Genomic DNA, 57,671 nt, shown 5'->3' with positions numbered 1-57,671 from the left:
AATTATTAGTTATTTGATAAGCTTGTTTAAATTTTTATCAACTCAAATTTATTAATATATCTTTTTGCATGAGACAATTTATCGACCAAGATTTTAACTGTAAAAATCATTTAAAACTCTCCGTTAAATATAGATAAATATTTGGATTGATTCTATTTTACTTTTTTATCCTGCTAAAGGACATGAAAGATTTTCTATAAACAAATTCTGTATTTTACTTGTATTCTAACATAATATAAGATATAATAAAAGCCAGTAAAGATAAAAAAGTAGTCAAAAAATGCTGCTTACTATTTGGATATGGAGGAACTGATATGGTACCGTTTTATGAAATACAGCCTTCTGACTTAACAGTAATTCACAATTACCGTGAAATCCGTTTTCATGCTCATCTGCATGAGTACATTGAAATTGCATACGTTTTTAAAGAAGGTCAACATATAGATATTGACGGTATAGAATATGAAATCAAATCCGGACAGGCCGCTGTTGTATTTCCCGATATTGTGCATTACTATTATCGGAATGAAGTCAGACCTGCTGATGAGGTGTTGGTTATATGCAGTCCCAAGCTGTTTAACGGAATGTTCCCGGATATGAGTTCCGTACGCCCTAAAAATCCGATTATTACTGATGTTGATGAAACAACAAAACTGGCGTTTCAGCAGATTGCCGACTGCACCTCTTTCCCCGAAAAGTTGGGTTGGTCGTTGATTATAATGTCAGGTATTATGAAAAAAATAAGTTTGGAACACGGCAAGCATATACCCGTTGAGAGTCTTACCCAAAAAATAATACAATATATGACTATAAATTTTAAACAAGATATTTCCATCGAGACATTGGCAGATGAGTTTTCCGTCAGTAAATATTACATCTCACATATCTTTTCAGACCGTATAAAAATTAGTTTTAGAAACTATCTTGCGCTGCTCAGAACAGAATATGCAGCAAGTCTCATGAGGACAACCGACGACAGCATTACAAACATTTGCGGCTGTGCCGGTTTCACCAGCCAGCGAACCTTTAATAGGGCTTTTAAACAAATTTATGGTGTGACGCCACGCGAATATAAAAATAATATCAGCGAACTTTACAAAGAATAAAAAATACGGATTTTCCATTGGAAATCCGTATTTTTAATAATCTTTAAATCTTATCAATTTACTGATACATAATATTCGGCATCACCGTATTGATTTTGTGTGCCGCCGGCAATTTTATATCTCCCAGTAAACTTCCGTAAGTAACGGAGTTCTCTCCATACATATCTTTGATATATTCAATAGAACGCTCTAAGCTTTCCCGCTTTAATTCCTTATTTATATCTTCAAACATATTTAATTGAACATCAACTTTTTCAGACACAAGGTTTATAGCCCGAACTGTTACAGCCCTAACGCTTTGTTTCCATTCATAATGCTGTTTAAAAAGCTCAAAAGCCTTTTCAGCAAGTCCAAACGCACTATATGACGGTTTTGGCATCTTCATTTGAAATTCCTGATAATGCAGGTCTTTGTCTTTAATGGCGACCGCAATCCCTTCCGGCATCAGCCCTTGTTTTCTCAGACGTCTTGATACCTTTCTGCTCAATTCAAATATTACTTTCCATACCTCTGTTTCATCATTCAAATCCTCAACGCAGGTTATACCGTTTCCAACCGACTTTACCGGCGGTATATACTCATACGGAGCTATTTGAGTCCCCCCTCTGCCATTGGCAAAATTCCATAGTTTAACACCGTTTATCCCCAGCCAATTTCTTAAATGGTCAGGATTTGCGTTGGCTATATCACCTATAGTACTTACTCCGTGATGAAGTAATTTATCCGCAGTTGCCCTACCCACTCCCAACATTTCTGATGCAGGCAGAGGCCATACTTTATCCTTATACCCCTCTCTCGTTATGCAAGTGACGGCGTCAGGCTTTTTCATATCAGAGCCAAGTTTTGCAAAAATCTTACTGAATGAGACTCCTATAGATACTGTCAGACCCAAAGTCTCCTTTATCTCTTCTTTAATTTTACAAGCTATTTCATGACCGTTTCCAAACAACAGCGTGCTGCCGGTTACATCAAGCCAGCACTCATCAAGACCAAACGGTTCAATAAGGTCCGTATACTTATAATATATTTCATGCGCTAATTTAGAATATTTCATGTAAAGTTCAAAATGCGGTTCAACAACCACTAAATTTGGACACTTTTGTTTGGCTTTCCAAATTTGTTCCCCCGTGCTGACGCCCATAGATTTTGCCTTTTCATTTTTTGCCAAAACTATGCCATGCCTGTCGCTCTGCCTGCCGCACACAGCTACATATTTATCTCGCAGATTCGGATTTAGCATACACTCAACCGAAGCATAAAAATTATTCATATCACTATGCAATATGATTTTCTCATTAGTTCTGTCTATTTTCATACCTGCACTTTTCATTACCGCATATCCTCCCATCTGTAAAAAACCAAATACGCAACTAATTTTCACATATACATTATATGCAATTATAATGCACTTGTCAATAACGATATTGCAATTATATTTCATAATATTTAACATATTTCTTAATTATAAAATAACTACTGCAATCAAATTAACTCAAACATTTGATAATTTTAAACATAAAAAACCCGTCAGGACAACATTGTCTTGACGGGTTTTAATTGGGAAGAAATCTATAAATAATTTTAATTATTTATCAGTTATAAAGGTCTTAATAATTTGTCAGGTAATCAAATCATAGATAAAAATAATATATCTGTCTGCAAAACAGAATAAATAATTATTATGTTTTAAATTAATTTACAGGTGCTGAATTGAAGCTGTATGCCAAAGTTAGAGCGGCTCCGGCAAAAACAGCTTCATTCAGAAGGGTATAATTTAATCAACACCTGTCCAAATATATAAGTAAAACAGTCATAACTCTTATCAATCCAGACAAGATATACTGTTTATATCAACATTAATAAACCTTTCTTATTATTACATAACATATTTTATCAAATACTCTGATTAAATGATAGTCAAAACAAGTAAACTTTTAGTCAAAAAGTGTTAATTTCAATTCTTTGGCTGTTAATTCTTACATATTCAAAATATAAAAATCATCGATATTATACTTTACTCTAAATAAATAAAAGATGTCCATACTTGAAGTGAACCCCAAAGTATAGACACTTTTATCGTATCAGAATCTTTGTTCTCAAATAACCAAAAACTATCCTATAAGATTAAACATTGCTTTTTACCTTAAATTAATCAACTATGAACTGCACTTTTACATAACTAACCGATTTTAATCAGTATATGAAAAAATAATATTGTCTAATTCTAAGAAAAGATTTATAAAAAACGACAATAAAAATTACGTACAAATATCAGTACAATTATTATATTCGAAGTTAAACAGGATATTATAGATAAATAAAAATATAAATAAAGCAGTTACAAAAAGTTGTTTTTAAATTGTATATCACTCTTAAATTTATATCCTCTGTGATTCATACTTTCAATTTTAATTCCAACCAAATTACTGTCCGTATCAAGAGCGTTGGCAGTTTGATTAACATCATAATTGTATATATTAACAAGTTCCAAAATCTCATCATCCGAAATTAGTAAATCAGCAGCAAACATATTAGCCTCATATTCAGGTCTTGCCGTCATATCATACAGCATAAACTCCTGAAGCGTTCTGTTTTCCGCCAGGTCTCTATGAAGCATATCATGCCCTAATTCATGAGCCAAAACAATCCTCTTCTTTTCTCTTGACAAATTATTATTTAAAATTATAACACGCTTACGTAAAATTATTGTATAAATACCGCACAATTTTGAAAAATCTGAACTTGTTCTTACCATAATTCCTAAATACTTGGCAATCTCAAATGGGTCAGAACTACCGGAAGACCGAATCAGCTTTTTAGTTTTCAAATAGATATCCTCAGCTGTCAAGCTATTCAACCTCCTGTCCTACTATATTTATAAAAATTATTTTATGTATTTTTTAGGTGTATATTTTTTATTTTCATCTTTAACGGAAAAATATGCGTCCGAAATAGCCTTCATAGCAGCGTCCATATCCTCCCTCGGCAAACTTCCGCCGGCAAACAATCCGCATACGCCTTCTATTAGCCCCTCAACATCTCTCATAGAACCTGTGCCGCCTTTTTTATAAGCGTCAAAAATAATCTCCTCGTCCTCTGTCAACAGGTAATTCACATCCACATTCAAAACCTCGGCTAACCTATAATACAAATCACGCTGTTTGGGATGCATACCCGATTTCTCATAGTTCTGAACAGTACGCAGAGATACGCCAATAGCAACCGCCAATTCACCCTGACTCATTTTATTTTTTTTACGCAGGTTCCTCACCTTTTCGCCAAATTTCATATTAATACCTCCTGCTTAATGCAAATATAATTCTCATATCATACATAAAACGAATAATATCTTCATACAAATAATACTATTTTACAACAATTTTGTCAAGCATTATCAATAGAAATAATATAATCTTCTATTTTTATTTTAAACCACTATATATTATTTTTTTATAATTTGTCATATTAAACTGATATACTATTATTAGTAATAAACAAAATAATTAATTTATATTTTGTTATATACTTTATTTAACTATTAAATTTGTAATATAAAAAATACTATATATAAACTTTAAATTAAGTTTGATTATAACATTATTAATTCTATAGAATTAAAACTTTGATTAATTGATATATTAGACTACTTATTTTAGCCTAAAATGCTAAACAACAAATACAAGCTTTAATATAAATTAAATTTTTAATTACACACTTTATTCAAAGACACCTATATAAAATTGATATGTAAAGCAATAGTGCTGTTTCTAATAATATCTATTGTTGGTTTCCATAATATTTTTTCTTTAAAATAACTTATTTTTCAGCTTACAGCTTAACTAAACAAATCCTTCAAAAGACACAATTAAACAACTCCTGTCTTAAGTTCTGTCAATAATATTTTAATGTTCTGTGATAAAACAATCTAATAAAATATTATTGTATTTTTACTTTTCATAATATCACTAATAATATTTATAAATAATTTTTATATAATATATTTCCTCAATAAAACAATCCGACTAAAATTAAGTAATTTTTTGAATTATATAATTAACTAATTCCAGCCGAAAATAGTACAGGCTAAGCTCAACCTAATTTAAGACTTTATTTTTTGCCTGATTACTTATATTGGGCTAAGAAAAGGAAAAAACCGTTCCTATATAGATGAATTCAAATAAAAGTTGGTTCAGCTATAACATAACGTAAAGCGAAAACGATATATCTTACGTTAAGATAATATCCCCACCTCACCACTGAATAAATGGCTTAGGCAGCAGCAGTAACCTGCTCCTTCTGTAAAAAAGATAACCATTCCGCCGAGGAGCAGGAATTATTAGAACTGCGTAAATGTAACCGATTATTGGAGACTAAATAAAAATGGTAATAAAAAAACATCTGAACTTATAAAGTTCAGATGTCTAAATGGTGATCCCGAGGGGAATTGAACCCCTGTTACCGCCGTGAAAGGGCGGTGTCTTAACCTCTTGACCACGGGACCAAATGGCTCCTCCAGTTGGACTCGAACCAACGACCCTGCGGTTAACAGCCGCATGCTCTACCAGCTGAGCTATAGAGGAATATTTAAAATCTGCAAAAGGGCAGACAAAAATCTGCTCTTTTGCAAAATTGTTTTGGCAGCGTCTTATGTTCCCGGGCAGTCACCCGCCAAGTATTTTCAGCGCTGAGAAGCTTAACTTCTGTGTTCGGTATGGGTACAGGTGTGACCTTCTCGCTATTGCCACCAAATATGACTACACTTTTTTAAAAGTGTATGTTATACAAACTAATATATTATGTTTTTCAATTGAAAAGAGAAAGTAAGAAGCTTTCTTACTCACAACATAGTTCATAAAACTCTCGCCTTACTTCCTATGTCTTTTAGGTCAAGCCCTCGACCTATTAGTATCGGTCAGCTTAATGTGTTACCACACTTACACCTCCGACCTATCAACCACATAGTCTACGTGGGGTCTTACTTCTTTTAAAGAATGGGAAATCTTATCTTAGGGGGGACTTCACGCTTAGATGCCTTCAGCGTTTATTCCTTCCGTACTTAGCTACCCAGCCGTGCCTTTGGCAAGACAACTGGTACACCAGTGGTACGTCCATCCCGGTCCTCTCGTACTAAGGACAGCTCCCTTCAAATTTCCTGCGCCCGCGACAGATAGGGACCGACTGTCTCGCGACGTTCTGACCCAGCTCGCGTACCGCTTTAATGGGCGAACAGCCCAACCCTTGGAACCGACTCCAGCTCCAGGATGCGATGAGCCGACATCGAGGTGCCAAACCTCCCCGTCGATATGGACTCTTGGGGGAGATCAGCCTGTTATCCCCAGGGTAGCTTTTATCCGTTGAGCGACGGCAATTCCACTCTCTTACCGCCGGATCACTAACTCCAACTTTCGTTACTGCTCGACCTGTTCGTCTCGCAGTTAGGCTTGCTTTTGCGTTTGCACTCTTCGTACGATTTCTGACCGTACTGAGCTAACCTTTGAACGCCTCCGTTACTCTTTAGGAGGCGACCGCCCCAGTCAAACTGTCCACCAGACATTGTCCCCCGACCGGTTTCACGGCCGCAGGTTAGAATTCCAGTATCACAAGAGTGGTATCCCAACATTGACTCCACACAAACTGGCGTCTGTGCTTCTCTGTCTCCCACCTATCCTGTACATGCAATACCAAAATCCAATATCAAGTTACAGTAAAGCTCCATGGGGTCTTTCCGTCTAGTCGCGGGTAACCGGCATCTTCACCGGTACTACAATTTCACCGGGTGTGTTGTTGAGACAGTGCCCAAATCGTTACGCCATTCGTGCGGGTCAGAACTTACCTGACAAGGAATTTCGCTACCTTAGGACCGTTATAGTTACGGCCGCCGTTTACCGGGGCTTCAATTCAGACCTTCGCTTGCGCTAAGTCCTCCTCTTAACCTTCCGGCACCGGGCAGGCGTCAGCCCCTATACTTCATCTTTCGATTTAGCAGAGACCTGTGTTTTTGCTAAACAGTCGCTTGGGCCTATTCTCTGCGGCTGCGCTAGCAGGCACCCCTTTTCCCGAAGTTACGGGGTCAATTTGCCGAGTTCCTTAACAACACTTCTCCCGCTGGTCTTAGGATTCTCTCCTCACCCACCTGTGTCGGTTTACGGTACGGGCACCTCATCAATACACACAGCTTTTCTCGTCAGTGTACAATCATCCACTTCGCTACTTAATTTTCGCTCCCTTTCGCCGCACTCGACCATCGGTGCGGTTGGATTATGTTCCTGCGTCCCTGTGCTTAACAATTTCGGTGGCTACGGAATTTCTACCGTATGTGCATCGACTACGCCTTTCGGCCTCGCCTTAGCTCCCGGCTTACCTTGAGCGGACGAACCTTCCTCAAGAAACCTTAGGTTTTCGACCATTATGATTCTCACATAATTCTCGCTACTCATTCCGGCATTCTCTCTTCTATCTCGTCCACATGTCCTTCCGGTCATGCTTCTCCCTATAATAGAATGCTCCCCTACCAATGTAACCTAAGTTACATTCCCAAGCTTCGGTATAGGTTTTAGCCCCGTTAAATTTTCGGCGCCTATTCACTCGACTAGTGAGCTATTACGCACTCTTTAAATGTATGGCTGCTTCTAAGCCAACGTCCTAGTTGTCTCTGCAACTAGACATCCTTTTCCACTTAAACCTATTTTGGGACCTTAGCTGTGGGTCTGGGCTGTTTCCCTTTCGACCACGAAACTTATCTCCCGTAGTCTGACTCCCGGACATCATTTTTGCGGCATTCTGAGTTTGATAGGGTTCAGTAAGCTATACGCCCCCTAGCCCATTCAGTGCTTTACCTCCGCTAAACTAATCCGAGGCTAGCCCTAAAGCTATTTCGGGGAGAACCAGCTATATCCGAGTTCGATTGGAATTTCTCCGCTACCCACAGCTCATCCCCGCATTTTTCAACATACGTGGGTTCGGTCCTCCACCAGATTTTACTCTAGCTTCAACCTGTCCATGGGTAGGTCACTCGGTTTCGGGTCGTATACATGCAACTCTTTCGCCCTATTCAGACTCGGTCTCCCTGCGGCTTCGAACCTTAAGCTCTTAACCTTGCTACATACATACACTCGCCGGACCGTTCTACAAAAAGTACGCCGTCACACTTTAACGTGCTCCGACTGCTTGTAAGCACACGGTTTCAGGTTCTCTTTCACTCCCCTCCCGGGGTTCTTTTCACCTTTCCCTCACGGTACTGCTTCTCTATCGGTCATTAGGTAGTATTTAGGCTTGGATAGTGGTCTACCCTGCTTCCCACCGGGTTTCTCGTGTCCGGCAGTACTCTGGATCCTGCTCGCTCTTCGTCAATTTCGTTTACGGGGCTCTTACCCTCTTTGGCTTGACTTCCCAGTCAATTCTACTATCAACTCCGAATGCGTTTCGCAGTCCTCAACCCCGACAGTATTACTACCATCGGTTTGGCCTCTTTCCCTTTCGCTCGCCGCTACTCAGAAAATCTCTTTTGATTTCTCTTCCTCCGCCTACTTAGATGTTTCAGTTCAGCGGGTCTCCCCACATATACCTATTTATTCAGTATATGCTGACAAAGTATTGCTTTGCCGGGTTTCCCCATTCGGAAATCTGCGGATCTATAGTCATTTGCACCTTCCCGCAGCTTATCGCAGCTTGTCACGTCCTCTCGGCTCCTTATGCCAAGGCATTCTCCATGTGCTCTTCTTCGCTTGACCTTCGTCGTCGCAAACTTCGCTGTTCCGTTTACGGCTTCGCCGTAAATCTTCACCGCTTCGTTGCTCCTCCTCTTCCCACAAAACAAGTTTTGCGGGAGTACTGAGTTTCAACTCTTGTTTGCTCCGCTTTGTAGTGAAATATTACTATTTCACGGTCGCTATTTAGTTCTCCTTAGCGATTAATCTTTCGATTAATTTTAATCATGTGAGTAAGTTTTGTTAATACTTTCTTAGAATAGTTTTTTTACAGCTCCTATCTCTAGTCGCTGCATTCCCAGTTACCCTTGTATGAATCTCTTCATACGCGCGTTCTTTCTGAAAAAACCTGATCTTGTATCTATTTTCATAAATACTCATCATTTTTCCGTAATATATGACCTGTATCATATACTACGTCAAAGTATCTTTCATAATTATTTCTAATCATTACTCCTTACTCTTCTCTTTATTCAATTTTCAAACATCTTCTCAACCTATCTTCTCAGATGGTTGAAAAACAAATAGTGAAAAAGTCTTTTGAGATTGAGTTTCCTCAATCATCGACCTTAGGATTTCTTGGCTAACTTCCGTTACTTCCTTCCGCTTCCTTCTTCCATAATTTTCAGGCTCAATGCCTTACTCTCTTACTTCCGCTCTCCGCTTCCGTTACTCTTCTCAGAACCAAGGGGTCTCCTTAGAAAGGAGGTGATCCAGCCGCACCTTCCGATACGGCTACCTTGTTACGACTTCACCCTAATTATCAATCCCACCTTCGACTGCGCTCTCCCTAAGGTTAAGCTACAGGCTTCGGGTGTTATCGACTCTCATGGTGTGACGGGCGGTGTGTACAAGGCCCGGGAACGTATTCACCGCAGCATGCTGATCTGCGATTACTAGCAATTCCGACTTCATATAGGCGAGTTTCAGCCTACAATCTGAACTGAGACTGCTTTTTGTGTTTTGCTCCACATCACTGCTTTGCTTCACTTTGTTAACAGCCATTGTAGTACGTGTGTAGCCCAGGACATAAGGGGCATGATGATTTGACGTCGTCCCCACCTTCCTCCGATTTGTCACCGGCAGTCCTGCCAGAGTCCCCAACTTAATGATGGTAACTGACAGTAAGGGTTGCGCTCGTTGCGGGACTTAACCCAACATCTCACGACACGAGCTGACGACAACCATGCACCACCTGTCTCCACGTCCCGTAGGACTTCACCTATCTCTAGGCTATGCGTGGGATGTCAAGTCCTGGTAAGGTTCTTCGCGTTGCTTCGAATTAAACCACATACTCCACTGCTTGTGCGGGCCCCCGTCAATTCCTTTGAGTTTCAATCTTGCGACCGTACTCCCCAGGTGGGATACTTATTGTGTTAACTGCGGCACAGAAGGGGTCGATACCTCCTACACCTAGTATCCATCGTTTACGGCGTGGACTACCAGGGTATCTAATCCTGTTTGCTCCCCACGCTTTCGCGCCTCAGCGTCAGTTATCGTCCAGAAAGCCGCCTTCGCCACTGGTGTTCCTCCTAATATCTACGCATTTCACCGCTACACTAGGAATTCCGCTTTCCTCTCCGACACTCAAGATATACAGTTTCAAATGCAGCCCCGGAGTTGAGCCCCGGTATTTCACATCTGACTTGTCTACCCGCCTACACGCCCTTTACACCCAGTAAATCCGGACAACGCTTGCCACCTACGTATTACCGCGGCTGCTGGCACGTAGTTAGCCGTGGCTTATTCTGTGTGTACCGTCATTATCTTCCACACTTAAAGAAGTTTACAACCCGAAGGCCTTCTTCCTTCACGCGGCGTTGCTGCGTCAGGGTTTCCCCCATTGCGCAATATCCCCCACTGCTGCCTCCCGTAGGAGTCTGGGCCGTGTCTCAGTCCCAATGTGGCCGATCAACCTCTCAGTTCGGCTACCGATCGTCGCCTTGGTAGGCTTTTACCCCACCAACTAGCTAATCGGACGCGAGTCCATCTTTAGGCGATAAATCTTTGATTATTATACCATGCGATACAATAATTTTATGCGGTATTAGCATCCCTTTCGGAATGTTGTCCCCCTCCTAAAGGCAGGTTACTCACGCGTTACTCACCCGTCCGCCGCTTTCCATCCTTATCTTCTCCCCGAAGGGATCCGTTAAAAATTTCTCGCTCGACTTGCATGTGTTAGGCACGCCGCCAGCGTTCGTCCTGAGCCAGGATCAAACTCTCGATTAATATTGTTATATATCCAGACTCTCGTCTACCAATATACTCGATTGTTTGTTAGCTCTTATCGAATACTAACGTTCGTCGCAGCCCGCTTCGCTTTCCCCATAAATTTGTAAACAAATTTATGCTCTTCGCTCCGCAGCAGCTCCTCTTAAATCAAAAGCAAGCTTTTGATTTATTCTTAACCCCCGCAGAACTTTGTTCCGCAGCTGCAACTTGTAAAGTTCGCTAAAACTTTTTTGGAATTGACAAAGTCTCCACTCTTGCGAGTTTCTTACCTTGTGCAATTGTCGTAATAAGTACATCTAAATGTATCTTTATTACCGCTTTTTCACTATTTATTTTTCAAACATCTGCTTTCTGTTTCTCTCGAAACAGCTTGACTATAATAACACATTTAAATTATCTTGTCAAGACTTTTTTTAACTTTTTTTGAAAAAATTTTTAAAACTTAAAAATTGCTTCTTCATCAAGTTATGTATGTTTGTTCTTCAAAACATATAGGTCTTTTCGAACAACTTGTTTAGTATAGCAGAGACAAATTATTTTGTCAAGACTTTTTTCTTCTTTTTTTTATTTATTTTTTAAATTTGCTGATTTTCCCCGTTTTTACGTTGTTTATTGTCCTACTTCTGCTTCCCGCATTATATTATTTATTAATATATTTCTAAAATACTTAAAATAACTTACGTTATATTTAATACTATATCTTTACAGTTTTCCATTCTCATTCCGTTAGGTATTTTTCATAATTCAAACTATGTATAAATAATAAAAACAAAAGATCAGAATGCCTTCAAGCATTATTTATGCTATGATTGATAAATCAAATTTATTACTCACTCTATTACACTATTGCTCTTTTAATTCAGTATCACTTTTTTTAAGAAAAGTACAAAACTGTTTTAAGTAATACTGAAAGTACTTTCTACTTAAAAAGCGATAAATAAAAGAGGGGATAATTACCCCCTCTTATTAATATGCTATTGTTTTAATTTTGGAACTAAAATCTCATCTCTTTCTATTTTTTTACTTTATCTTCAACAATACTTCCGGTTAGCTTGTCATTTTCTTCTAATACTGCATAGCTGTCTGATTGACTTTCATTTTCTGTTTGTGTTCCTTCTCCTTCATATAGTACTTTATCCTCAGCAACACTTCCAGTTAACTTATCATTCTCTCCCAAAATTGCATAGATATCTGCTTTTTCACCATTCAAAACATTATCCTTTCCTTCAGAAATTGATAAAACTCTGTCTTGAACTATTTGACCGAGTAACTCACCATGATTTAGTGTTTCCATACGGTTATCCGCTCCGGCGGCAAAAGCTGATCCCGCTGCGGCTGTCACTGCCAATCCTAAAACTACTGATAGTACTTGTTTCTTCATAAGTAATTCCTCCATTTTTTCGGCTTTGCCGTATTTTTATCTCAGGCTTCTGCCTGATGACAAAGTAAGTATAATTTAATTTATCACGAAAAGTCACCGAAAAATTGTGGCAGTTTTGCGGCAATTGATTTTGCTTACTTTAAAATTTAGTATTTTATGATATAATACGAATATAGGCGGTGAATCAAATGAAATTAATATATGCGGCGGATGATGAAAAAAATATTCGCGGACTGCTAAAGTCTTTTCTGGAAAATGAAGGTTACGCGGTAGAAGTTTTTGAGACAGGCGATTTATTATTCGAAAAATTCCTTAAAGCACCTGCCGATTTAGTAATATTGGATATAATGATGCCAGGTAACGACGGCTTTGCAATTTGCAGTAAAATCCGACAGCTTTCTAATGTTCCTATTATTATGCTGACAGCTCGTGACAGTGATTCCGATTATGTATCCGGCCTGGCACTCGGAAGTGATGATTACTTTACCAAGCCTTTCCGTCCGTTAAAACTTGTTATGCGGGTTAAAGCTATTTTTCGGCGGATAGATATGGAACAGCAAGCGCTAAAAGATGATAAAATCACTTTAGGCAACCTATCTTTACTTTCAAAACAAAGATCGGTTTTGATATCAGAAAATGAAATACCGCTGACATTAATTGAGTTTGAATTTTTAGACTTTCTGTTTCAAAATCAACACCGGGCAGTTTCGAGAGATGAAATACTGAATCAAGTTTGGGGATACGACAGCATGGTAGAGACGCGCGTGACTGACGACACTGTAAAAAGACTGAGAAAAAAGTTATCCGATTACGGCAGTAATGTTTTTATTGAAACAGTTCGCGGTTTCGGATTCAAACTGAAGGTGAATCAACTATGAAAATTAGTATACGCACAAAAATATTTTCAATTTTTCTTATAACTGTTGTTCTCAGTTTTATTTTAATGTTTCTTTCTTTCAATATAATTACATCATATCATATAAAAAGAGAATCTATAGATTCTTTAAATAAAGCTTCTGCTACAGCGGATAGAATTTCTCAAAACTTTTCTCCTAATTTTGAATCCTACTCAGCTATTTATTCTGAAGACATAGACGGGACATATTCTGAAAATTATGCTGACAATCAAAATTTTTTATATTCTGAAAGCAAAGAAAATTTTGATACCGAAAAACCAACTAAAATACCTGAAAACACTAATACACAGCCATCCGGCTTCACTGACGGCACTAATATGCCTAAGGCCGAAATTGACGCCGCCTCAATCGCATTAAACTTATACTATAGTTTATTAGATGAAAATAATAAAACAATCAGCTTTTTCCTAACTGATTCAAAAAATGGAGACCTTATTTATCCGCCTCCCGAGATGTATAATTATAAAGAAAAACAAACAGCTTTCTTTTACGACAAAAATGAGTTAGATAAACTTAGATTATATTTTTTGGATAAAAATTCGTCCGAACCTGAACATACCAAATTAGACGGAACAGATTATTTCACACTTAAAAAACCATATTCACAGGATATTAATATCATATTTTATAAAAACAATCAGCAGCTTAAGGATTTAATTCGTATCATTAATTTTGTCCTGCTCGGTCTGCTCTTTTTAACCGGCACTGTAATGGCTGCAGTAGTAATAAGACTTACAAATGGATTGGTACTTTCGATAGATAAACTTTGCAGTTTTTCTAATGATATTGGAAACGGAATATTTAAACCTAAAATGCTGAACTTAAAAGAAACTGAACTTTCAGGTCTTGAGACTAATATGAATCATATGGCAAAAAAGCTCTCAGAGTACGACGCGGAGCAAAAAACATTTTTTCAAAACGTATCGCATGAACTAAAAACTCCGCTTATGTCAATTCAAGGTTATGCCGAAGGGATATCAGCTAAACTTTTTAAAAGCCAAAAAGTTATTGAAGCCGCTGATATTATATTAGAAGAAAGCGACAGACTTTCAGATATGGTAGACAATATTCTATGTTTATCTCATCTTGACAGCAAAGATCGATTTGAAAACAAAACAGACTTTGAATGTACTGAAGTAATCGAAAACTTACTGCGCCAGCTAAAACCGGTATGCGGTGAAATAAAGCTAAATTTTCACACAGATAATAAAAAATTTATAATTACCGGGAATCCTGAGATGTTTGGAAAAGCTGTAATGAGTATTCTGACAAACGCCATAAGATATGCAGACAAATCAATAAATATCAGCTGCAGTGCGCGTATCCGGACAATAAAAATTTCTGACGATGGCCCCGGAATTGCAGAAAAAGATATGCCATACATTTTTCAGCGTTTTTATAAAGGTTTAGGAGGACAAAGCGGTATAGGACTTGCTATTGCCGAAACCGCAATAAAATCAATGAATGGAACTTTATCAGCCAAAAATAAAAACGGCGCTGTATTTACCATAAAATTTTATGAAACTGACAATAGTTAATATATTTTATATTAACTTGCAACAGGGCAGCATAATCAGTAATGGTCTTTATTTTTAAAGATCTTTTTACATTTTCGCTTTGTCATAATGAAAATAATAAAACAAAAATGGAACCGAAAAATCTACACAGGTTCCATTTTTTGATAAGAAACGTTTTATATAATTCAAATGTTTTTTAAATTTGTCCCATCTTATTTAACACCTTTGTCTTTTTCAGCGCAAAAAGAATTACGGCGGCTATCACAGTTCCTCCTGCTGAGCTGACAAAGAACGGGAGTATGTACGTCCACAGCACCGCTTCTTTTCCCATAAGCAGAGCCGCAATTGGATATGCGCAGATTCCTCCCAGAACTGATGTGCCGAACAGCTCTCCTATACACGTTAAAGGTATGTTTTTGGAATATTTATATACCAGTCCGCAAAGCAGCGCTCCGCACATGCTTCCGGGAAACGCCAGCAAAGTGCCCGTCCCCATTAAGACCCTTATCAGAGATGTGACAAACGCCATTCCCACTCCGTAAAACGGTCCCAATAAAACCGCCGCCAAAATATTCACCAAATGCTGAACCGGGAAACATCTTGAAGCTCCAACCGGTATGCTGAGAGGCGAACAAACCACGCATACTGCTATCAATACTCCTGCTACCGCCATCTTCCACGCTATTGTCTTTTTCATACAAAACCTCCTGATTTTAATTTTAGACACAAAAAGGGAAGCACCTCAGGTGGTGCTCCCCTATATCTGTATCAGATAAAAAAATTTTATCATAAACTCACGATTATGTCAATAGATTTTTTCACTTAACAATTTTAGTTTCATAAATAGGCTGTTTATAGCCGCATTTCTTACAAAGACTATTTAAACTCTTTCTGTCTGGATTCACAGCTAATCTTCCGCTCCGCTTCATTTTTTCGGCTCTTATTTTGTTCGCTTTCAAATCTTTTTATATATTCTCACTGCTGAACACAGCTGCAATAATTCTAGATATATCAGTACCTGCTGCATTTCCGGATATATAACTTTTCCTTTTCATTATATTCAGACGGCAATACCATTCCGCCGTTTATGCAAACAATAGTACCGTTTACAGCATACACTCTGCCTGGGTTATAAAAATTCTGAAATATTTTTTATATCAAACAGTACAGTCTGATAAATGGACCGATATCATCTTCTGCAATAACAGACTAATCAAATTGTTTGTTTCCTCCGTTACTTTAACAGCAGAATCTTCAAAATTTTCTATTTTCTCTGCCTTCCTTAATCCGATTCGTAATCTATTTGAATTAATCCAATACTCAAATTTTTTATTTCAATACATTTTACAAAAATTATGGTCGTACTAAATAAGTAATTGTATATTAACTTAATTGTTTTATGTTGGAACAGGTGCTATAATATAACAATATAAAATTTTATTAGAAAGAGAAATCAAACATGAAAAACAAACTTACATCAACCTACACTATTTGTTTCGGAGCTATGCTCAGCTGTCTCTTATGGGGAAGCGCCGCTCCATGTATAAAAATCGGCTATTCGCTTTTTGAAATAAGCGGAACTGCGTCCCAGCTGCTGTTTGCCGGAATCAGATTTATTATCGCCGGAATTTTAACAATTTTATTCGGCAGTATATTGAGCCGCAAAATTTTAATACCGCAAAAGTCGTCAATTCCCGATGTTTTCAAGCTCGCCATGGTTCAGACCGTGCTCCAATACATATTCTACTATATCGGGCTGGCTAACACAAGCGGCGTAAACGCTTCTATTATAAACGCCTCAAACGTTTTTGTTTCACTGCTTTTCTCATGCCTTCTATTTAAATTCGAAAAGCTCACAACGCGAAAAATATTCGGGTCTGTTATCGGATTCCTCGGGGTAATACTTATCAATATAAGCGGCGCGGCAATAAACGGAAACTTCAGTTTTGCCGGCGAGGGGGCTATTTTTATGTCCTGCTTATCCTATGGGCTTTCATCCTGCTTGATAAAGCGGTATTCACAGCGTGAGAATCCTGTGACCCTAAGCGGGTATCAGTTCTTCACAGGGGGAATAGTCCTTACCATTATCGGATTTTTGTGTGGTGGACGGATTACTCATGTTTCAACCCAAGCTGTTATGCTTTTGATTTATTTGGCTCTTGTTTCCTCGATAGCATACACTTTGTGGGGAATACTGCTGAAATACAATCCTGTCGGAAAAGTGGCGGTTTTTGGTTTCATGAACCCAATTTTCGGCGTTATACTCTCAGCATGGCTTTTGGGCGAACAAAATCAAGCATTCAGCATAATCGGAGTTGTTTCGCTTCTGCTGACCTGTATAGGAATTTATATTGTTAATTCAAATTCAAAGATTAAAAATTTATCATAGACTTCAACAGCTCATATAAATTTTAAACGCTGGGATAGCAACATGAATAAATACTGTCGTTTTAGCACTAAGCAGATTTTGTTAATCACACAGATTGAAAATAATAATGCAGTATTACTTGTCAAGATATAAATAAGTCAGTATTTACACAAGTATTCTGCAATAAATTTTATTTTTAAGAATTAAACTATTTATCCTCATTTTTGAAGATTATAATTATTTGTATAAATTAAAGCGGAAGCCATGCGGCTTCCGCTTTAAATATGTTATTTATAAAATTATATGATAAGTATCTATAATATAATAATTAATTTTATTTAATCCTTATCAACATCTAACATGCAAAATACACTATTAGTATAAAATCCGTCATATTATTTTCTTATACATAAAATACGTAAAACAAGTTTATTGATATATAAAACTAAATCAAAAAGCTTTACCGGGACTGCGCCCCTTGCGCGGCAAACTGCGTTTGTGTTGCGTATTCATATTATTATTTGAGTATTCATATTATTGACCTTGTAGGTAAATCAAAACAAGTTATAATGAATCACACCCACCATGCTGGTGGGGTCACAGACATTGTAGGTTTATCAATACAAGTTATTTTGTATCACACCCACCATGCTAGTGGGGTCACAGACATTGTAGGTTTATCAATACAAGTTATTTTGTATCACACCCACCATGCTAGTGGGGTCACAGACATTGTAGGTTTATCAATACAAGTTATTTTGTATCACACCCACCATGCTAGTGGGGTCACAGACATTGTAGGTTTATCAATACAAGTTATTTTGTATCACACCCACCATGCTAGTGGGGTCACAGACATTGTAGGTTTATCAATACAAGTTATTTTGTATCACACCCACCATGCTAGTGGGGTCACAGACATTGTAGGTTTATCAATACAAGTTATTTTGTATCACACACACCATGCTGAGGGGCCACAGACATTGTAGGTTTATCAATACAAGTTATTTTGTATCACACACACCATGCTGAGGGGTCACAGACATTGTAGGTAAATCAAAACAAGTTATTTTGTATCACAACCACCATACTGGTGGGGTCACAGACATTGTAGGTTTATCAATGCAAAGTGATTTGTATTACACACACTTTTTTAAGTGTAGTCACAGCCCTCCGATGCTTGCCATACCACATTTTTTATATATGAACTTTGATATTTCCGTCTGCTTTATTGCGGACTTTCCGCATTATAGTTGGAAAGCTAATAAAAACCAAAAATGTTCACTATAAACACATTTATTTTTTCTGTCTGTTTTTCTGTTTACCTTCCAATACCCTATTTTAATAAATCAGAAAGCTGCTTGTCAGTCTTATTCAGTAAACTCTGTATCTGTTCTGTAATATAAGTTATATTTTCATTAATAGATCTCGTGCCATCCACTCTTATCACAGGACACTCTAATGATTGCATCCATTCCTCAACATATCTCCCTGTTCGGGAACTTACTTTATCGTAAAATGTTTTTTCCTGCTCGTACATATCTCCTCCCGGTAAAATTCTACTACCGAATTTCTGCAAAGAGCGCTGTTTTATTCTTTCCAAACGAACCTCTTTCGGAACATCAATCAAAACTGCATAATTATAAAACGACAAAACATCTTTTCCATACGCTCCTTTTACAGCTGCAAACACAAAGTTTTTATATGTTACGACTTCATTCAAAAGGATCTTTTCTACCTCTTTATCAGAACGTGATAAACCACTGCTATAATTGGAAGCTGTCTGTTGAAAAAATAGATTTTCAATATCAATAAAATGAATTTCAAGTTTCTCCGCAAGCGCTTTTCCTAATGTACTCTTTCCGCTTCCATTCAAGCCGCACACAATAATTCCTATTCCCATATATCATCTTTCCATTTTTATTAATAAAAATATAACCGCGAATAAGACAGCGCACAACAAACAATAATTTTAATATTTATTTTAAGTTGGCTCACAATTAAAAAATTTTTTGCATTTATCTATCTTATATTTAATTATATTGAAAATCCACCTTATAAGGTTTTATAAGTTCTTTTGCCAAAGGCTATAAACCCTTATGGAATCGACATTTTTGCTTATCAATTAAGTTTCCATCGCATAATCTTATAAAATCAAGCAGAAAATTGGCGGAAGTTTTCTTATTTTGTCCACACTAATACAATCAATAGATTTCATACTTATCGGCTTTTACGGCCTTGACATACTTATTTAAACCTGACAATTAAAACTTATACCGCCGCTGTTTATGTCCAATTTGAAATATCATACTCAATTGCTTTTGGTTTTAAAGTAATTATCAACACCGACAGCAATCGCCCTGCCTATAGTTTCTGAATCGTTTGTCAGCACTTCTAAGTCGGATGCATTATCAAAAAATCCAATTTCCAAATAGGCTATCGGTACGGGACTTTTGCAGAACAAAACCGCGGTTGGGAAACCTTCATATCTCCCGTCTACAAAAGCGGACAGCTGTGTGTCTGAAACGATTTGATTATTTATAAGCTGACCCAAAATATTGCTCTCTGATATATATTCCGCCGGCGCAAGAACACCGCTTTGGTCATACACTCCCGACAAAGCCATATACGCGCTGCCCTGACCTCCGCCGGCATTGGAATGGATACACACAAAGACGTCCGCGTCCGGCTCAGTAGAAGTGTCGCCGCCCGAATAACAATACGTAAGCCGTTTTGTCATTGACGGGTTTTCATCGTTCGAATTTCTTGTGAGCCTTACCTCATAACCCATTTCCTCAAGATATTTTTTGGCGTTTAGGGTATTGTTTAAATTTATTTCCGGCTCAATATCCCTGTCTCCATTTTCAATTGGATACCAGCAGCTTCCTCCGTCAGGGTGCCGGCCGCTGCATCCGCTTCCGCGGCAATCATCCCAAACAGTTCCTGACTTCCAATGGCGCCATTCTCCCCAGCCGCCTTTTTCTGTGCTTAAAACCCAGCCGTCAGCAGATTTGTCTTCTTCGCTCATATTACCGGAATCCTTCCCATGACCCGGGTCAAGAACAACAATCTGCTTTTTAGGCGTTTGAGTTGGCAATGCGCTCGCCTCTGCAGTTGGAATACTTATTTCATTTTTTTCGGCTTCAAAAGTCTGTCTGGTAATCGTTCCGTTCAGAACAAGACCAAAAACTATTATCAATCCTGCGAGAATAATACCGAGCGCTATAACTAAGCCTATCAAATATTTTCTCATAATCAATCAAAGGTAAGATATATCTGTTTTGAATATCCAACCGTGCCTCCATAAGATATTTTATAGAACGTATTGTTTGGAGTGTCCAGGTACGTAACCTTAGAACCCACAGGTATCTCCATAATTATATTAGCGTCTGACGCCTCAGACGGCGTGCTTCTTAAGTATATAGCATATTTCACATTGGTTACCGTCATGGTATCAGACCATGCTCTTCCTCCGCTGTACCCGGCGTTGGGACTGACGCTCGACAGATATTCACGCTTGGAATATCCAATCCGCCCGTTATAATTAATCTTGGCAAAAACTGAATCCGCATTTTCAATAAATCCAACCTGAGTTCCCAATGGTATTTCAGTTATGATATTGCTGTCGTTCTCCTCAGGCAAGCTTCTCAAATATATAGAGTATTTTACGTTTGCCACATACATATATGACACCACTGTGGTGTTTGAACTTACGTTATATGACGGTACATTCTGAACCGGAGGCGCTGCGGGCGCCTGAGCAGCCGGAGCCGCTGTAGCCGGACTTATTGTTGGAGCTTCAGTAGCGACAACGGAAGCCGCCTGATTTGCCGCCTGTCTGCCGGGTGATAAAACCCCTGTAAATATAAGACACATAACCGCAATACTTATCAAAATTACACCTGATAAAATAGAAATTGCCACAATAAGACCCGTATTGCTTTTCTTCGGAGGACCGCCGTATCCATTGTTATTATATCCCCCATATTGATTGTATCCGTTAAACTGATTCGGAGGTGTATACCTTCCGTCTCCCGCTCCCGGAACGCTTCCACCAATATTGGCATTGCCGCCAACCCTTTCCTGTCCGCCGTGATAGTTTGGCGGATTTTGATTTACAGGGCCGGTGTTAAAACCGTTGCCGCCGCCGGACGGCCTATTATCTTGATCGTTTACATTTCTCATAAGAATACCCCCAATTAATTTTTTCATACGACGCCATATCCTATTTTTCGCACAGAACAATAATGTTTCACGAAAAACATTGTGCGCTGTTTCATAATTAAATTATAAATATCTTACATCAGAAAGTCAACACAAATTTGTTTTATTATAGTATATAATCCATAAATATACATAATTATTTGTTTATGCAATTCTATGTAATAAAAACCTATGAATACTTTTAAGTTAAAGCTGATGTTTTATTTTACTCATTACACTTTAATGTGATTCAGCTTTTTGTTCAGAATTTTATTCGTTTTTCACAGCATATCGAGCCTTATTATTTGACAAACAATTTTTTAACCGTGAATACAGGCTTTTCGAGTTCCTATTAATTTCATCTTATAAAAACTATTCTTTTGGCAAACATCGGTAGGTGTGATACAAAACAAAATGTTTTACCAAATCCATAATGTATGTGACCGCACCTAAAAGGTGCGTATGAGCCTTAAATACTTGTTTTGATAAACCTTCAATGTCTGTGACCCCACCAGTATGGTGGGTGTGATTCAAAATAACTTGTTTTCATTTACCTACAAGGTCTGTGACCCCACCAGCATGGTGGGTGTGATTCAAAATAACTTGTTTTCATTTACCTACAATAATATGAATACGCAAATAATAATTTGAATACGCAAACGCATTTATGCGCCTTGCGAGGTGCGCAGTCACGAATTTGTTAATATCTTTTATTATTATATTTATAACTTTCTGCAAGATTAATTACCTATTCTATATCCTCATCATTAAGTTTTTTATTCTACTATTTTATGTATTTGTTCTGTGCACTTCATATTTTAAAAGAAAATATAAAGTAAAATAATTATATAATTTATAAATAGTTTTGTTTTGTATAGTTTGGTTTAGTATTGTTTGGTTTTGTTTATATAATGGTCTACTGCCTTAGTTACCATCTTGATTACTATATTACCTACTATATTAACTATTTTTATTAAACTTTATATTTATTCTATAATCTGTCTGGTGTTTCTTCATAACATTATCTATGCAACAGCAGCATAGACCAATCTCATATTTATCTTCAAATAGGAAATAAGCCGGTTTCTGTTACGACTATATTATCATATTAAATGACATAACATATCATATGTTTTATAATAATTAATTTTTATTTTTTAGCATAAAAATATTCGATAATTATCAATGAGATATAAATAAAAAACTTAATCTAATCAAGAACATTCAATGTTAAAAATACCGCACATAATATACCGGATATAGACAAGTCCTTATTTATGTGCATTTATTATTTATATTTTTATTGTCTGTCAATTAATACTGCAGAATTGTTCTAAATATGTTACTAAAAAAATTATACACAGTTTACCTCTTCATAATAGAAATCTCATACATTTATATCAACTCGTGGCAAAAACATTTCAAATTATCTTCCAATACTAAAATAAATACGCTAAAAATTTTTTCACTCTATAATAAAAATATCAAAAGTTCAATTCAAAATATACTTACTTCCCCTGTAAGTGCTTAACAAAAAATACCGCACTTAATTGTGCGGTATTTAAAAACTCATTCATTGCATATTATAGTCTGAAATAAACTTTTACGTTTAAGATATATTAATCAGAACTTTTTGAAGAACTTGTTCCCTTGTCACTGTTTGAACTGTTTGACTTCTTATCATTATTTGAACTTCCGGAACTCTTTTCGCTGTCCGAGCTACCGGAACTCTTCTCACTGCTTGAGCTGCTGTTTGTCAGCTTCTTAACAGTGCTGTCCCAAAAATCGGTGTAAACCTCTCCGGGTTTTAGTCCGCCAATCTTCGCTTCGCCCATCTCAGATACTGTTACCAGCTGGTATCCTGCGTCCTGCAGTGCCGGTATAAGTCTGATAGCAGCTTCAACAGAAGGCTCATAAATATCATGGAACAAAATTATATCTCCGTCTTTCACCTGATCCATAACATTTCTAAATGAAGTGTCGGCGTTTTTGGTCTTCCAGTCCAAAGTATCAATAGACCACAATATTATAGGCTGGTCTAAACTCTGACAAACTGATTTGACATTATCATTATATGAGCCGTACGGCGGACGAAGAACAGTTGCGCCTTGACCTGCAATGTCGTTAATATTGTCGTTTGTATCCTGAACCTGCTTCTTTAAAGCGTCAGTTCCAAGTTTAGTAAGCTGTGTATGGTCATAGGTATGACTTCCCAGCTCACAGCCGATATCCTTCATTTTATTTATTGTATCGCTTCCGCCCTTGACGTTTTTAACCAGGTTGCCCAGCATGAAGAACGTTGCTCTCGCGTTATTTTCTTCAAGAGCTTTCAGAAGTTTTGTAGTGGTAGCCGGATTCGGTCCGTCATCAAATGTCAGACATACCATTGGCTTATCAGGGTCAACTTTTCCGTTGCCGCGCTTCCAGCCGTTATCAATGTATGTCTGCACTTCACTTTTCAAAACGTCCTTTTCTTCCTCTGTAGCCGGATTAAAAACCTTTGAAAAGATAGAATCATGATTTGTAGTATATCCATCTTTTTCGTACTTAGACACATCAGCTTTAAACACTACTATACTGCTTCCGTCATCTTTCCACATGGTGGTTATTACGTCATTAAAATTATCATACCAGCCAACGCTCTTCTGAGCTTCAGCCTCAGACGGGTCAAACTGTTCGCTCCTGCCGTCTTCCGCATACATTGTCACCTTAGTATCGTCAGCCTTTTGGTCGACATCAACCGGCACAACTCCTCTCATACCGAGACAAATCACCAGGATTGCCGCCAGCAAAACACACCCCAAAACCTTTTTCATTAGTATAAAACCTCCAAAATAATACTGAAACTATATTTTCACTTATATTATTTAATAAATTCCTAAAAACACAACACGCCTATTTAACTATTTTAATTATATTATTAAACGAATTTATTGTCAACGGCGTTATATAACAATTTAATTACTTTTTATTATCCTATTTTGATAATAGTCACTATTTTTTATGCCATAAATATGTATACCAAAGCTATAAGCAGCGCCAGGTCATCGTTTTCGTCACTGTCTGCAATCATTAGTATGAGAGCGGCAAGCAGAAGATCCTCCGCTGTTAATATGCCAAGAATTTTTTTTGTTTCGGTATTATATATTCCCGGGGGAATAAAACTTAAAATTGATTTTACTATGTTCGGCTCTTCTCTTCTTCCGCCTGACTTTCCTCCGCCGAAAAGACCGCTCAAAAGTCCTCCCAGTCCGCCGGCCGGCGGGTTTGGCGCTCCCCGAGGCTCATTCCTATGGTTATAGTCCGCCGCCCGATTCCAGTTCATATCATCCCTATGTCCGTCATACTCAAAGTTATCGTTCGAATTATGCCGAGGTGTGTCATAATTCTGATTTGCCCTCTGATTTTGTCGATTCCCGGACCCTGCATTGGAATGACCGCTTCCCATATTCCGGCTGCTGCTCTGAGAATAATTTCTTCCTGTATCCTGATGACCGCTTTGGGAATGGTTTCTTCCCATGTCCTGATGACCGCCCTGAAAATGGTTCCCTCCCATGTCCTGATAACTGCTCTGAAAATGGTTATCACCCATATCATTATAGCTGTTCTGAAAACGGTCTCCGCCCATATCCTGATGACTGTTCCGGGGATGGTTCTGAGGTCTCGGATTACCCGCCGGTTTGCTTCCTGGCGGGGATTGATAACGTTTGTACATAGCTCCGCCTCCTAAAAGTTCAGATTAAGGTCGCTGTCTTTGAGCAGAGCAAAGGCCTTTACCATACCCATTATCTTTACCGCGCTGTCCGTCTTTTCCTGTCTTGATTCACGCAGGTACGGCTTTAAAGCGTAAAGCAGAGCCGCATTTTTGCTGTTGCCTGTGGTCTTCATCGCAGACATAACATTTCCGAGTTTTATCATCATATCCATCTGATCCATATCAGGAAACGGGCTGTCTTGTTCCTGACTGTTCGCATTATCTTCATCAGAACCCACAAAGGCGTTGATTATATTATTAAGCTTTGACTGTCCGTCGTCCGTTCCCATCATCTCTTGAATTTTTTCTATAGCCGAACCAAAGTCAAAATCCATATTCTGCTCTTCATTCATATAATCGCCACCTTTCAGAGTAAGTTTTGAATATACTTAAAACTACTTCCCGTTCTTTGAAAATATAGCGTTCAACTTCTTCATCACGTCAGGATTGGAGCCTATTGCCCTTTGAAGCCCCGGATTGCTTGAGAGAACCTTATTAATCTCTTTCGGGTCTATCTTGCTGAGCTGTTGTTTCAGCTGCTCCTGATTTGTGTTTTTTATAGTGTTTACCACCTGGTTCATCTGGTCTTTCGACATTACGTTTCCGAACTGCTTAAGAGTATTATTGAGATTATTCTGATTAACACCCTTTGTTAAATCATTTATGTCCATATTAGATACAACTCCTTTCACATTACATTGTATGTATTTTTATAAAAATAGTGACAAAAAAATATTTATGTGCTATAATATTTTATTATTACTGAAACGGAGGCTTATTAATGAAAGCTTTAGTGTTAAGCGATTCTCACGGCAGTTTTCAAAGCATAATGAATGCTGTTGAAAGTGAAAAAGATATTTCATTAATAATTTTTGCCGGAGATATTCAGCGTGACGCGGACGACATTGCCGCCGCATACCCTGATATTCCATTTGAGTATGTTCTCGGCAACAACGATTGGTATGTTAACGACGTTCCTTATGACAGACTGTTTGAGTTTTCCGGCAAACGTATTTTTCTGACCCACGGTCACCGCTATAATGTAAAAAGCGGAATGTATACATTAAGACAGAAAGCTCACGACGTTAAAGCCGACATATGTATTTTCGGACATACCCACAGCGCTCTTATCAGAGAAACGGATGGGATTCTTATGCTTAATCCGGGCTGTGCCAGATACTCTTATGCGGTTCTCAATATAACCGACAGCGGTGTAAACGCTGAAATCAAGAAACTATAAATATTTTATTATAATTTATTCTTAATAAAAGATAAAAAGTATTAAAAAATTGAATCAGATAGGAAGATAATATGCTGCTTACAATTGACGTTGGCAACACAAACATTGTTGCCGCACTCTATGAAAACGATAATCTGCGCCGTCACTGGCGCATGGCCACAGATAAAAACAAAGCCAGCGATGAATACGGTATGCTTATAACACAATTTCTGTTGAATGAAGGGGTAAAACCGGATGAAATAGACGACGTTATGATAGCGTCTGTTGTCCCCACCGTTATGCACTCGCTTACAAACGGTGTTAAACGTTATCTGGACTGCTCGCCTATGGTTGTCGGACCCGGGATAAAAACCGGAATGAATATCAGAATGGACAATCCCCGCGAGCTGGGCGCAGACAGAATAGTCAACGCCGTTGCTGCAATACACAAGTATAAACCGCCGCTTGTTATAGTTGACTTTGGAACCGCCACCACATTCTGCGCGGTGGACAGGAACGGAAACTATGTAGGCGGCGTTATAGCCGCCGGAATAAAAATCTCAATGGACGCGCTTTTTGAAAAAACCGCTAAGCTTCCTAAGGTAGAGATTATAAAACCGTCTTCGGTTATCGGAAGAAACACAATCGACGCTATACAGAGCGGCGCTGTGTACGGACAGGCAGGACAAGCTGACGGGATTATACGCCGTATAAAAAAAGAAATCGGAGAGGACGCCACTGTTGTTGCAACAGGCGGACTCGCCACAATGATATCTAAAGAGTCAGACGAGATTGACAAGGTTGACAGTCTGCTCACCTTGGACGGTCTTAAAATATTATATGATAAGAACAAGGAGAGATGATAAAATGGATTACAACAAAGCCGCAATCGAATTGCACAAACGTTTGAAAGGGAAAATAGAAGTTACCGCCCGCGCCGAAACTAATAACAAAGACGAGCTTTCCACCGCATATACGCCGGGAGTTGCGGAACCGTGCCGTGAAATCGCAAAGGATATAAGAAAGGTATACGACTACACAAGAAAAGGCAATCTTGTCGCTGTTGTAACCGACGGAAGCGCCGTTCTCGGACTGGGAAACATAGGCCCTGAGGCGGGTATGCCGGTTATGGAAGGCAAGTGCGTGCTGTTTAAAAACTTTGCCGGCGTTGACGCTTTTCCGATTTGCCTTGATACCAATGACGTTGATGAAATAGTTGAAACAGTAAAAAATATTGCTCCTACCTTCGGCGGAATAAATTTAGAGGATATTTCAGCGCCGCGCTGTTTTGAAATTGAAAGACGGCTTCAGGAGGAGCTTGATATTCCGGTTTTTCATGACGACCAGCACGGCACAGCAATAGTAGTGTCAGCCGGAATCATTAATGCGCTCAGAGTTGTTAACAAAAAAATTGAAGATGCTCAGATTGTCATTAACGGAGCCGGAAGCGCCGGAATAGCAATCTGCAGAATGCTGATGAATATGGGTTCTGAAAATATTATTTTGGTTGATAAAATCGGCGCTATATGCGAGAACATGAACGGACTGAATTCAGAGCAGGAAAAAATGTCTAAAATAACAAACCGTGACGGAAAGACAGGCAGCTTGGCTGATGTTATGCAGGACGCAGACGTATTTATCGGAGTGTCCGCGCCGAACATTGTAACAAAAGAAATGGTTGAGTCTATGGCGGACGACGCAATTGTGTTCGCTATGGCAAACCCTACGCCGGAGATAATGCCTGACCTTGCCAAAGAGGCCGGCGCGCGCGTTGTTGGCACAGGCCGTTCTGATTTTCCTAATCAGATAAACAATGTTATCGCTTTCCCTGGGATTTTCAGAGGAGCCTTAGACGCTATGGCAAGCAGCATAACCGAGGAGATGAAGATTGCCGCCTGCAAGGCTATCGCCGGACTTATTTCTGACGAGGAACTAAGCGAAGACTATATAATCCCTAAAGCCTTCGACCCGCGCGTAAGCCCTGCAGTTGCAGAAGCTGTTGCCAAAGCGGCAAAATAAATTTAATACGTACAAAAAAATATGTGCTCTATATGTTTTACATTTCAAATCTATTTGGAAAGCAAACTAATATGGAGCACATATTCTATATCAAAATAAACTATAATAATGTTTTATTTATAATTCAGCAAACTGTAAGATTACAATCATACTAAAAAGCTGCCTTTATAAATTTCAAATAATTATTTCTCATAAATAAATTATCAATATAATAAACTCATGTCACATAAGTTTATCATTTATAATATACTTGCCGTCAACGCCGTCGCAGGATTATATTCAATAAATGATGTTCCTCATAATACAGTTGGTATACATAGTTTAAGAAAATACCGGACGCATTTATGTCGGCAAACAACTCAGTTTTAACTATATTTGTAATCTAATAAATATTCGGGTAACAATTATGAATAAAATTTCTACAACTAAAATAATAATAATTATTTCTTTAATTATTATTATTTTCTCAGGATGTACATCAGCAAATCAAAAAAACGACATAACTACAAGTGATAATCTAACTGCAGAAGATATTTTAAACGTGAATACAATACAAAATCTTACACCGCCCGGGGAGATAACTCAAATTTCTACTGCGCAGTATTATATTGAGAATGGAGAGACTAAATCTGCCCAGTCAATTATCTGCGCTGAAAACAAAGACGGCGATATATGGATATACGGTGCGGACCCAAACAGCGGAACCTGGTTCATATTATCCCCGGAATATTACTATACGGTTTTGGATCCTGCTGATGAAAGCGGAATCCACTTAGGGATTCAGGAAAACCAAACTGATATAACTTATGATGAGTATCAAAACTATTTATCTGATTACAACGATATACTTGAATTAAACGGTATAAAAGACCTGGAGATTTCCTCGGTCTCACAGGATGACAGTGAATATACGGTTATATTTACTGAGCGCCTAAATAAATCAGACCAATATGCTTCATATTATAAAAGAACATTTAATATCAACGAAGATGAAATAACAATTAACCGAACACTGACGCTTGATAAAGATAATTTAAAAATTAAAAATATTAATGTCAGCTTTAAGACCCAAAACTGCCCTGAAAAAATTGAATCCAGAACTACAGTCAGTTATCCGGATACGATTCCTGATATTAACTTAATAAACTAAAATAAAATATACCATAGACCCTGCAGTAAAAACAACTGCAAGGCTATGATATATGAGTCAAGATTGTAAATATCATTGTATTTAATATGCCACAATCTGAAAGACATATTATGATTTGCCTGTGCTTTTACAGACGAAAATTCCACAACTAAACAAACTTTGTAAAACTAACGCTTTGAGCTCTTCATTGCGTCTGCTTTACATCTTTCATACTCTACGTTGAGTACAGTCTGAACTGTATGTTCAGCTAATTTGTCAAGAGCATTATACTTTTTAAGTAATGTGACTACGTTATCATTGATCACGAGCGGGATAGAGTAATCAAATACTTGAATGTCTAAAGCTTTACAAATTTTCATCACTGTACTAAATCCTGTGCCGGAAACACCGTTCTTCAGAGCGCTGACAACAGTTGTCTGTGCGATTCCTACACTGAACGCAAATTGGCGTACACTGCGAAATTGTTTTTTGATTTCTTGCTTAATCAGCAGAGTTAGTTCATCCATTAAAACACCTCCTTTATTTCATTCTAACATAATTACATTTATTTGTCAACTATTGGTTATAATTTTTATACATCGTTTATATTCCTCCTCTATAATGCCCGAAATAACGCCGATTCCGCGCTCATCAAGCGACGAAATTTTTGATATTATGGGTATATCCGCAGCTTTAATTCCATATTTTTCTATATCAAATATATCAACTCTAAGCCGCCTGCATATATCTAAAACCATAGAAAACTTACTGTTTGACAAACCGTTTTTAAGAATACAGTTTAAAGTTGAATAGGGTACGTTAACCGTTCTGGAGAACCGCGCCACGCTGCCATACTTTTCATCAATCTTCGTATTTATCTTATCGCATAGTTTAATAACTTCTTCATCAAGCTGACTGTTGTTAATTAATATTCTGCAATCTTCGACATTTTCGTATAAATCTTCCATAATTATCTCCCACTGAAAAATATTTCCTAAATAAGTGTATCAAAAAGCATTTCACTTGTCAACAATAATAAGTGAAAAAATAGGAATAATTTTACTTTTATACGTATAATCAACGATATAACAAAAATAAGTAACAAATACACAACTTAATGTAACATTGATTTGCTAAATTTAGGTAGTATATTCTTAATTCAGAACCACCAAACCACAATATATCATTTATTTGAATTATATTTAGAATTACAGGGATATTAAAAGCCGGCTGCAAAATTGCAGCCGGCCCATTATAATATTTTAAGATTCAGTTACATATACACGGGTCTTCATAGGTATATTATCTACCATCCAGTTTATATATTTTGCCTGGCAGCGCACACAGCCATGAGAAATCTTCGCCCCAACAGTGTTATCATATGGAGTTCCGTCATATTTCAAAAACGTTGAATGCAGTGCATAATTGCCGTAGAATACCATAACCGGGCCAACATAATACGAATCATAAGGCCACATATTCGTATAGTCAATATATTCAAACACGCCCGTTATTGTTTCTCTTCCCTCAGCTCCTATTCCGACAGTAAAATCTTTTACCCATTTCCAATTGCCTTTAGAACCTGAGAATACGGTGCATCTAAACTTTTCTTTGTTTACCCAGATAAGATAATCGGTCGAGCTTCCAACTCCGCTCTCGTTTATTCTTGCCTCCTGGTCAGCTATAGAACTTACAGCCATGGGGGATTTAGTAAGTTTTATATCAATATAAGAACCATTGTCGTAATATTCAAGAGTGCTTCCGAAGGCCTCTATAAACGGTCTTAATTCTATATATGTCAGGCTGTTAATATTGGAAACCGGAAGGTCTAAATTTATATCGCTGCCAAACGCTGTCAGATACGAATATCCAATATTGACAAGCATTTCGTTATCGCCGGTCTTAACCTTTACGCTATTATATTCAGGGAAGTAAGTACAGTCGGATATGCCTATTGCCCCGGCAATCTCTGACAGCGGTGCTATTATATACGAGCCGTCAAATATAGCAGGCGAAGACAGAGAGACATATTCTCCGTCAGCGTATATATTAATAGGACACTGTGTTCTGACGTGTGCGGTCATATGCGCTGAGCTCACCGGAACCCTGTCTCCGTTTTCATCCGGCTCCGACCAATATGTATACAGCGGAATCTTTTCAGTCAGCGGCACCGGATAATTATCCGAATAATAATCTATTGAATCAACGCCTGTTACCTCCAAATAAAAGACAGTTCCCACTTTAGAATCCGGTATATTAAAATCTATTGAAAAACTCTCCGTATCAGTAATATACTTTGTGTGGGAATCAAGGATTTTTCCATCTTCCGAACATATATTAAATACAGCATAATCCTTTCGCGGCCATCCGTCAAGCTGGCAGCTGAAATTAACTTGGTACGATGAAATCATCACATCGTTTGCCGGCTCCTCAGACGGAACGTCAGTTGTCTCAGGATATGGCTCCGGACTGGAAGATTCAATATTAATATCAGGCTCCGCCGTTTGTATTCCGCTGGGATAAAGGGTAGGCTGAACGTCTTCTGCGCCTTCCTCATTATCGTCAAAAATACCCGGGGACGGGCTAACCAATAACTCGCTTTCATTATCCCCTAAATAACTCTGGGTTTCCTCTGCGCCGCCGTTAATTCCCCCGGAAATATTTTCATTTGCCCCTGAAGCAAATACCCCTGAGGCAGCTGTTGACAGCATAACAACAGTTAAAGCGGCAGCAATTGTTTTTTTAATTTTCATTTACTTACCTCCATAAAATAAAATCTTGCTGAAAGAAAACGTCTTGATTGCTTTGACAAATATTTATTTGTGACGAATATTATTGACGCATAAGAAGTGATAGATTACAAAACACAAAATAAATACAAATCAAAAAAGAACAAATCAATTTTAATTCTTATAAACTTACTAATATTATACTGTATAACTGACCAAAAGTCAATCGGTTTAGCAAATCATAAAATCAGAACATTATACATATTGGGTCAAACTTTTATATATTCACAAGCAATATCACAATAAATAAAATAAGACGACTTTTTATTTTAATAAAATTATCAGAAGTTTAAAGATCAAATATAATAGAAATATGATTTTGCAAGCTTAGGTAGGGCTGTGTCCACACTTTTTAAGAAAAGTGGGTGTTATACATATTAACCGGCTTTAATAAACCTACAATATCTGTGACCACGCCTGTAGGGTGGGGTCACACCCTGCCGATGTTCACCAAAAACACCATTTGAGGCAAGTTTTCTCTTGAACTCCTCCTACATTGTTAAGAGATTATATTATAAACAAAAATATCATATATAAAAAATATGTGTTTGCAAGCATCGGTAGGTGTGACTCCACCTGAAAAGGTGGATGTTATACAAAGTAACTTGTTTTTGTTAGCCTTCAATGTCAATAATTTGAATACTCAATGCAGATAAAATCTGCCACGTAAGGCGCGCGGCCGCGGTAAATTACAATTAAAAAGGATTACAGCAAACTATTTAGAATATCTTCACGCTTTGCGTGAGATGTATGCTCACCTAACGCGGTGTGCTTACGCACAATACATCACAACTAAGTGATTCATTGACATTTTAGGCTATAATAAAACAACTCACTTTGTATCACACTCACCTAGAAGGTGGGGTCACACCCTTCCGATGTTCGCTAAAAACACCATTTTGGGGCAAGTTTCTCTTGACTTCCACTTACAATATGTAGAGGTTATAATAAAACTAACAAAAATATAAAGATCATATATTAAAAATAAGGGTTTGCAAGCTTCGGAGGGCAGATGAAATCTGCCACGTAAGGCGCGCGGCCGCGGTTAAGTTTATTTCTAAATAAGATATAACAAATTGTTTTAAATACGTTCACGCTTTGCGTGAGATGTATGCTCACCTAACGCGGTGTGCTTACGCACAATACATCACAACTAAGTGATTCATTGACATTTTAGGCTATAATAAAACAACTCACTTTGTATCACACCCACCTAGAAGGTGGGGTCACCCCCTTCCGATGTTCGCTAAAAACACCATTTTGGGGCAAGTTTCTGTTAACTTTCCATTTGTATTACTCTGCTGCTTATATGTTTTATGAAACCGGCCTTATCTTCTAAATCAAAAATGACTCCAACAAAAGTAGGAGCCATTTTATATATGCTGTAATAAAATAGTTTATAAGCCCTATTGAAACAAATCATTATCGGGCGATTCGCTCAGTTCCTTAAATACTGACAGTTTGTTGTTTTCATCAACCGTTGCTAAAAACACCTTTTTTACGTCTGATATACCCTGCTTTCCAAGCTCATTTTTCAGCCATATGTCATTATTACCTGTGTATTTTAGATTATCATAAAGAATAATCCCGTCTAAAATAACATTTATACTTGCCCTTGACGGTTTTTTAGGATTAACTCCCTGCATGTTCTTATCCATATCCTCCACATTAACGGGCCGCGCGCCGGTGGTCGGAAGGACAGATATTTTTCCGTTGTTCTCCATCATCGCCATAGATATATCATTTATATCAAAGTAACCCAAGAGCCTGCACTCGGTCAAAAATTCGCTTACGTCTATCTTTGCTTTTCTCAAATTTTCTTTATATAGTTTTCCGTTTTCAAATAAAACCAAAGACCTGCCGCCAAAGAATCTTCTAAACTTCAGAGATTTAACAGCCAGCAAATCAATAAAATATACTAAAACCGCGTATATAGTCATAGCAAGAAGCGGCTTCATAAAACTACCGTCAACCGTTGTTGCCATTTCGGCGGCGATAGAACCTATACTGATGCCATTGATGTAGTCAAACATAGAAAGCTGAGACATTTGTTTATAACCCAGCAGCTTTGTCAAAACAAACAATGCAATAATAGAACCTACCGAGGCTGCCGCAACTCTTAGCAAATCCATAGTCATCAAAAACACACTCCATTATACACAACAAAATTTTATTAGCTTATAATGGATTATTCTGCTTTATCTTCCAATAAAATATACATTAAAATATATGTTCTGTTTATAAAAGGCTATTTTGTAATTTTATTTATTTGTCTACGGTAAATATGCAGTAAAATCAACATAACCTATTTGCATCACAAAATATATTAATTTATACGTAAAAGTTGATTTTTAAAATAAAATACGATATAATATTTTCAAATAAACAGCCAAAACTTTATGGAGATACAAAATGAAAAAATTATTTAACTATTGCAGGCTTTGTCTAAAGCTGCTGTCAAGAAATTTGAGCACTCTATTGGCATTTGAAATTATTTATTCGGTTATAACAGTTTTTCTTATCTATCCGATACTCAGCTTTTCTATTGATAAAACGATGTCACTTTCCGGACTCACGTATCTTTCAAACGATAATATTATTTACTATCTTTCAAGACCCGCCACAATTTTTATATGGCTTGCAGTTTTATTAGTGAGCTGCCTGATAGTAATATTTAAAATTATGTCTGTAACCTGGTATGTTCATGCTTCTTATAATCAGAAGGATATTTCAATTGTGCAAATGTTTAAACTCGGCGGAAAATGTACTTTTAAGCCGTTCAAAAGCGGAGTTATATTGATATTTTTATATACCCTGCTTTTCACCACTGCTATTTCAGGTTTCACCGGCGTGGACGCAATCCCTGAATTTATTCAGGATTACATATATGAAAGCAACATTTTATCTATATTAATGTTTTGCTTATATACTATATTGTTCATATTATCTATTCGCTTCTCTCTGAACTATACATGCTTCTGCTTTGAATCGAAAAATTTTGTATCAGCAAGCAAAAAAAGTCTGGAGCTGACCAAAAAGAACTTTTTTATTGTATTATTGGGCAGAGTTGCACCGGTTGTTCTTATATTTTTTATAGGCTTTATTATAAAAACCGTATTTTCAGTTAGCTCAATACTTATTATAAAATTCTTCTGCGAACCCGATATGCAATATCTATATTCGCTGAAAGCCGTCCGTGCCGCAGATATGATAAGTATTGCAGTGCAAACTTTAAGTTTGACTATTTCCTATGCTTCTCTCAGCGTCATATACTATAAGCTGAAAAACAAAAAACAGGAACCGATTCCCAAATATATTCCTCCAAAAGGAAAAAAGCACATACTTCTCAACTATGTATGTTTAGGAATAGTATCTGTTATTTTTATAGGCTTTACTATTCTGACAGCCGCAGGCGCTCCTGACGACTTTGCTTTTGATATTAATAACGAGCCTGAAATATCGGCCCACCGCGGCAGTTCTGTGGATTATCCTGAAAACAGTATTCCGGCATATGCGGCGGCGATCGAACAAGGGGCCGACTGGATAGAGCTTGACGTTCACCAAACTGCAGATAATATTGTTGTGATTTCCCATGACGCTAATATAAAAAGAATAGCAGGCGTAGATAAAAATATTTGGGAAATGACATATGCTGAACTTGAAACATATGATGTTGGTTCGTGGTTTTCAGACGAATACTCATACCTGAGACTACCGACTCTTGATGAAGTATTAAAACTATGCAAAGGTAAAATAAAACTTAATATAGAGATAAAGCCAACAGGTCATGAAACCGATTTCGAAAAGAATGTCATTGACATTGTAAAGGCAAACGGATTTGAAAACGACTGCATGCTTGCTTCTCTTGATATAGAAGCGCTGAAAAAGGTCAAAGAGATTGACCCTAATATAAAAACCCTGTACGACATGACTGTGGCCGCAGGAAATATTTCTGAAATGACTTTTATTGATGGGTTCAGTATTGAGGAAACATTTATAGATTATGATATAGTAGATCAGATTCACCAGAATAATAAAAAAGTGTTTGTTTGGACAGTCAATGAGCCATCGAATATTATTAATATCTGCAAATATGACATAGACAATATACTCACCGACGACCCGCTTACTGCCAGAGAAGTTATCAATGAAGAAAAACTCAGTGACAGTACAGTGGATTTTGTAAATCTATTTTTTAAAGAAGAAATGAGGACTCAATATATTAACCAATAAATATAAACGCCGAGAGTACGATGTACTCTCGGCGAATGTTAATAATCTGTATATGCGAAATAATTTGAATATGCTATATGACCGCAGACCACATTGTTATGTGAGTAGGCGTTGGATAATATATTAATATAACTTTTAGTTTTATATTCTGTCCGCGCTGCTCGCCTTACGCGCCGCATAAATGCGGCCTACCGATGCTCACTATTACCACATTTTATTTTGTTATTTATATTTCTTTAGATTCTCAATGATACTGTTTAAACTATATATAAAAATAGAAAAAATTTTTATAAAAGCTTAAAAATAAATTATTATGAAAAGTTAAAGATTTCGTTAATTTATAACTTTTACTTAATAAATTTTTAGAGTTTTTCAAATTTCAGGAGATGTAACAAAATTTTTTAAGAAAATGAAAATGAACTATATAACTCTTTATCCTAAAACCTTTAATGTCTGTGGATAGGCTACGAAAAACTGGACAAAAAAGTTAAGTTCATATGAAAAAATGTGATACAGCAAGCATCGGAGGGCAAACTTTGTTTGCCTCGTAAGGCGCGCAGTCCCGGAAAAGTTTATAATTAAAAAGAATTATTACAAATTGTTCTAAGTATATTCACGCCCCGCGTGAAACGAGCGCTCGCCTAACGCGGCTCACTTGTGTGAAACACATCATAATCAGCAATTTCGTTCGGCACAATCTTAAATTTACATCAATAATATAAATTAATTTCATTTTGGGTAAAAATAAAATTCAAAACAATCACTTACAGGTATATGCGGTCCATTCATCCGACTGCTTTGCTTCAACTATCTTCAAACCGGCTTTTTCAAGAGCTGATTTTACCTCCTCCGCCCTTTCATTGATAATTCCTGAACATATAAAAATTCCGTCTTTCTTCATAAATCTACGAACATATGGACTGAGTGCGATAATCACATCCGCTACAATATTGGCAACAACAATATCGTATTCTGCAAACCTGTCCCGTAGACCGCTGTCCTCAATAATATCTCCGATATAAACATGATAATTGTTCTTATCAAGTCCATTCATTTCAAGATTTGAATATGCTACTGTTTCAGAATTTTCATCTATATCAACCGCACAAGCGTCTGACGCTCCCAGGAGCAATGCAATAACCGAAAGAATTCCGCTTCCGCAGCCCAGGTCCAAAACAGTGTCGCCCTCGTGTATATTCTTCTCTATCTCTTCTATACAAAATCTTGTACTGTCATGAGAACCTGTCCCAAACGTCATTCCCGGATTAACCTTAAAAACAATCCTGTCCGTCTCAGACTCCAAAGGCTGCCACTCCGGCTGTATCAATATTTTATCACCAATTTCGAGAGGTTTAAAATATTGCTTCCAATTTTCAGACCAATCCTCATCTCTTACATTTTCAGTAATAATTTTTAAAGAACCGAAGCTATTATTTATATCGGCTTCCTTTAATAACTTAATAGATTTTTCTATTTTCTCCAGCTCTGACAAACCATCATTGCCGCCGTCCAGATATACAGTTATCTTTGTATCCGCTTCTTTAAGTCTCTCCAGTTCCTCATCCACATAATCCCAATATTTGCGGTTATTCTCCAAAAATTCTTTGAAATCGTCTTTATCCGCAATTTCCAGCCCGTCATATCCCAAATCATTTAAAACTGAGCTAACCGGGTCTATTCCTTTATTTGTTGTAATAATGCTGACTTTTATCCAATCCATAAATTTCTCCTCAAAACTTTTTTTACATTATACTACAATAATTCATTTATTACAATATTGACCTCAAAAAATAATACATTTACTATTAGTATAGCTTTAGTATTTTAAATAACCGCGTCACTTATCTTTTATAAAAATTATTATTTTAATATATTAATTTTTAGATTAATGTTTATATTATACTGTTCTAAGCATATTCACGCTTCGCGTGAGATGGGTGCTCACCTAACGAGGTGTGCATAAGCACACCCTGCCGATGTTCACCAAAACACCTTTTATTTTTTGTCTAATTTTTATTGATTTCCACCTATAATGCCCAAAGGCTACAATAAAGCGAACAAAAATGTAAAATTCATATATAATAAAAATGTGTATGGCAAGCGTCGGCAGGGCAAATGAAATTTGCCTCGTAAGGCGCGCAGCCGCGGTAAAGTCTACTATTATAAAATATTTATGACATACTGTTTTAAGTATGTTCACGCTTCGCGTGAGATGGTAGTTCACCTAACGAGGTGCACTTGTGCACCCTGCCGATATTCGCCAAAACACCTTTTATTTTTTGTCTAATTTTTATTGATTTCCACCTATAATGCCCAAAGGCTACAATAAAGCGAACAAAAATGTAAAATTCATATATAATAAAAATGTGTATGGCAAGCGTCGGCAGGGCAAATGAAATTTGCCTCGTAAGGCGCGCAGCCGCGGTAAAGTCTACTATTATAAAATATTTATGACATACTGTTTTAAGTATGTTCACGCTTCGCGTGAGATGGTAGTTCACCTAACGAGGTGTGCGTAAGCACACCCTGCCGATGTTCACTAGAAACCTTTAAATCTTTTTTATTTTGTATGAAAACAGACTGCACTATATACGGTGCAGTCTGTGATATTTTATTCAAACAAATCTTTTAGCTTATCCATAAAGGATTTTCGCTTCTTATATTTGGACGGGTCAACGCTGTCGTCAAACTGTCTTAATATTTCCTTTTGCTTTTCGTTTATCCCTTTCGGTATCTCAACCTGTACCTTAACATACTGGTCGCCGCGGTTATTTGAGTTCAGCTTAACAGCGCCTTTTCCCTTTAGTCTGAACACAGTTCCGGGCTGAGTTCCCTCAGGGATATTGTATACAACGCTTCCGTCAACGGTAGGCACTTTCACCTCTCCGCCCAGCGTTGCCTGTACAAATGAAATCGGATAATCGCACATTATGTCACTGCCTTGGCGGACAAAAATCTTGTGCGGCTTAACCCTGACTGTCAAAAGCACATCTCCGGCCGGTCCGCCGTTTTTGCCTGCGTCGCCCTCGCCGCGGACGCTCAGGCTCTGCCCGTTATCAATTCCTCCCGGAATATTAACGTTTATCTTCTTGCTTCTTCTGACTATTCCCTCGCCGCGGCATGTTCTGCACGGGTCGGTGATTATAGTTCCTTTTCCGCCGCAGGCCTCACAAGTTCTAACCGTCTGCATACTTCCAAACGGTGTTCTCTGAACCGACTTAACCTGACCTGTTCCTCCGCAGGCGGAACATCTCTCAGGATGACTGCCCTCAGCGGCTCCGCTTCCGTGACAGGATGTACATTGTTCCATATGGCTGATAGTTATTTCCTTTTTAGTTCCAAAGCAAGCCTCTTCAAAAGTCAAATCAATGTGCATATGGATATCTCCGCCTCTTTGCGGAGCGTTAGGGTTACGGCGAGACGCCCCTCCGCCGAAGAAGCTTCCGAAAATATCACCCAGGTCAAAATCCTCAAAGCCTCCGAATCCTCCAAAGCCGCCTCCGCCGTATCCTGCAGCGGCATTAGGGTCAACGCCTGCATGGCCGAACTGGTCGTATCTCGATTTCTTATCAGGGTCGCTCAAAACTTCATATGCCTCGCTGGCCTCTTTAAATTTAGCTTCGGCTCCGGCCTTATCATCCGGATTAAGGTCCGGATGATACTTTTTTGCCAATTTTCTATATGCCTTTTTTATCTCGTCAGCCGACGCGCCTTTATTTACGCCAAGGACTTCATAATAATCTCTCTTATCTGCCATACTTTTATTCCTTCCTGACACAATTGTTTATATTACTCGGATTCTGTATAATCAGCGTCTACAACGTTGTCATCTCCGCCATTATTCTGAGCTCCTGCGTCCTGTGCACCCGCAGCTGCCTGTTCTGCCTGCGCCTGCTCCGCAGCAGCCTTATAAAGCTTCTCGCTTACAGCATAGAACTTCTTTGACACTTCTTCTGTCTGAGTCTTTACTGCTTCAACATCCATCGGCGTAGCCTTGAGCAGTTCTTTCAGCTTATCAACTTCAGCCTGAATACCGCTCTTTTCTTCCTCTGTCACTTTATCCCCAAGCTCGCCCAAAGTTTTTTCGGTCTGATAAACCATGCTGTCTGCCTGATTGCGAACGTCAACTTCCTCTTTTGCTTTCTTATCCTGCTCTGCATACTGCTCTGCTTCCTTAACAGCCTTGTCAATATCCTCGTCCGAAAGGTTGGTGCTTGCAGTGATTGTTATTGCTTGCTCCTTACCTGTGCCCAAATCTTTAGCTTTAACGTTAACAATACCATTGGCGTCTATATCAAAGCTTACCTCTATCTGAGGAACTCCGCGCGGTGCCGGCGGAATATCTGTGAGACTGAATCTTCCCAAAGTCTTATTATAAGCCGCCATCTCACGCTCGCCCTGCAGAACATGAACCTCAACGCTGGTCTGTCCGTCAGCAGCCGTGCTGAACACCTGGCTCTTGTTTGTAGGAATTGTGGTGTTTCTATCTATCAGCTTTGTGAACACGCCGCCCATTGTCTCAATACCTAAAGACAGCGGTGTTACGTCCAAAAGCACCAAATCTTCAACGTCGCCTGTCAAAACTCCGGCCTGAACAGCAGCGCCTATAGCAACACACTCGTCAGGGTTGATACCCTTATGCGGATCCTGATTTGTCAGCTTCTTAACAGCATCCTGAACGGCCGGGATTCTTGAAGAACCGCCTACCAGCAATACTTTATCGATTTGGTCAGCCGATAACCCAGCTTCTTTCATAGCGTCTCTTGCCGGACCCATTGTCTTCTCAACAAGGTCAGCTGTAAGCTCATCAAACTTAGCTCTTGTAAGGGTCATATCAAGATGCTTAGGACCGCTGGCGTCAGCAGTGATAAACGGAAGATTGATATTTGTTGATGTAACGCCTGACAGTTCAATTTTTGCTTTTTCTGCCGCTTCTTTAAGTCTTTGAAGCGCCATCTTATCCTGTCTTAAATCAATACCGTTATCCTTTTTAAACTCATCAGCGAGATAATTCATAACTTTATCGTCAAAGTCGTCGCCTCCCAAACGGTTGTTTCCGCTTGTTGCCAAAACTTCAAACACGCCGTCGCCGATTTCAAGTATAGATACATCGAAAGTACCTCCGCCCAAGTCATATACCATAACTTTTTGGTCAACATCTTTAGCTAGACCGTATGCAAGTGAAGCGGCAGTAGGCTCGTTTATAATTCTTTTTACTTCGAGACCTGCGATTTTGCCGGCGTCTTTTGTTGCCTGTCTCTGAGAATCGCTGAAGTAAGCCGGAACAGTGATTACAGCCTGAGTTACAGTTTCGCCCAAATATGCCTCAGCGTCACTCTTTAACTTTTGAAGAATCATAGCCGAAATTTCCTGAGGTGTATATTTCTTTCCGTCTATATCAACTTTTCTGTCAGTACCCATATCACGCTTGATTGAGCTGATTGTCTTATCCGGGTTTGTGATTGCCTGTCTTTTAGCAACCTGACCTACCAAACGCTCGCCGTCTTTTGTGAACGCAACGACTGACGGTGTTGTTCTGGCTCCTTCAGGGTTTGGAATAACCGTTGGCTCTCCGCCTTCCATAACCGCAACACACGAGTTTGTTGTACCTAAGTCTATACCTATTATCTTGCTCATTATAATTACCTCCAATAAATTTATTTTATATGATTAGTAAAATTGTTAACTAGATTAATAACTAATTTGAAACCTTAACCATAGAATGACGTATCACTTTAACATTGTCATCCCTGTTATAAGCGTAACCCTTAGCAAATTCCTCAATAACAGTATTGGAAGGCAAGTCGCTGTCCTCCATCATAACCGCGTTATGCTTATCCGGGTCAAACTCTTTCCCAACAGCTTCAATTTCACTCACTCCAATACCTGAGAGCGCTTCACAGAACTGTTTTCTAACCATTTTTATTCCCTCAAGCAGAGCTTCTTTGTCATCATTGCTCTCGGCAGCCACAATCGCTCTGTCAAGGTTATCCAGCACGGGGAGAAGCTTTTCAACAGCTTCACAGATTCCTAAAGAGAAATTCTCAGTTTTCTCTTTAGCGGTGCGCTTCTTGAAATTATCAAACTCAGCAACTTTTCTTAAAAATCTGTCTTTTGCTTCTTCCAGCTTTTGAGCTAAAGTCTCTTCTTCATTATTTTCAGGATTCTCTGTCTCCTGAACCGGAGTTTCAGTCGATTCGTCCTGCTGTTTTTGGTCTTCCATGCATTCCTCTATTTTGCTTTCTTTATTATCCATAGTTTCCTGCTGATTTTCTTCTTTAGATTTCACTTTTAACCATCCTCTTTTCCGCCGTTATAATCGAAATTTTCATCATCGTCCGGTCTGAATCTGCTGCTAAGCATCTGACCCAAATTTTCAGAGAAGAACTTTATGCCTGAAACAACTTTAGCATAATCCATTCTCTGAGGACCGATAACTCCAACTATGCCTACCAAATCTTCTCCGACCTGGTACTGGGAAACAACAACGCTGTTTTCTTTCAGCTGGGGAAGCGGAAGTTCGTCGCCGATAAATATATCCACGCCGCCGTCTCCTTCAAACTGAACCGCGTCCACAATTTCGCCAAGCACGTTTTCGTCATCAAAAAATTCCAATATATTTTTAATTTTTTCCACATCATTATATTCAGGATACCGCAGGATATTAGACGTCCCCTCAACAACCACCTGTTTGCTCTCAATTTCTCTCTGAGCCTCATATATAAGCTCCAGCACGGATGAAAGGATTTCAACGTTTTCTCCAACAGCGTCCTTTATGCCCATAACATTGTCAAGACTTATAAAGCCGTCTAAATCAAGACCTGATATATTTTCATTTATAACTCTGTTCAGCTCTGCAACTTCCTCAGGCGTAACAGTATTCCTCAATCTCAGCAGCTTATTTTTAATAAGACCTGAAGAGTCTGAAACAATAACCATTATCGTTCTGCCGTCAACGTCGGCCAGCTTAACATTTTTGATATTGCCGTATTTATTCATAGGAAGCATAGCAAACGTCGGCAAACTCGTAATGGAAGAAAATGCTGACGACACGCCTTTAATAATATTGTCAAGCTCCCTAAAGTTATTCATCATAGCGGCTCTAAGCCTTTTTATCTCCAAAGCCGTCATTTGATATCTATGCATTAAGTTGTCAACATAAAACCTAAATCCGGCATTTGATGGTATACGTCCGGCGGAGGTATGCGGCTGAATCAGCATTCCCATATCCTCCAAATCACACATCTCGTTACGAATTGTCGCCGCGCTGAGGTTAAGACTGGTCTTTTTAGCAATGCTTCTGGAACCAACAGGCTCAGCGTTTTTGATATAGTCTTCAACAATAGCCTGAAGAATTAGCTTTTTTCTGTCATCCAGCGATGCCATAAGCCTGCCCTCCTTTGTATAAAACAATTTACTTGTTAGCACTCACACAAGTCGAGTGCTAACCTGGTATAATAATAGCACCACACCCAATCTTTGTCAATAGCTTTTCACAAAAAATTTGTAAATAAATTTTTAACATTGAGAGTAAATTACTTGTGCAAATTGCGGATACAGGTATAATTTATTTCATTAATAATGTTTCTTCATATTTCCATAACTATGTTGTTATTTACCCACAGCTTGATTAATTTATTAACCGGCTGATTAAAATATTACATTTCTTTCATATAAAATATACAATAGATTTACTCAACCGGTTATGATATACTCTTAAATGCAGAATAAAATTAAAAGTTTTTAAGAGCTGTGAAATGTTCAATATTTTGTTATAAATATATTTTAAGTTTTATAATTACCGGAAAGTCTCCAAAAAACAGACAAACAAATCAAGTTTATATAACAAATATTTATAAAAAATGTGGTACAGCAAGCTTCGGAAGAGTGTAACTGTGACCGCACCTGTATGGTGCGTGTGATACAAATTAATTTGTTTTAAATAACCTTCAATAACAATTGCGGCTACATGGATAGGATACAAAAAATATGGTACAGCAAGCTTCGGGAGGGCGTACGAAGTACGCCGCGTAAGGCGCGCAGTCACGGAAAAGTTCATTATAATAAGATTCATAACAAACTATTCTAAGCACCTCTACGCTTCGCGTGATATGACAGTTACCTAACGTGGTGTGCAAACACAATACATCACAACTAAGTAATTTGTATTACACCCACCATACTGGTGGGGTCATAGACCTTGCAGAGTAATCAAACTTGGTTGTAATATTATACGTTTACACATCTCATTAGGCGCTATATCAAAAAAAGACTTTTAAATTTTATGATATATTTTATGATATATTTTATAAAATATAGATTATTATAAAAACATATTTTTAGGAGAGATAAAAATGACTGAGAAAGAAAAAGCAAAAGCAGGATACTTATACAACGCAAATTATGATTCTGAAATCGTAAATGAAATCGAAAAGTGCACTGATTTATGTTATGAATATAATCAGATTAAACCTTCAGATGAGGAAAACAAAAATCGTCTGCTAAAACAAATTATTGGAAACCTGGGCGAAAACGCAAAAGTTACCGCTCCGTTCTGGTGCGATTTTGGATATAACCTGTATATTGGAGATTTTTTCTACTCAAATCATAATCTTGTAATCACAGACGGCGCCAAGGTTGAAATAGGCGACCATGTATTTATTGCTCCAAACGTGTGCATCACAACGGCCGAACATGCGATTGACGCTGAACAAAGAAACGCAGGTTTAGAAGTGGCAAAACCGATAAAGATAGGAAACAATGTTTGGATTGGGGCCGGCACTGTCATTTTGGGCGGTGCAGAAATAGGAGATAATTCTGTAATAGGCGCCGGAAGTGTTGTAAAAAAAGACATTCCGCCCAATGTTATAGCAGTTGGTGTTCCCTGCAGACCAATACGTCAAATAACCGAGGAAGATAAAAAACGTTATCCGCAATACCCAAAAGATAATATCTAAAACTTTTTAAAGGCATAAAAATAAGGAGTGTTTTTAGTACAGCAGGGCGTGCATGTGCGCCTTGTTAGGTGAGCTGCTATCTAACATGCAGCGTGAACATACTTAAAAAAGTTTGTCATTAACCCTTTTGGCTAATAAATTTTTTCTGCTTTTAATATTATTTCTACACCAATAAAATCAATGGAGGTCGACAGCACTTGAAAATATACATGCGCTATTTTACCAAATATAAATACTGGTTTTTTATTGCTGTATCATGCGTAGCTCTAGAAGCTCTCTGCGACCTTTTGGGACCGACGCTCATGTCTCATATAATAAACGACGGTATAGAGCTTGGTATGATACAGAACGTATATCTATGGGGCGGACGCATGATTTTTGCTGCTGCTCTGGGTGCAGTGTTCGCCGTCTCAAGAAATATAATAGCCAGCAAAGTTTCTCAGAGCTTCGGAGCCGATTTAAGATACGATTTATTTTCAAAAATTCTTAATTTCAGGCAGGGAAGCGCCGATAAAATCGACAGCGGCTCTCTAATCATCAGAATGACAAACGACGTTACCCAACTTACCCAATTCGTAAACGGCACCATGAGAATATTTTTTAAGGCTCCTCTAACCTGTATCGGCAGTATAATCCTCGCTTCAATACTCAACCTGCGGCTCAGCATAATAATCTATTTGGTTGTTATAATAGTCGGTCTGCTGTTATACTTAGGGATGAGGCTGTCATATCCCCGGTTCGGAAAACTCCAAGCGGCAATGGACAGACTTAATACGGTAATTGAAGAATACTTAATGGGAGTTAGGCTTATAAAAGCGTTTGGAACATATTCCGACGAAGCCTCAAGGTTTGAAGACGATAATACAAACCTTATGAAAAAAGGCGTGCACGCTCAAATAGTAATAACCTTTATTTCACCTATACTGACCCTCGTTGTTGGTTTAGGCTCCGCGGCCGCACTGCTTGCCGGAAGCAGGCTTTTCACTCTCGGTCTGACCCAGCCCGGTCAGATTTCAGCCTTTATAGTGTATATGGCGCAGATTTTAAGTTCTCTGCTGATGATAACAAATATATTTAATACTTTTGTAAAAACCAAAGCTTCAGTTTCAAGAATAACCGAGATACTAAACTGTGAGGATGATTTCAAGAACTCAGAGAATAACTCAGACGCCGTTATTTCAGGAATGGTTGAGTTTAACAATGTGACTTTTTCATATCCGGGAGGCAGCGGGGTTCCGGCTATAAAAAATTTATCATTTTATGTTCCTGCCGGGAAGAGCCTAGCTGTTATAGGCCCGACCGGCTCAGGGAAGTCTACGCTGGCCTGGCTCCTGCTCAGATTATATGACCCTGACAAGAACAGCAGTATCATGTTTGACGGCAAAGATATAAAAAAACTTGATATTGAAACTGTGAGAAAAAGTGTCGCCCTTGTGCCTCAAAAAGCTATGCTGTTTTCCGGCACGGTTCTGGACAATATAACATGGGGCAACCCAAAAGCCGAAAAAGCTCAAGTTGAAGCTGCAATAAGAACGTCAGGCGCCGATTTCATATATGAAATGGAAAACGGTATCGACACATACTTAGGAAGCGGCGGCGTTAATATTTCAGGCGGCCAAAAGCAGAGAATATCCATAGCCCGAGGACTTATCAAAAACTCACCGATTTTGGTTCTTGACGACGCTACCAGCGCCCTTGATACACTCACCGAAACAAAGGTTAGAGACAACCTCCTGTCAGAAGATAATAAATCCACCGTTATCCTGATAACCCAGCGCTGTTCGACAGCCATGTTTGCTGATAATATATTGGTCTTATCGGACGGAGAACGCGTTGGATTCGGAACTCATGACGAACTGCTTGAGGAATGCAGCATTTACAGAGAAATATTTGATTCTCAGATTGGCAGTATCACGGAAGGGGTGTGATAATATGGCAAAAAATATTGAGCTGCCCAGAATGGGAGGACCAAAAGTAGGCGGAGCCGCCAGGTTCAGCAACACCGAGAGAGCAAAAGACCAAAAAGGCACTCTGGTGCGCCTTATAAAAGTGTATATGCGCTTTAAAGGCATAGTTATCTCCGCTGTATTTCTTACATTGCTGGCTTCCGGAATCTCAGTTTTGATTCCATACTTTGTGGGTAAAACTTTCAACACATTTAACACCGAGCTCAGGACGGTTAATAATCATTCCCTTATAATTTTAGTTTCGGTTATAGCCGCTCTCTATCTGTCAAACTGGCTGATAACAACAATTAGTGATACGGCAATTTTAAGTGTGTCTCAAAAATTGGTCAGGACTTTAAGAAGCGAAATATTTTCTAAACTGCAAAAACTTCCGCTGTCTTTTTTCGACACAACGCCGCGCGGCGACACCATGAGCCGCATCACCAATGACGCCGACACCATAAGCACAACAATCGCACAGTCGGCAACTCAGCTTGCTTCTGCAATACTCACAATCTCAGGCTCGCTTATCATTATGCTTTCTCTGAGCATACCGCTGACCCTGGCTGTTTTGACCTGCGTGCCATTGGTCTACATACTCACAAGAGTAATCGCTAAAAGAAGCAGAAAACATTTTTATGACCAACAGCGAAGTTTAGGCGAGATAAACGGTATTATTGAGGAAAGCATATACGGACTTAAAATGATAAAAGCCTTTTCCAAAGAGGAAAGCACACAAACCGATTTTTCAAAAGTCAACCAAGAGTTAAAGAAAAGCGGAACCAGCGCTCAAATATGGGCGGGATATATGATGCCGCTGATGAACATAATAAACAACCTTACTTTTTCAATAACCGCTATAGTCGGAGGAATACTCTGCACAAAATACGGTCTGCTGATAGGAACTGCAGTCAGCTTTATGACGTATTCAAAACAATTCGCCAACCCTCTCAATTCTGTTGCCGGGCTGTTCAACAATATTCAGTCTGCGCTTGCCGGTGCGGAGCGCGTCTTTGAGATACTGGATGAAAACGAGGAAGCAGCGGATTCGGAAGATGCTTTAGACTTAGATAATGTGAAAGGCAGGGTGGAATTTAAAGACGTCAGCTTTTCATACAGCGATGAAAAACAAATACTAAAAAATATTTCTTTCAAGGTAAACCCCGGACAGAATGTTGCCTTGGTAGGTGAAACCGGTTCAGGAAAGACAACAATCGTTAATCTGATAACCAGGTTTTACGATGTGGATTCAGGCAAAATATTAATCGACGGAGTAGATGTTAAAGACATAAAACGGAAAAGTCTTGAAAACTGTTTTTCTGTAGTTCTGCAGGATACCAGCCTGTTCACCGGAACGATATTAGACAATATAAGATATTCCAAACCCGAAGCCACTGAAAGCGAAGTTATAAAAGCCGCCAAACTTTCGCACGCCGACGGATTTATCAGACGGCTTCCCCACGGCTATCTGACTTTGGTATCCGGAAGCCAGGACACGTTAAGCGAGGGACAGCGACAGCTGATTGCAATATCTAGAGCATTGCTGTGCGACAGCCCGATACTGATACTGGACGAGGCGACAAGCTCGGTAGACACAAAGACTGAAAAAGACATTCAGAGGGCGCTGATTCGTCTGATGAAAAACCGCACCAGCATAATAATTGCCCACAGGCTTTCAACAATAAGAGACGCTGATAATATTATAGTAATAGACAAAGGACAGATAATTGAGAGCGGAAACCACAGCGAGCTAATGGCTAAAAAAGGCAGATATTATCAGATGAACGCCCTAAAATCAGTTGACGGCTGATATATAAATATTTAATTTTATAACTCCTAAAGATATAACCTGCGGTTCTCTGCAGCTTACAAACATATCTATTATATGAATCTATACTTCAGATGAATTATTATTGAATAAAAAATGAGAGGAATCTATATGAATCCAATGGAAACAGATGATATTGTATTAAGAAAAGCAAAATTTGAGGATTGGGAATCAATGCACAAAAATGTTTGGTCAAGACCGGAAACAGCCAAATATATGCAATGGCAAATAACCAAAACAGAAGAATCAGCAAAAGAGAGAATAAAGAAAACCATCACTTATCAAAAGACGCATGATACATACCTCATATACGAAAAAGAACATGGTCAGGCTATTGGCTTTGCCGGGGTTGAGGAAATATCCCCACATATTTTTCAGGACGCCGGCATTGCGTTGGTACCCGAATATACCGGCAAAGGCTTGGGCAAACAAACCTTACAATTATTGCTTGAATACTGTGCCAATACTTTGAGAGGAAAAGAGTTTTTTTATTCAACACGGGGTAATAACAAGATATCCAAAGCTTTGGCATTATCCTGCGGTTTTTCTTATCAATATTCTGAAGAAAAAATAGATTTAAAAAATAAAGAACCTTATATATTAGAGGTCTACAGCCGAAAACTATAAAACCGGTTTAAGCCGTTTTAAAAATTACTTACCAATACAAGCAAATAAATATTAGCTGTACATCCATTAAGGAGTGGTTATTTGCATTTACGAGAACTTTATAAAAACGAAATAGAACAAGCCCTAAAATTGGTCTGGAAAGTATTTTTAGAATACGAAGCGCCTGAATACAGTAAACACGGAGTTGACGAATTTTACAATAGCATTCATGACCCAAATTATTTAAACAGACTGCATTGGTATGGAGCATTTCTAAATGCTGAGTTGGTTGGTATTATCGCAACGCGCAATAAAGGATGTCATATTGCGTTATTTTTTGTCGACGGCAGATACCATAATAAAGGTATAGGAAAAGCTCTTTTTGAGTTCATAAAAAAAGACAGCTTAACCGGTAATATTTCCGTAAACTCTTCGCCGTTTGCAGTTCCAATATACCACCGCCTCGGATTCGAGAACACCGACTCAGAACAAATAACAAACGGTGTAAGATATACACCTATGAAATTAAAACTGCCAACGGCTTAAAAAGTGTGTATGATACAAAGCGGCTTATATCAATAAACTGGAAAGGCTGCTATATATTGCACAAAAATGTTAAGGTTATATAATAAAAATTATATAAAGAATGTAGTATAGCAAACAACGGTATGGCTATGACCATACTTTTTAATATGTTAACTATCCATTCTAAATAAATTTTATAATTAATGTATTTTGCAAGTATTGGAAGGTATGGCTGTGACCTCATCTTCCGGATTTGTGTTATAAAAATTCACTCTTACATTTACGTCCTCTTTATTCTAATCATTACATTGTAGGCGGAAAGTCAACAGAAAACAAAACAAAAAATCGAATGTGTTTTATACTTCTTTTTATTATTAATGACCTTAAAAGTTTCTGTCCGCTTTATTATGTCCTTTCCATGATACCCAATGTTCGAACAGAATAAATAAAAGTTATTAACACAAAAATCGTTTTATAATAAAAACACGCAATGTTCTAAACAAACCAAAACTTAGGTCATTAGAACATCACGCGTTTTTTAGCGTTTCTGAAGTCTCAATAATTTCTATGCCTGTGTGAACATAGGAGTCGATAAATACCTCTCGCCTGTGTCAGGAAGTACGGCAACAATAGTCTTGCCCTTGTTTTCCTCGCGTTTTGCAGCCTGAACAGCCGCCCAAACAGCCGCGCCTGACGAGATTCCCACAAGCAGGCCTTCTGTCTTTGCCAGTTCCCTCCCGGTCTGATAGGCGTCACTGTCAGCAACGGTGACTATCTCATCATAAATCTCTGTATTCAAAGTTTCAGGAATAAATCCTGCTCCTATGCCCTGGATTCCATGAGGACCCGGCTTTCCGCCTGACAAAACCGGAGATGATTCAGGCTCCACCGCAATAATTTTTATATTCGGATTCTTAGATTTTAAAAACTTTCCCACTCCACTTATAGTTCCGCCGGTTCCAACACCTGAAACTAAAATATCAACATTGCCGCCGGTTTGCTCCCATATTTCCGGTCCTGTTGTTTCAAAGTGCGCCTGTGGATTTGACGGATTTGAAAACTGCCCCGGTATAAACGCTCCGGGTATTTCTTTTGCCAATTCCTCAGCCTTTGCAATAGCTCCGTTCATCCCCTTTGAGCCCTCAGTTAACACGAGCTCTGCGCCGTATGCTTTCATCAAGTTTCTTCTTTCAGCGCTCATGGTCTCGGGCATTGTTATAATAACTCTGTATCCTTTTGAAACTCCAACAGAAGCCAAACCGATTCCGGTATTTCCGCTGGTCGGCTCAATAATAACCGACCCGGGCTTTAAGTCACCATTTTTTTCCGCATTCTCAATCATATTTTTAGCAACTCTGTCCTTTACGCTTCCGCAAGGATTAAAATATTCAAGCTTAGCGATAACAGACGCTTCTAGACTATGACTTTCTTCAATACCTGTCAGTTCCAGCATCGGCGTGTTTCCTATAAGTTCAGTAATACTCTTTACAACTTTACTCATTGTTTTTCCCTCTTTCAGACAATTTATATTGTAACTATTATATCAAAAATATGAAAATAATACCATACCATTCAAAGTTTTATTTCACAAAGCAGCTCAATCATGCTTTAATGCTATAACGTAATAGGTGCCTCAAAACTTAATTAATACTCCTGCAAAACGGAGGTATTTGTTATATTGTTTCAAAAGCGTCTCCCAGCGCCGCAATCAAGTCATCTGCATTTTCAAGTCCGATAGAGAGCCTAATTGTATTTGGTTTTATCCCTTGTTCCTCCAGCTCTTCGGCGCTCAGCTGTGAATGCGTGGTGGTTGCCGGATGAATTACCAGACTTTTTGCGTCCGCCACATTTGCCAGCAGAGAAAAAATTTCAAGATTGTCTATAAACCGCTGTGCCTCTTCCGTACCGCCTTTAATCTCAAAGGTAAATATAGAACCCGCACCGTTCTTATAATACTTTTCATAAAGCTCATGCGTTGGTTCTCCCGGCAAGGACGGATGGTGAACAGCCTCAACTTTTTCATGATTATTTAAAAATTCAACTATTTTAAGCGTGTTTTCAACATGCCTTTCAACCCTTAACGAAAGAGTCTCAAGCCCCTGCAAAAACAAAAACGCATGGAACGGTGACAGAGTGGCTCCTGTATCCCTAAGCAGAACCGCCCTGATTTTTGTAACAAAAGCAGCCGCTCCCACGTCTTTAGTAAAGCTGACCCCGTGATAGCTCGGATTGGGATTTACCAAATCAGGGAACTTTCCTGAGCCTTCCCAATCAAAATTTCCGCCGTCGATTATTACTCCGCCCAGAGCTGTGCCATGCCCTCCGATAAACTTTGTAGCGCTATGAACAACTATATCCGCGCCGTACGCAATCGGCCTTATCAAATAAGGCGAGGTGAACGTCGAGTCGACAACTAATGGGATATTATGGTTATGAGCTATTTTTGCAATTTCCTCTATATCCGAAACATTTGAATTTGGGTTTCCTAAAGTTTCAATAAATATAGCTTTGGTGTTTTCCTGAACCGCGTCTTCAAAATTCTGCGTATCTGACGGGTCAACAAATGTTGCCGTAATACCATAATCCGGAAGAGTGCTGGCAAGAAGATTGTAAGTTCCGCCGTATATGGTTTTGGAGGACACAATATGTTCTCCGCTTTTGGCTAAATTTTGGAAAGTATACGTTATGGCAGCTGCTCCGCTGGCAACCGCCAAAGCGGCAACGCCCCCCTCAAGAGCCGCTATACGCTCTTCAAAAGCGCTCTGTGTGGGATTTGTCAGTCTTCCATATATATTTCCGCCCTCACGCAAAGCAAACCTGTCAGCTGCCTGCTGAGAATCCTTAAACACATAAGACGAGCTCATATATATAGGAACAGCGCGGGCACCTGTAGCCAAATCCGCTTCCTCCTGTCCGACGTGAAGCTGTTTCGTTTCAAACTTCCATTCTTTTCTTCTATCCATCTGCACTTTTCCTCCATTCCTAGTTTTCATACCAAGTAAGTATGATATAGATTATAGCACATAAAATTCTAATGTCAAGAACTTTTTATAAATTTTATCCATTATAAAATAATTTTATTTATATAGCATATAAGCAGATGGTATTTCTAAATAATTTATATACGTTATTAATTGTGATATATTGCGTACACATCTCCGTCATATCACGCGGAGCGTGAACGTATTTAAAACAGTTTATTATATCATATTTAATAATAAACTTTACCGCGACTGCGCGCCTTACGAGGCAGATTTCATCTTCATTGAGTATTCATAATAATGACATTGTAGATTATGGCAAAATAAAATCATATGTATAACACACACTTTTTAAGAAAAGTGTGGTCACAGCCCTACCGATGCTTGCAAACACATATTTTTTATATATAATTTTTATATTTCTGTTGGTTTTATAGTAACATCTCCACATTGTAGGTGGAGTTCAAGAGAAAATTTGTTTCAAAATGGCGGCTATAGCGAACATCGGTAGGGTGTGCTTACGCACACCTCGTTAGGTGAGCGGTCATCTCACGCGGAGCGTGAACATATTTAAAACAGTTTATTATATCCTATTTAATAATAAACTTTACCGCAACTGCGCGCCTACGCGGCAGATTTCATCTTCATTGAGTATTCATAATAATGACATTGTAGATTATGGCAAAATAAAATCATATGTATAACACACACTTTTTAAGAAAAGTGTGGTCACAGCCCTCCGATGCTTGCAAACACATATTTTTTATATATGATCTTTATATTTCTGTTAATTTTATTATAACCTCTCCACATTGTAGGTAGAGTTCTAAAAAATTTGCCCCAATTTATTTATTACTATATATTGTGTTTTTAGGATGGTTAAAATACACCGCTGCTTATTAAAATGTTAGCAGCTTAAAGACGTTAATATGGCGGACAGAAAAGTTGATTTGAATACAAAAAATTCGTTTTTCTAATTTATAATCTGTGACTTAACCTTTTTAAAGTGCGCGTGTTATAATTAAATTAACTTACAATAGCTTTCAATAATTAAGTATCTTTTACTAGAACTGCTATTGAATGCACAGCGTTCATATAATCAGACAGCATAACATTATCATAAAATAAAATTTAAAATTTTACCGGGACTCCTCTGCTTTTACAGCGGATAAAACCTGATTTAATAATGCAGAAATATAATAAAATATTTATATAAAAATGTTTAAACTTTTTAATATATGTTATATAAAGTTATACCTAATTTTATCACAAAAAATTCAATTAAATATATTTTTATTTTCATATATTATTAATAATACTTCCTCTATCGCGTTTATACTTAAAAATAAACTTTTTTCTATTTATTAAATATTAAAAATATACCTAAAAAGACACTTTTATATTTCTTCTTAGCTCTCTGATAATATTTTTTCTATAACTGTTTTAATCTCATTAAGTCCTGCTTTTATACGTTTATCGTCAGGTTTTACAGATAAGTTTAAATATAAGTTTACTTTAGAAGCAAGACGATAAATTCTATGAATTTTATATTTTATATTTTTCACGTAAATTTCTCCTTTAAATATTGTGCACTAATACTTAGTGCATTTGTGAAATTATATCACATTTGTAGTGTAAAATCAATTCATAAATCACTAAAACTTAGTGCAGTATTAATTATAGGAGGGAATACTTATGAATAAGAAAAAACATATTAGCATTAGAGTAGATTCAGATTTTCTTAACAAGTTTTATTATGTCGCCAGGTATAACGGCAGAAGCGGCAGCGGTCAAATATTGTATTTAATGCGCTCGCTTATTGACGATTTTGAAAAAGAACACGGCAAGATAACACCGGAGGATATAGAAAGTTTTTTAAACAGCAAATAAACCGGTAAAATAGGTGAAAATATAAATCAATGTATTTATGCTTTAATACCCTAATGTGTAAACAAAATCCAACAAACAATTTATATAAATACCTCTATAAATTATTTTAATCGGCAATATAATTTTATTTAATAAAATATAATTGTAACCCAAAAGCAGTAAATATACAGAAAGGTAAAAACAAGAAACTTTTAGAATATAATAAAATCTGTGCTGATATATTAAAAGTGTCGTTTAACATGTGAAATCCTGCGGCTTACAGGCGATATGGCATAAACAAGCACTGACATATGGCAAAACACTTTAAATCTTCACCCATATAAACGTATGTAAGCTGAAGCTTGCTTTCAATTAATAAAGACTGTGGCTGCAAATCATCAGCCACAGTCTTATTAACTATGTTATTTATTTTTGTTCCTTTACTGAAAGATAGACGCTTCCGATTGTTGTGAAAATAACAATATAGATAATACATGTCAAAGTAAAATTTAAATATCCCCCTTCCATTAGACGCTGAGGCGCATTAGAATTCATTCCAAACGCCATAAGCGAATATGGGTATATATGGCCGAAACCTTTTGCCAGCGCGGCTAAACCCGAAAGTCCGCCTATTAAAGCTATACCGACAGGGGCTGCAAAGTTCTTAATTATTAAAGAAACCAAAAGCTGGGCAGACACCAAAACTATTCCGCCCAAAGTTCCGCACCCCAGCCAAACAAGCAATTCCGAAGGAAGCGCAGAGTCAATACCCGCCAAATTTCCTGAAACAATGAATAAAACACCTATCCAGATCTCGCTGATAATCAACATAAACGAAGAAATTATCAGCTTTGACAAAAATATCTGCCAAACCGGGACGGGCATTGAAAGCACCTTATTCCAGTTATGATTCGCTCTTTCAATACTGATTAAATATGAGCAGTAAATACCCAGCATTATCGGCAGAAAAAAATAACATGTAAACAGAGTGTTCTGCGTCCAGAGACTATACCAGCCGTTTTCCAATATTTCCAAATTGGCTGAATAATTCAAAGTGCCCAGCAAGGCTGGGATTATCGGCATAAATATAAAAGCAAGCCACAGCGGCGCTCTTTTTAACTTTTTTCTGTCAGCATTTATAATACTTAAAATCATTTTTATACCTCCTTGCGGACAAATAAAGTCCGTCCTATAAAATAAAAGGCTACGCATAATAATATCGATACTGCAAACATAACCCAATTGATATCCATTAAGTAAAACGTGCTTATCCTTGTCACTTTGTCCCAATCCCCTCCCACAAACTGAAGAGCTCCGTAATGACCCCAAATAACCGAGTTTCTTATCCATGGGTATTGTGGAAGAAACAGTGCAAATAATCCAATAAATTCTCCAATCGCTCCAATAAAAAACGGAACTGCCTGATTTTTAAAAAGCATAGAAACACTGAATTGAAAAACATATATTTCCACGGCCGGAACTATTGTAAACATAAAATATAAGGCATACAATTCTATAGGAAACCTGCCGCTGAATCCAAAACATCTGCCTGCTATATAAACTGAGACAAACTGTATTAACAAAGATAAAAGTATAATAGATAAGCTATATATAAGTTTAGCGTCGTACAGTCTTTGCTTCGGCATAACCGAACATAATTGTTTCATCATTGAGGTTTCTATACCGGCAAATCTTGAGGCGACTACAATTGACAGCAGCGGCATAAAAATTGTATTCAAAAGCGGAAGCTGATAGAGCATCATCATCCAGCCGCTTTTTAATGCGCTCTCATTATACTTTCCATATAATCCCCAGCATAACGCCACGGCGGTTATGGCAACTGCCATAACAAAAATATATTTTCTTCTTGTTTTCTTATACTCACAAAATAAATATCTCTTCACAGGCTCTCCTCCCCTTTTGTTAACTCTAAGAAAATTTCCTCAAGGCTTTTTCCTTCTCCCATAGTATGAAGCGCTTCAAGACTGCCTTGAAACATCATACGCCCTTTAGCTATTATTCCAATATCGTCTGCCATTTGGTCTATCTCCGAAAGCAAGTGGCTTGAAACTATCACAGTCATTCCATACTTTTTCGGCAAAGACCGTATCAAATCCCTGATTTCCTGTATTCCCGACGGGTCAAGCCCATTTGTCGGCTCGTCCAGTATCAGTAATTTAGGAAACGCCAGCATCGCTGAAGCAATCCCAAGTCTCTGCTTCATTCCCAGTGAATACGCCCTGACCTTTTTCTCAGCCTGGGACTCAAGGCGCACTATTTTAAGCACCTTGTCAATATTAGATTTTGGAACTTTGAGTATAGTCTGAATTATTTCCAAATTTTCTTTTCCGGTTAAATGTCCGTAATACGAGGGCGTTTCTAT

41 protein-coding genes, 2 tRNA genes, 3 rRNA genes and 1 pseudogene (1 of these 47 only partly in view) are annotated in these 57,671 nt (G+C 38.1%); 15 read left to right on the top strand and 32 right to left on the bottom strand.

Annotation, left to right across the window (positions count from 1 at the left end):
• Positions 1–314 precede the first annotated feature (314 nt).
• Positions 315–1,106, top strand: coding sequence for an AraC family transcriptional regulator (locus tag B9O19_RS07765; protein WP_102365881.1), 792 nt, complete (start codon positions 315–317; stop codon positions 1,104–1,106).
• 58 nt (positions 1,107–1,164) lie between these two features.
• Here the strand turns inward: B9O19_RS07765 and B9O19_RS07760 are convergent, their stop codons facing one another.
• From B9O19_RS07760 to B9O19_RS07720, 9 genes are all read right to left on the bottom strand, one after another.
• Complete coding sequence (locus B9O19_RS07760; RefSeq protein WP_245862905.1) at positions 1,165–2,436, bottom strand: DNA polymerase Y family protein; 1,272 nt, start codon at positions 2,434–2,436, stop codon at positions 1,165–1,167.
• A 1,008-nt stretch (positions 2,437–3,444) separates the two neighbouring features.
• Positions 3,445–3,954 (bottom strand): ImmA/IrrE family metallo-endopeptidase, encoded by a 510-nt coding sequence (locus B9O19_RS07755; protein ID WP_245862904.1) that lies wholly within the window; start codon positions 3,952–3,954, stop codon positions 3,445–3,447.
• Positions 3,955–3,990: 36 nt separating this feature from the next.
• Complete coding sequence (locus B9O19_RS07750) at positions 3,991–4,395, bottom strand: helix-turn-helix domain-containing protein (RefSeq protein WP_102365880.1); 405 nt, start codon at positions 4,393–4,395, stop codon at positions 3,991–3,993.
• Positions 4,396–5,532: 1,137 nt separating this feature from the next.
• Positions 5,533–5,607 (bottom strand) — tRNA-Glu (locus B9O19_RS07745).
• A gap of 3 nt (positions 5,608–5,610) precedes the next feature.
• Positions 5,611–5,686, bottom strand: a tRNA-Asn gene (locus B9O19_RS07740).
• A 52-nt stretch (positions 5,687–5,738) separates the two neighbouring features.
• Positions 5,739–5,855, bottom strand: a 5S ribosomal RNA gene (gene rrf / locus B9O19_RS07735).
• A 133-nt stretch (positions 5,856–5,988) separates the two neighbouring features.
• Positions 5,989–8,836, bottom strand: a 23S ribosomal RNA gene (locus tag B9O19_RS07730).
• A 677-nt stretch (positions 8,837–9,513) separates the two neighbouring features.
• Positions 9,514–11,044: ribosomal RNA gene (locus B9O19_RS07725) — 16S ribosomal RNA — on the bottom strand.
• Together the 16S, 23S and 5S rRNA genes with 2 tRNA genes alongside form the textbook arrangement of a ribosomal RNA operon.
• A 1,015-nt stretch (positions 11,045–12,059) precedes the next feature.
• Positions 12,060–12,428 (bottom strand): hypothetical protein, encoded by a 369-nt coding sequence (locus B9O19_RS07720; RefSeq protein ID WP_102365879.1) that lies wholly within the window; start codon positions 12,426–12,428, stop codon positions 12,060–12,062.
• Positions 12,429–12,616: 188 nt separating this feature from the next.
• Here B9O19_RS07720 and B9O19_RS07715 point away from each other — a divergent pair, with 188 nt between their 5' ends.
• Positions 12,617–13,306, top strand: a complete 690-nt coding sequence (locus B9O19_RS07715) for a response regulator transcription factor (RefSeq protein WP_102365878.1) — start codon at positions 12,617–12,619, stop codon at positions 13,304–13,306.
• A complete protein-coding gene (locus B9O19_RS07710) occupies positions 13,303–14,883 on the top strand; it encodes a sensor histidine kinase (RefSeq protein WP_102365877.1) in 1,581 nt (526 codons plus the stop codon). The genes B9O19_RS07715 and B9O19_RS07710 overlap by 4 nt, the downstream gene beginning before the upstream one ends.
• Before the next feature lie 175 nt (positions 14,884–15,058).
• Here B9O19_RS07710 and thiW read toward each other — a convergent pair whose 3' ends face one another.
• Entirely contained in the window at positions 15,059–15,559 is a 501-nt protein-coding gene (thiW, locus tag B9O19_RS07705) for an energy coupling factor transporter S component ThiW (protein WP_102365876.1), read from the bottom strand.
• A gap of 762 nt (positions 15,560–16,321) precedes the next feature.
• Here thiW and B9O19_RS07700 point away from each other — a divergent pair.
• Positions 16,322–17,251 carry a DMT family transporter gene (locus B9O19_RS07700; RefSeq protein ID WP_102365875.1) on the top strand — a complete coding sequence of 310 codons (930 nt, stop codon included), beginning with the start codon at positions 16,322–16,324 and terminating at the stop codon, positions 17,249–17,251.
• 1,315 nt (positions 17,252–18,566) lie between these two features.
• Here B9O19_RS07700 and B9O19_RS07695 read toward each other — a convergent pair.
• The 7 genes from B9O19_RS07695 to B9O19_RS07665 all read right to left on the bottom strand — a co-directional run bounded on the left by B9O19_RS07695 (position 18,567) and on the right by B9O19_RS07665 (position 25,858).
• The gene (locus B9O19_RS07695) at positions 18,567–19,133 is read right to left on the bottom strand and encodes a shikimate kinase (protein WP_102365874.1); all 567 of its coding nucleotides are present in this window, start codon (positions 19,131–19,133) and stop codon (positions 18,567–18,569) included.
• Positions 19,134–19,541: 408 nt separating this feature from the next.
• The gene (locus B9O19_RS07690; protein ID WP_158648949.1) at positions 19,542–20,471 is read right to left on the bottom strand and encodes an N-acetylmuramoyl-L-alanine amidase family protein; all 930 of its coding nucleotides are present in this window, start codon (positions 20,469–20,471) and stop codon (positions 19,542–19,544) included.
• A 14-nt stretch (positions 20,472–20,485) separates the two neighbouring features.
• A complete protein-coding gene (locus B9O19_RS07685) occupies positions 20,486–21,415 on the bottom strand; it encodes an SH3 domain-containing protein (protein ID WP_158648948.1) in 930 nt (309 codons plus the stop codon).
• A gap of 1,637 nt (positions 21,416–23,052) precedes the next feature.
• On the bottom strand, positions 23,053–24,249 hold the full coding sequence (locus B9O19_RS07680; protein ID WP_102365871.1) for a polysaccharide deacetylase family protein: 1,197 nt from the start codon (positions 24,247–24,249) through the stop codon (positions 23,053–23,055).
• Between the two features lie 185 nt (positions 24,250–24,434).
• Positions 24,435–25,148 (bottom strand): hypothetical protein, encoded by a 714-nt coding sequence (locus B9O19_RS07675; RefSeq protein WP_102365870.1) that lies wholly within the window; start codon positions 25,146–25,148, stop codon positions 24,435–24,437.
• Between the two features lie 11 nt (positions 25,149–25,159).
• A complete protein-coding gene (locus B9O19_RS07670) occupies positions 25,160–25,540 on the bottom strand; it encodes a hypothetical protein (RefSeq protein ID WP_102365869.1) in 381 nt (126 codons plus the stop codon).
• A 42-nt stretch (positions 25,541–25,582) separates the two neighbouring features.
• The gene (locus B9O19_RS07665; RefSeq protein WP_102365868.1) at positions 25,583–25,858 is read right to left on the bottom strand and encodes a hypothetical protein; all 276 of its coding nucleotides are present in this window, start codon (positions 25,856–25,858) and stop codon (positions 25,583–25,585) included.
• A gap of 110 nt (positions 25,859–25,968) precedes the next feature.
• On the opposite strand from B9O19_RS07665, the gene B9O19_RS07660 reads away from it, so the two are divergent.
• From B9O19_RS07660 to B9O19_RS07645, 4 genes are all read left to right on the top strand, one after another.
• Entirely contained in the window at positions 25,969–26,427 is a 459-nt protein-coding gene (locus B9O19_RS07660; RefSeq protein ID WP_102365867.1) for a YfcE family phosphodiesterase, read from the top strand.
• A 71-nt stretch (positions 26,428–26,498) separates the two neighbouring features.
• Positions 26,499–27,269 carry a type III pantothenate kinase gene (locus tag B9O19_RS07655; protein WP_102365866.1) on the top strand — a complete coding sequence of 257 codons (771 nt, stop codon included), beginning with the start codon at positions 26,499–26,501 and terminating at the stop codon, positions 27,267–27,269.
• Positions 27,270–27,273: 4 nt separating this feature from the next.
• Complete coding sequence (locus B9O19_RS07650; RefSeq protein WP_102365865.1) at positions 27,274–28,425, top strand: NAD(P)-dependent malic enzyme; 1,152 nt, start codon at positions 27,274–27,276, stop codon at positions 28,423–28,425.
• Between the two features lie 406 nt (positions 28,426–28,831).
• Positions 28,832–29,575: a hypothetical protein gene (locus B9O19_RS07645; protein WP_102365864.1), complete on the top strand. Its 744-nt coding sequence runs from the start codon at positions 28,832–28,834 to the stop codon at positions 29,573–29,575.
• Between the two features lie 167 nt (positions 29,576–29,742).
• On the opposite strand, the gene B9O19_RS07640 is transcribed toward B9O19_RS07645, so the two are convergent.
• The 4 genes from B9O19_RS07640 to B9O19_RS07625 form a co-directional block, all read right to left on the bottom strand.
• Positions 29,743–30,081, bottom strand: coding sequence for a helix-turn-helix domain-containing protein (locus B9O19_RS07640; protein WP_102365863.1), 339 nt, complete (start codon positions 30,079–30,081; stop codon positions 29,743–29,745).
• A 45-nt stretch (positions 30,082–30,126) separates the two neighbouring features.
• The gene (locus tag B9O19_RS07635; protein WP_102365862.1) at positions 30,127–30,522 is read right to left on the bottom strand and encodes a hypothetical protein; all 396 of its coding nucleotides are present in this window, start codon (positions 30,520–30,522) and stop codon (positions 30,127–30,129) included.
• A 294-nt stretch (positions 30,523–30,816) separates the two neighbouring features.
• On the bottom strand, positions 30,817–32,307 hold the full coding sequence (locus tag B9O19_RS07630) for a L,D-transpeptidase family protein (RefSeq protein ID WP_102365861.1): 1,491 nt from the start codon (positions 32,305–32,307) through the stop codon (positions 30,817–30,819).
• A 1,442-nt stretch (positions 32,308–33,749) separates the two neighbouring features.
• Positions 33,750–34,481: a DUF421 domain-containing protein gene (locus tag B9O19_RS07625; protein WP_245862903.1), complete on the bottom strand. Its 732-nt coding sequence runs from the start codon at positions 34,479–34,481 to the stop codon at positions 33,750–33,752.
• 274 nt (positions 34,482–34,755) lie between these two features.
• Here B9O19_RS07625 and B9O19_RS07620 point away from each other — a divergent pair, with 274 nt between their 5' ends.
• Positions 34,756–36,576 (top strand): glycerophosphodiester phosphodiesterase, encoded by a 1,821-nt coding sequence (locus B9O19_RS07620; RefSeq protein WP_102365860.1) that lies wholly within the window; start codon positions 34,756–34,758, stop codon positions 36,574–36,576.
• A gap of 760 nt (positions 36,577–37,336) precedes the next feature.
• Here the strand turns inward: B9O19_RS07620 and prmA are convergent.
• The 5 genes from prmA to hrcA all read right to left on the bottom strand — a co-directional run bounded on the left by prmA (position 37,337) and on the right by hrcA (position 43,962).
• Positions 37,337–38,296 (bottom strand): 50S ribosomal protein L11 methyltransferase, encoded by a 960-nt coding sequence (prmA, locus tag B9O19_RS07615; protein WP_102365859.1) that lies wholly within the window; start codon positions 38,294–38,296, stop codon positions 37,337–37,339.
• Between the two features lie 891 nt (positions 38,297–39,187).
• Complete coding sequence (dnaJ, locus tag B9O19_RS07610) at positions 39,188–40,333, bottom strand: molecular chaperone DnaJ (protein WP_102365858.1); 1,146 nt, start codon at positions 40,331–40,333, stop codon at positions 39,188–39,190.
• A 32-nt stretch (positions 40,334–40,365) separates the two neighbouring features.
• Positions 40,366–42,213, bottom strand: coding sequence for a molecular chaperone DnaK (gene dnaK, locus B9O19_RS07605; protein WP_102365857.1), 1,848 nt, complete (start codon positions 42,211–42,213; stop codon positions 40,366–40,368).
• A 61-nt stretch (positions 42,214–42,274) separates the two neighbouring features.
• A complete protein-coding gene (gene grpE, locus B9O19_RS07600; RefSeq protein WP_102365856.1) occupies positions 42,275–42,865 on the bottom strand; it encodes a nucleotide exchange factor GrpE in 591 nt (196 codons plus the stop codon).
• Positions 42,866–42,867: 2 nt separating this feature from the next.
• Positions 42,868–43,962 carry a heat-inducible transcriptional repressor HrcA gene (hrcA, locus tag B9O19_RS07595; protein WP_102365855.1) on the bottom strand — a complete coding sequence of 365 codons (1,095 nt, stop codon included), beginning with the start codon at positions 43,960–43,962 and terminating at the stop codon, positions 42,868–42,870.
• Positions 43,963–44,930: 968 nt separating this feature from the next.
• On the opposite strand from hrcA, the gene B9O19_RS07590 reads away from it, so the two are divergent.
• The 5 genes from B9O19_RS07590 (at position 44,931) to B9O19_RS07570 (ending at position 50,459) form a co-directional block, all read left to right on the top strand.
• Entirely contained in the window at positions 44,931–45,533 is a 603-nt protein-coding gene (locus B9O19_RS07590; protein ID WP_102365854.1) for a sugar O-acetyltransferase, read from the top strand.
• A 197-nt stretch (positions 45,534–45,730) separates the two neighbouring features.
• On the top strand, positions 45,731–47,461 hold the full coding sequence (locus B9O19_RS07585) for an ABC transporter ATP-binding protein (RefSeq protein WP_102365853.1): 1,731 nt from the start codon (positions 45,731–45,733) through the stop codon (positions 47,459–47,461).
• A 4-nt stretch (positions 47,462–47,465) separates the two neighbouring features.
• Positions 47,466–49,289: an ABC transporter ATP-binding protein gene (locus tag B9O19_RS07580; RefSeq protein WP_102365852.1), complete on the top strand. Its 1,824-nt coding sequence runs from the start codon at positions 47,466–47,468 to the stop codon at positions 49,287–49,289.
• 129 nt (positions 49,290–49,418) lie between these two features.
• Entirely contained in the window at positions 49,419–49,934 is a 516-nt protein-coding gene (locus B9O19_RS07575; RefSeq protein ID WP_245862902.1) for a GNAT family N-acetyltransferase, read from the top strand.
• A gap of 81 nt (positions 49,935–50,015) precedes the next feature.
• On the top strand, positions 50,016–50,459 hold the full coding sequence (locus B9O19_RS07570; RefSeq protein WP_102365851.1) for a GNAT family N-acetyltransferase: 444 nt from the start codon (positions 50,016–50,018) through the stop codon (positions 50,457–50,459).
• A 544-nt stretch (positions 50,460–51,003) separates the two neighbouring features.
• On the opposite strand, the gene cysK is transcribed toward B9O19_RS07570, so the two are convergent.
• The 3 genes from cysK to B9O19_RS11690 all read right to left on the bottom strand — a co-directional run bounded on the left by cysK (position 51,004) and on the right by B9O19_RS11690 (position 54,984).
• Complete coding sequence (gene cysK / locus B9O19_RS07565; protein WP_102365850.1) at positions 51,004–51,939, bottom strand: cysteine synthase A; 936 nt, start codon at positions 51,937–51,939, stop codon at positions 51,004–51,006.
• Between the two features lie 172 nt (positions 51,940–52,111).
• Positions 52,112–53,401, bottom strand: coding sequence for an O-acetylhomoserine aminocarboxypropyltransferase/cysteine synthase family protein (locus tag B9O19_RS07560; protein WP_172620957.1), 1,290 nt, complete (start codon positions 53,399–53,401; stop codon positions 52,112–52,114).
• Positions 53,402–54,828: 1,427 nt separating this feature from the next.
• Complete coding sequence (locus B9O19_RS11690) at positions 54,829–54,984, bottom strand: hypothetical protein (RefSeq protein ID WP_158648947.1); 156 nt, start codon at positions 54,982–54,984, stop codon at positions 54,829–54,831.
• A gap of 130 nt (positions 54,985–55,114) precedes the next feature.
• Here B9O19_RS11690 and B9O19_RS07555 point away from each other — a divergent pair, with 130 nt between their 5' ends.
• Positions 55,115–55,309 (top strand): hypothetical protein, encoded by a 195-nt coding sequence (locus tag B9O19_RS07555; RefSeq protein ID WP_102365848.1) that lies wholly within the window; start codon positions 55,115–55,117, stop codon positions 55,307–55,309.
• Positions 55,310–55,714: 405 nt separating this feature from the next.
• Here B9O19_RS07555 and B9O19_RS07550 read toward each other — a convergent pair whose 3' ends face one another.
• The 3 genes and pseudogenes from B9O19_RS07550 to B9O19_RS07540 all read right to left on the bottom strand — a co-directional run.
• The gene (locus B9O19_RS07550; RefSeq protein ID WP_102365847.1) at positions 55,715–56,443 is read right to left on the bottom strand and encodes an ABC transporter permease; all 729 of its coding nucleotides are present in this window, start codon (positions 56,441–56,443) and stop codon (positions 55,715–55,717) included.
• A gap of 2 nt (positions 56,444–56,445) precedes the next feature.
• On the bottom strand, positions 56,446–57,192 hold the full coding sequence (locus tag B9O19_RS07545) for an ABC transporter permease (protein ID WP_102365846.1): 747 nt from the start codon (positions 57,190–57,192) through the stop codon (positions 56,446–56,448).
• 65 nt (positions 57,193–57,257) lie between these two features.
• Positions 57,258–57,671: pseudogene (locus B9O19_RS07540) on the bottom strand (ABC transporter ATP-binding protein) (its annotated part continues 252 nt past the right edge of the window); the annotation flags it as partial.

Source organism: Monoglobus pectinilyticus, assembly GCF_002874775.1.
Lineage (GTDB): Bacteria > Bacillota > Clostridia > Monoglobales > Monoglobaceae > Monoglobus > Monoglobus pectinilyticus.
The sequence above is the reverse complement of the archived record's forward strand: the minus strand, read 5'-3'. Positions and strand labels throughout refer to the sequence as shown.

What these genes read in the sequence shown, in the direction of transcription:
- B9O19_RS07765 (WP_102365881.1), top strand. Translation starts at nt 315, where the DNA reads ATGGTACCGTTTTATGAAATACAGCCTTCTGACTTAACAGTAATTCAC.
- B9O19_RS07760 (WP_245862905.1), bottom strand. Translation starts at nt 2,436, where the DNA reads ATGAAAAGTGCAGGTATGAAAATAGACAGAACTAATGAGAAAATCATA.
- B9O19_RS07750 (WP_102365880.1), bottom strand. Translation starts at nt 4,395, where the DNA reads ATGAAATTTGGCGAAAAGGTGAGGAACCTGCGTAAAAAAAATAAAATG.
- B9O19_RS07720 (WP_102365879.1), bottom strand. Translation starts at nt 12,428, where the DNA reads ATGAAGAAACAAGTACTATCAGTAGTTTTAGGATTGGCAGTGACAGCC.
- B9O19_RS07715 (WP_102365878.1), top strand. Translation starts at nt 12,617, where the DNA reads ATGAAATTAATATATGCGGCGGATGATGAAAAAAATATTCGCGGACTG.
- B9O19_RS07710 (WP_102365877.1), top strand. Translation starts at nt 13,303, where the DNA reads ATGAAAATTAGTATACGCACAAAAATATTTTCAATTTTTCTTATAACT.
- thiW (WP_102365876.1), bottom strand. Translation starts at nt 15,559, where the DNA reads ATGAAAAAGACAATAGCGTGGAAGATGGCGGTAGCAGGAGTATTGATA.
- B9O19_RS07700 (WP_102365875.1), top strand. Translation starts at nt 16,322, where the DNA reads ATGAAAAACAAACTTACATCAACCTACACTATTTGTTTCGGAGCTATG.
- B9O19_RS07695 (WP_102365874.1), bottom strand. Translation starts at nt 19,133, where the DNA reads ATGGGAATAGGAATTATTGTGTGCGGCTTGAATGGAAGCGGAAAGAGT.
- B9O19_RS07685 (WP_158648948.1), bottom strand. Translation starts at nt 21,415, where the DNA reads ATGAGAAATGTAAACGATCAAGATAATAGGCCGTCCGGCGGCGGCAAC.
- B9O19_RS07680 (WP_102365871.1), bottom strand. Translation starts at nt 24,249, where the DNA reads ATGAAAAAGGTTTTGGGGTGTGTTTTGCTGGCGGCAATCCTGGTGATT.
- B9O19_RS07675 (WP_102365870.1), bottom strand. Translation starts at nt 25,148, where the DNA reads ATGTACAAACGTTATCAATCCCCGCCAGGAAGCAAACCGGCGGGTAAT.
- B9O19_RS07670 (WP_102365869.1), bottom strand. Translation starts at nt 25,540, where the DNA reads ATGAATGAAGAGCAGAATATGGATTTTGACTTTGGTTCGGCTATAGAA.
- B9O19_RS07665 (WP_102365868.1), bottom strand. Translation starts at nt 25,858, where the DNA reads ATGGACATAAATGATTTAACAAAGGGTGTTAATCAGAATAATCTCAAT.
- B9O19_RS07660 (WP_102365867.1), top strand. Translation starts at nt 25,969, where the DNA reads ATGAAAGCTTTAGTGTTAAGCGATTCTCACGGCAGTTTTCAAAGCATA.
- B9O19_RS07655 (WP_102365866.1), top strand. Translation starts at nt 26,499, where the DNA reads ATGCTGCTTACAATTGACGTTGGCAACACAAACATTGTTGCCGCACTC.
- B9O19_RS07650 (WP_102365865.1), top strand. Translation starts at nt 27,274, where the DNA reads ATGGATTACAACAAAGCCGCAATCGAATTGCACAAACGTTTGAAAGGG.
- B9O19_RS07645 (WP_102365864.1), top strand. Translation starts at nt 28,832, where the DNA reads ATGAATAAAATTTCTACAACTAAAATAATAATAATTATTTCTTTAATT.
- B9O19_RS07640 (WP_102365863.1), bottom strand. Translation starts at nt 30,081, where the DNA reads ATGGATGAACTAACTCTGCTGATTAAGCAAGAAATCAAAAAACAATTT.
- B9O19_RS07635 (WP_102365862.1), bottom strand. Translation starts at nt 30,522, where the DNA reads ATGGAAGATTTATACGAAAATGTCGAAGATTGCAGAATATTAATTAAC.
- B9O19_RS07630 (WP_102365861.1), bottom strand. Translation starts at nt 32,307, where the DNA reads ATGAAAATTAAAAAAACAATTGCTGCCGCTTTAACTGTTGTTATGCTG.
- B9O19_RS07625 (WP_245862903.1), bottom strand. Translation starts at nt 34,481, where the DNA reads ATGACTATGGATTTGCTAAGAGTTGCGGCAGCCTCGGTAGGTTCTATT.
- B9O19_RS07620 (WP_102365860.1), top strand. Translation starts at nt 34,756, where the DNA reads ATGAAAAAATTATTTAACTATTGCAGGCTTTGTCTAAAGCTGCTGTCA.
- prmA (WP_102365859.1), bottom strand. Translation starts at nt 38,296, where the DNA reads ATGGATTGGATAAAAGTCAGCATTATTACAACAAATAAAGGAATAGAC.
- dnaJ (WP_102365858.1), bottom strand. Translation starts at nt 40,333, where the DNA reads ATGGCAGATAAGAGAGATTATTATGAAGTCCTTGGCGTAAATAAAGGC.
- dnaK (WP_102365857.1), bottom strand. Translation starts at nt 42,213, where the DNA reads ATGAGCAAGATAATAGGTATAGACTTAGGTACAACAAACTCGTGTGTT.
- hrcA (WP_102365855.1), bottom strand. Translation starts at nt 43,962, where the DNA reads ATGGCATCGCTGGATGACAGAAAAAAGCTAATTCTTCAGGCTATTGTT.
- B9O19_RS07590 (WP_102365854.1), top strand. Translation starts at nt 44,931, where the DNA reads ATGACTGAGAAAGAAAAAGCAAAAGCAGGATACTTATACAACGCAAAT.
- B9O19_RS07580 (WP_102365852.1), top strand. Translation starts at nt 47,466, where the DNA reads ATGGCAAAAAATATTGAGCTGCCCAGAATGGGAGGACCAAAAGTAGGC.
- B9O19_RS07575 (WP_245862902.1), top strand. Translation starts at nt 49,419, where the DNA reads ATGAATCCAATGGAAACAGATGATATTGTATTAAGAAAAGCAAAATTT.
- cysK (WP_102365850.1), bottom strand. Translation starts at nt 51,939, where the DNA reads ATGAGTAAAGTTGTAAAGAGTATTACTGAACTTATAGGAAACACGCCG.
- B9O19_RS07560 (WP_172620957.1), bottom strand. Translation starts at nt 53,401, where the DNA reads ATGGATAGAAGAAAAGAATGGAAGTTTGAAACGAAACAGCTTCACGTC.
- B9O19_RS07555 (WP_102365848.1), top strand. Translation starts at nt 55,115, where the DNA reads ATGAATAAGAAAAAACATATTAGCATTAGAGTAGATTCAGATTTTCTT.
- B9O19_RS07550 (WP_102365847.1), bottom strand. Translation starts at nt 56,443, where the DNA reads ATGATTTTAAGTATTATAAATGCTGACAGAAAAAAGTTAAAAAGAGCG.